Origin of the sequence: Streptomyces sp. 6N223 (assembly GCF_052246635.1) — a bacterium.
Lineage (GTDB): Bacteria > Actinomycetota > Actinomycetes > Streptomycetales > Streptomycetaceae > Streptomyces.
This window is the reverse complement of the sequence record NZ_JBQQCA010000002.1, coordinates 228283-285953: the sequence shown is the minus strand read 5'-3', so window position 1 is coordinate 285953 and position 57671 is coordinate 228283. Positions and strand designations below refer to the sequence as shown.

41 protein-coding genes and 1 pseudogene (2 of these 42 only partly in view) are annotated in these 57671 nt (G+C 73.6%); 26 read left to right on the top strand and 16 right to left on the bottom strand.

Translation table 11 applies throughout. From position 1 onward, the window contains the following. The 4 genes from ACTWQH_RS02975 to ACTWQH_RS02960 all read left to right on the top strand — a co-directional run. On the top strand, positions 1 to 207 hold the final stretch of the coding sequence (locus ACTWQH_RS02975; protein ID WP_443284676.1) for an ABC transporter transmembrane domain-containing protein. It extends 1365 nt beyond the left edge of the window; 207 of the gene's 1572 nt are visible here — the last part of the coding sequence; its start codon lies beyond the left edge, outside the window; the stop codon is at positions 205 to 207. Next, positions 204 to 2045, top strand: a complete 1842-nt coding sequence (locus ACTWQH_RS02970; RefSeq protein ID WP_443284675.1) for an ABC transporter ATP-binding protein — start codon at positions 204 to 206, stop codon at positions 2043 to 2045. The genes ACTWQH_RS02975 and ACTWQH_RS02970 overlap by 4 nt, the downstream gene beginning before the upstream one ends. A gap of 29 nt (positions 2046 to 2074) precedes the next feature. Beyond that, entirely contained in the window at positions 2075 to 3163 is a 1089-nt protein-coding gene (locus tag ACTWQH_RS02965) for an ABC transporter substrate-binding protein (RefSeq protein ID WP_443284674.1), read from the top strand. Between the two features lie 76 nt (positions 3164 to 3239). Beyond that, positions 3240 to 3938, top strand: a complete 699-nt coding sequence (locus ACTWQH_RS02960; protein ID WP_443284673.1) for a hypothetical protein — start codon at positions 3240 to 3242, stop codon at positions 3936 to 3938. Here ACTWQH_RS02960 and ACTWQH_RS02955 read toward each other — a convergent pair. Beyond that, on the bottom strand, positions 3892 to 4140 hold the full coding sequence (locus ACTWQH_RS02955) for a DUF7848 domain-containing protein (RefSeq protein ID WP_443284672.1): 249 nt from the start codon (positions 4138 to 4140) through the stop codon (positions 3892 to 3894). The genes ACTWQH_RS02960 and ACTWQH_RS02955 overlap by 47 nt on opposite strands. Next, positions 4137 to 4307, bottom strand: coding sequence for a hypothetical protein (locus tag ACTWQH_RS02950; protein ID WP_443284671.1), 171 nt, complete (start codon positions 4305 to 4307; stop codon positions 4137 to 4139). Before ACTWQH_RS02950 ends, ACTWQH_RS02955 begins: the two co-directional genes overlap by 4 nt. Before the next feature lie 291 nt (positions 4308 to 4598). On the opposite strand from ACTWQH_RS02950, the gene ACTWQH_RS02945 reads away from it, so the two are divergent. The 5 genes from ACTWQH_RS02945 to ACTWQH_RS02925 all read left to right on the top strand — a co-directional run bounded on the left by ACTWQH_RS02945 (position 4599) and on the right by ACTWQH_RS02925 (position 9401). Further along, positions 4599 to 5459, top strand: a complete 861-nt coding sequence (locus tag ACTWQH_RS02945; protein ID WP_443284670.1) for a helix-turn-helix domain-containing protein — start codon at positions 4599 to 4601, stop codon at positions 5457 to 5459. Beyond that, positions 5446 to 5709 carry a DUF397 domain-containing protein gene (locus ACTWQH_RS02940; protein WP_443284669.1) on the top strand — a complete coding sequence of 88 codons (264 nt, stop codon included), beginning with the start codon at positions 5446 to 5448 and terminating at the stop codon, positions 5707 to 5709. The genes ACTWQH_RS02945 and ACTWQH_RS02940 overlap by 14 nt, the downstream gene beginning before the upstream one ends. 249 nt (positions 5710 to 5958) lie before the next feature. Continuing rightward, positions 5959 to 7404, top strand: coding sequence for an MFS transporter (locus tag ACTWQH_RS02935; protein WP_443284668.1), 1446 nt, complete (start codon positions 5959 to 5961; stop codon positions 7402 to 7404). Further along, a complete protein-coding gene (locus ACTWQH_RS02930) occupies positions 7349 to 8572 on the top strand; it encodes an FAD-dependent monooxygenase (RefSeq protein WP_443284667.1) in 1224 nt (407 codons plus the stop codon). The genes ACTWQH_RS02935 and ACTWQH_RS02930 overlap by 56 nt, the downstream gene beginning before the upstream one ends. 85 nt (positions 8573 to 8657) lie before the next feature. Continuing rightward, positions 8658 to 9401 (top strand): GNAT family N-acetyltransferase, encoded by a 744-nt coding sequence (locus ACTWQH_RS02925; protein WP_443284666.1) that lies wholly within the window; start codon positions 8658 to 8660, stop codon positions 9399 to 9401. Here ACTWQH_RS02925 and ACTWQH_RS02920 read toward each other — a convergent pair. Together ACTWQH_RS02920 and ACTWQH_RS02915 are read right to left on the bottom strand one after the other, a co-directional pair. Further along, a pseudogene (locus tag ACTWQH_RS02920) lies at positions 9379 to 9489 on the bottom strand (transcriptional regulator); the annotation flags it as partial. The gene ACTWQH_RS02925 and the pseudogene ACTWQH_RS02920 sit on opposite strands and share 23 nt — an antisense overlap. A gap of 231 nt (positions 9490 to 9720) precedes the next feature. Further along, positions 9721 to 11142, bottom strand: coding sequence for an outer membrane protein assembly factor BamB family protein (locus ACTWQH_RS02915; protein WP_443284699.1), 1422 nt, complete (start codon positions 11140 to 11142; stop codon positions 9721 to 9723). A 138-nt stretch (positions 11143 to 11280) separates the two neighbouring features. Between ACTWQH_RS02915 and ACTWQH_RS02910 the strand changes: the two genes are divergently transcribed. The 4 genes from ACTWQH_RS02910 to ACTWQH_RS02895 are packed head-to-tail and all read left to right on the top strand — an operon-like array spanning position 11281 to position 15676. Beyond that, entirely contained in the window at positions 11281 to 11550 is a 270-nt protein-coding gene (locus ACTWQH_RS02910) for a hypothetical protein (RefSeq protein WP_443284698.1), read from the top strand. Further along, positions 11543 to 12184 carry a DUF6879 family protein gene (locus tag ACTWQH_RS02905; RefSeq protein WP_443284665.1) on the top strand — a complete coding sequence of 214 codons (642 nt, stop codon included), beginning with the start codon at positions 11543 to 11545 and terminating at the stop codon, positions 12182 to 12184. The genes ACTWQH_RS02910 and ACTWQH_RS02905 overlap by 8 nt, the downstream gene beginning before the upstream one ends. Next, positions 12181 to 14790 carry an ATP-binding protein gene (locus ACTWQH_RS02900; protein WP_443284664.1) on the top strand — a complete coding sequence of 870 codons (2610 nt, stop codon included), beginning with the start codon at positions 12181 to 12183 and terminating at the stop codon, positions 14788 to 14790. The genes ACTWQH_RS02905 and ACTWQH_RS02900 overlap by 4 nt, the downstream gene beginning before the upstream one ends. Beyond that, positions 14723 to 15676 (top strand): phosphotransferase family protein, encoded by a 954-nt coding sequence (locus ACTWQH_RS02895; RefSeq protein WP_443284663.1) that lies wholly within the window; start codon positions 14723 to 14725, stop codon positions 15674 to 15676. Before ACTWQH_RS02900 ends, ACTWQH_RS02895 begins: the two co-directional genes overlap by 68 nt. Positions 15677 to 15704: 28 nt before the next feature. Here ACTWQH_RS02895 and ACTWQH_RS02890 read toward each other — a convergent pair whose 3' ends face one another. From ACTWQH_RS02890 to ACTWQH_RS02870, 5 genes are all read right to left on the bottom strand, one after another. After that, complete coding sequence (locus ACTWQH_RS02890) at positions 15705 to 15923, bottom strand: MbtH family protein (protein ID WP_443284662.1); 219 nt, start codon at positions 15921 to 15923, stop codon at positions 15705 to 15707. Next, on the bottom strand, positions 15920 to 34654 hold the full coding sequence (locus tag ACTWQH_RS02885) for an amino acid adenylation domain-containing protein (RefSeq protein WP_443284661.1): 18735 nt from the start codon (positions 34652 to 34654) through the stop codon (positions 15920 to 15922). The genes ACTWQH_RS02890 and ACTWQH_RS02885 overlap by 4 nt, the downstream gene beginning before the upstream one ends. A gap of 109 nt (positions 34655 to 34763) precedes the next feature. Continuing rightward, a complete protein-coding gene (locus ACTWQH_RS02880) occupies positions 34764 to 35531 on the bottom strand; it encodes a tetratricopeptide repeat protein (protein WP_443284660.1) in 768 nt (255 codons plus the stop codon). 56 nt (positions 35532 to 35587) lie between these two features. Beyond that, positions 35588 to 36181 (bottom strand): YdeI/OmpD-associated family protein, encoded by a 594-nt coding sequence (locus ACTWQH_RS02875; protein ID WP_443284659.1) that lies wholly within the window; start codon positions 36179 to 36181, stop codon positions 35588 to 35590. 133 nt (positions 36182 to 36314) lie between these two features. Further along, complete coding sequence (locus tag ACTWQH_RS02870; RefSeq protein ID WP_443284658.1) at positions 36315 to 36671, bottom strand: MazG-like family protein; 357 nt, start codon at positions 36669 to 36671, stop codon at positions 36315 to 36317. 367 nt (positions 36672 to 37038) lie between these two features. Between ACTWQH_RS02870 and ACTWQH_RS02865 the strand changes: the two genes are divergently transcribed. Both ACTWQH_RS02865 and ACTWQH_RS02860 read left to right on the top strand, forming a co-directional pair. Continuing rightward, positions 37039 to 37629, top strand: coding sequence for a GNAT family N-acetyltransferase (locus ACTWQH_RS02865; RefSeq protein ID WP_443284657.1), 591 nt, complete (start codon positions 37039 to 37041; stop codon positions 37627 to 37629). 288 nt (positions 37630 to 37917) lie between these two features. After that, positions 37918 to 38856 (top strand): M20 family metallopeptidase, encoded by a 939-nt coding sequence (locus ACTWQH_RS02860; protein WP_443284656.1) that lies wholly within the window; start codon positions 37918 to 37920, stop codon positions 38854 to 38856. Here the strand turns inward: ACTWQH_RS02860 and ACTWQH_RS02855 are convergent. Beyond that, the gene (locus tag ACTWQH_RS02855; RefSeq protein WP_443284655.1) at positions 38796 to 39515 is read right to left on the bottom strand and encodes a class I SAM-dependent methyltransferase; all 720 of its coding nucleotides are present in this window, start codon (positions 39513 to 39515) and stop codon (positions 38796 to 38798) included. The genes ACTWQH_RS02860 and ACTWQH_RS02855 overlap by 61 nt on opposite strands. Here ACTWQH_RS02855 and ACTWQH_RS02850 point away from each other — a divergent pair. Then, entirely contained in the window at positions 39514 to 41796 is a 2283-nt protein-coding gene (locus tag ACTWQH_RS02850) for a tetratricopeptide repeat protein (protein WP_443284654.1), read from the top strand. The genes ACTWQH_RS02855 and ACTWQH_RS02850 overlap by 2 nt on opposite strands. 58 nt (positions 41797 to 41854) lie before the next feature. On the opposite strand, the gene ACTWQH_RS02845 is transcribed toward ACTWQH_RS02850, so the two are convergent. The 3 genes from ACTWQH_RS02845 to ACTWQH_RS02835 are packed head-to-tail and all read right to left on the bottom strand — an operon-like array spanning position 41855 to position 43075. Continuing rightward, a complete protein-coding gene (locus tag ACTWQH_RS02845; protein ID WP_443284653.1) occupies positions 41855 to 42049 on the bottom strand; it encodes a DUF397 domain-containing protein in 195 nt (64 codons plus the stop codon). A gap of 7 nt (positions 42050 to 42056) precedes the next feature. Then, positions 42057 to 42251 carry a DUF397 domain-containing protein gene (locus ACTWQH_RS02840; protein ID WP_443284652.1) on the bottom strand — a complete coding sequence of 65 codons (195 nt, stop codon included), beginning with the start codon at positions 42249 to 42251 and terminating at the stop codon, positions 42057 to 42059. Next, positions 42248 to 43075: a helix-turn-helix domain-containing protein gene (locus tag ACTWQH_RS02835; protein WP_443284651.1), complete on the bottom strand. Its 828-nt coding sequence runs from the start codon at positions 43073 to 43075 to the stop codon at positions 42248 to 42250. The genes ACTWQH_RS02840 and ACTWQH_RS02835 overlap by 4 nt, the downstream gene beginning before the upstream one ends. Positions 43076 to 43261: 186 nt before the next feature. On the opposite strand from ACTWQH_RS02835, the gene ACTWQH_RS02830 reads away from it, so the two are divergent. From ACTWQH_RS02830 to ACTWQH_RS02810, 5 genes are all read left to right on the top strand, one after another. Further along, entirely contained in the window at positions 43262 to 43654 is a 393-nt protein-coding gene (locus ACTWQH_RS02830) for a hypothetical protein (protein ID WP_443284650.1), read from the top strand. Positions 43655 to 44018: 364 nt separating this feature from the next. After that, entirely contained in the window at positions 44019 to 44792 is a 774-nt protein-coding gene (locus ACTWQH_RS02825; RefSeq protein WP_443284649.1) for a calcium-binding protein, read from the top strand. Positions 44793 to 44942: 150 nt separating this feature from the next. Then, positions 44943 to 45941 (top strand): FecCD family ABC transporter permease, encoded by a 999-nt coding sequence (locus ACTWQH_RS02820; RefSeq protein ID WP_443284697.1) that lies wholly within the window; start codon positions 44943 to 44945, stop codon positions 45939 to 45941. 20 nt (positions 45942 to 45961) lie between these two features. After that, positions 45962 to 47032 (top strand): FecCD family ABC transporter permease, encoded by a 1071-nt coding sequence (locus ACTWQH_RS02815; protein WP_443284648.1) that lies wholly within the window; start codon positions 45962 to 45964, stop codon positions 47030 to 47032. 1 nt (position 47033) lies between these two features. Beyond that, positions 47034 to 47894, top strand: coding sequence for an ABC transporter ATP-binding protein (locus ACTWQH_RS02810; protein WP_443284647.1), 861 nt, complete (start codon positions 47034 to 47036; stop codon positions 47892 to 47894). Here ACTWQH_RS02810 and ACTWQH_RS02805 read toward each other — a convergent pair. After that, positions 47891 to 49768 (bottom strand): glycoside hydrolase family 15 protein, encoded by a 1878-nt coding sequence (locus ACTWQH_RS02805; RefSeq protein ID WP_443284646.1) that lies wholly within the window; start codon positions 49766 to 49768, stop codon positions 47891 to 47893. The two genes, ACTWQH_RS02810 and ACTWQH_RS02805, sit on opposite strands and share 4 nt — an antisense overlap. Before the next feature lie 77 nt (positions 49769 to 49845). Next, complete coding sequence (locus ACTWQH_RS02800) at positions 49846 to 50793, bottom strand: methionyl-tRNA formyltransferase (protein WP_443284645.1); 948 nt, start codon at positions 50791 to 50793, stop codon at positions 49846 to 49848. A gap of 91 nt (positions 50794 to 50884) precedes the next feature. Between ACTWQH_RS02800 and ACTWQH_RS02795 the strand changes: the two genes are divergently transcribed. From ACTWQH_RS02795 to ACTWQH_RS02775, 5 genes are all read left to right on the top strand, one after another. Continuing rightward, the gene (locus ACTWQH_RS02795; protein WP_443284644.1) at positions 50885 to 52228 is read left to right on the top strand and encodes a lysine N(6)-hydroxylase/L-ornithine N(5)-oxygenase family protein; all 1344 of its coding nucleotides are present in this window, start codon (positions 50885 to 50887) and stop codon (positions 52226 to 52228) included. A 2-nt stretch (positions 52229 to 52230) separates the two neighbouring features. Further along, positions 52231 to 53814, top strand: coding sequence for an amidohydrolase (locus ACTWQH_RS02790; protein WP_443284643.1), 1584 nt, complete (start codon positions 52231 to 52233; stop codon positions 53812 to 53814). 226 nt (positions 53815 to 54040) lie between these two features. Then, positions 54041 to 54688, top strand: a complete 648-nt coding sequence (locus tag ACTWQH_RS02785; protein ID WP_443284642.1) for an RNA polymerase sigma factor — start codon at positions 54041 to 54043, stop codon at positions 54686 to 54688. Beyond that, positions 54672 to 55496: a hypothetical protein gene (locus ACTWQH_RS02780; RefSeq protein WP_443284641.1), complete on the top strand. Its 825-nt coding sequence runs from the start codon at positions 54672 to 54674 to the stop codon at positions 55494 to 55496. The genes ACTWQH_RS02785 and ACTWQH_RS02780 overlap by 17 nt, the downstream gene beginning before the upstream one ends. Before the next feature lie 146 nt (positions 55497 to 55642). Further along, positions 55643 to 56269 carry a SigE family RNA polymerase sigma factor gene (locus tag ACTWQH_RS02775; protein ID WP_443284640.1) on the top strand — a complete coding sequence of 209 codons (627 nt, stop codon included), beginning with the start codon at positions 55643 to 55645 and terminating at the stop codon, positions 56267 to 56269. Between the two features lie 52 nt (positions 56270 to 56321). Here ACTWQH_RS02775 and ACTWQH_RS02770 read toward each other — a convergent pair whose 3' ends face one another. Then, positions 56322 to 57671 carry the 3' end of a PAS domain-containing protein gene (locus ACTWQH_RS02770; protein ID WP_443284639.1) on the bottom strand. 2115 nt of this gene lie beyond the right edge of the window, so 1350 of the gene's 3465 nt are visible here — the last part of the coding sequence; its start codon lies beyond the right edge, outside the window; its stop codon occupies positions 56322 to 56324.

Genomic DNA, 57671 nt, shown 5'->3' with positions numbered 1-57671 from the left:
GTCGACGCCGTCACCGAGGCCCGCATCGCCGCCGGGCTGCGCGAGGCCCGCCGCGGCCGCACCACGATCCTCGTCACCACCAGCCCCACCCTCCTGTCCGCCGCCGACCGCGTGGCGCTCATCGACGGCGGCCGGATCGTCGACACCGCCCCCCACGCCGAACTCGCCGAACGCCACGCCGCCTACCGCGAGGCGGTGCTGACATGACCACGGGCATAGGAACAGATACAGGCATAGGAACAGGCACAGGTACAGGCACGGGCGCAGGCCCCGACCTCCTCCCCGTCGCCCGCGCGCGGCGCGTCCGCGCCGCCGTGCGCGAACTCCTCCGCGCCCACCGCGGCCTCGCGCTCGCGGCGTTCGCCACCATGACCGCCGCCACCACCGTCGGCCTGCTCATCCAGCCGCTCCTCGGCCACATCGTCGACCTCGTCGCCGACCGCCGCGGCGCCGACGCCCTCGCCCTCCCCGTCACGCTGCTCGCCGCCGTCGCCCTCGCGCAGGGCCTGGCCACGGCGTTCGGCCTCTCCCTCGTCTCCCGCCTCGGCGAGACCCTCCTCGCAGGCGTCCGCGAGCGGTTCGTCGAACGCGCCCTGCGCCTGCCGCTCAGCCGCGTGGAGAAGGCAGGCAGCGGCGACCTGACCTCCCGCGTCACCGACGACGTGGTGGTCGTGGCGCAGGCGGTCCGCAACGCCCTGCCCGAGCTGGTGCGTTCGCTGCTCGCGATCGCCCTCACCCTCGCCGCCCTCGCCGTCCTCGACTGGCGCTTCCTGCTCGCCGCCCTCCTCGCCGTCCCCCTCCAGGCCCACACCGCCCGCTGGTACCTGCGCCGCGCCGTCCCGCTCTACGCCGCCGAGCGCGTCGCGTCCGGCGCCCGTCAGCAGCAGCTCCTCGACACCATCGGCGGCGCCGCCACCGTCCGCGCCTTCCGGCTCCAGCGGCCCCACACGGCCCTGGTCTCCGACCGCTCCGGCGAGGCCATGTCGGTGACGCTGCGCGGCGTCCGGCTGGTGCTGCGCTTCTACTGCCGCCTGCACCTGGCCGAGTACATCGGCCTGGCCGCCGTGCTGGTGACCGGCTTCCTGCTGGTGCGCGAAGGCGCCGTCAGCATCGGCACCGCCACCGCCGCCGCGCTGTACTTCCACAGCCTGTTCACGCCGGTCAACGCCGCGCTGGTGCTGATGGACGACGCCCAGAAGGCGCGCGCCGGCCTCGCCCGCATGATCGGCGTCGCCGACCTGGACCTGGACCTGGACCCGTCGACCAGGCCACGGCGGGACCCGGAGACGGACCCGGAGACGGACCCGGGCACCGTCACCATCACGGGCCTCACCTACGCCTACGCCCCCGGCCGCCCCGTCCTCCACGGCATCGACCTCACCCTCCTGCCCAAGGAGCGCGTCGCCCTCGTCGGCGCCAGCGGCGCGGGCAAGACCACCCTCGCCAAGCTCGTCGCCGGCATCCACCGGCCCGACACCGGCACCGTCCGCACCGGCGGCGCGGTGGGCCTGGTCACCCAGGAGATCCACGTCTTCGCCGGCCCGCTCGCCGACGACCTGCTGCTGGCCAGACCCGGCGCGAGCGACGCGGAGCTGCGCGAGGCCCTGGACCGCGTCGGTGCGCTGGCGTGGGCCGAGGCGCTGCCCGACGGCCTGCACACCGTCGTCGGCGAGGGCGGCCACCGCCTCAGCGCCACCCAGGCCCAGCAACTCGCGCTCGCCCGGCTCGTGCTGGCCGACCCGCCGATCGCCGTGCTCGACGAGGCCACCGCCGAGGCGGGCAGCGCGGGCGCCGCGCTGCTGGAACGCGCCGCCGAGCGGGCGCTGGACGGCCGCACGGCGTTGATCGTGGCCCACCGCCTCACGCAGGCCCGCGGCGCCGACCGGATCGTCGTCCTGGACGGCGGCCGGGTCGCCGAGTGCGGCACCCACGACGAACTGGTCGCCGCCGACGGCGCCTACGCCGCGCTGTGGCGCGCCTGGTCCAGCACCCGCCCCTCCACCTCCTTCTCCTCCTCCCGACCGTCCCCCGCTCCTCTCACCTAGTGACGCACGACAAGGTAAGGAAACACCTGATGCCCCGCTCAACCCGCCCCCGGTTCAGACTGGCGGCCACCCTGGCCACCGCCTCCGCCCTCCTCCTCGGCGCGACGCTCACCGCCTGCGGCAGCCCCGAGGAGAACGAGCCGGACAACGCCGGCGGCAACCCCGGAAACTCCGCCGACCAGGGGGCGTTCCCGGTGACGATCGAGCACCGCTTCGGCGCCACCACCATCGAGGAGGAGCCGCAGAAGATCGTCACCGTCGGCCTGACCGACCAGGACGCGGTGCTGGCCCTCGGCAAGGTCCCCGTGGGCGTCACGCAGTGGCCCAGCGTGCAGGAGGCCGCCGTCGGCCCGTGGGCGCAGGACGAGATGGACGCGATCGCGGGCGCCGAGGAGCCCACCCTGCTCAAGGACAGCGGCACCGGCCCGCAGCTGGAGAGGATCACCGAGCTCGGCCCGGACCTGATCCTGGCCCTCTACGCCGGGCTGACGCAGGAGCAGTACGACAACCTCAGCCGCATCGCGCCCGTGGTCACCGCGCCCGAGGAGTTCGAGGACTGGGGCATCCCCTGGCAGGACCAGACCCTCATCACCGGCCAGGCCCTCGGCGTGGAGGACGAGGCGCAGCAGCTCGTCGACGACGTCCAGAGCTCCTTCGACACCGCCCGCCAGAACCATCCCGAGTTCGAGGGCGCCACCGGCATCGTCGCCACCCCGTACGAGGGCTACTTCGTCTTCGGCAGCCGGGACCAGCGCTCCCGGCTCCTGACCGAGCTGGGCTTCACCCTCCCCACCGATCTGGACGAGGCGATCGGCGACTCCTGGGGCGCGAACATCAGCAACGAACGCACCGACCTGCTCGACCAGTCCGCCGCCGTGTGGATCGTCCCCGACCCGGCGACCGCGCCCGACGAGCTGCACGGCGACGACCTCTACGCCGACCTGCCCGTGGTGACGGAGGGCCGCGAGGTCTTCATCGGCGAGACCACCGACTACGGCGCGGCGCTCTCCTTCAGCACCGTGCTGGCCATGCCGTACGTCGTCGAACGCCTCACCCCGCAGCTCGCGGCGGCGGTCGACGGCGACCCCGGGACGGCGGTGGAGCACCCGGCCGACTGACCGCACCGGGGCGGGCGGGCCTGCAACCGGCCCGGGGCCGGGACCCGTCCCGGCCCCGGGCCGCTAGACATGGCCCATGACGAATCTGCGATCGCACCGCTTAGCCGCGACAACGGTCGTCGCTGCTCTCGCGGCCCTCACCGCCCTCACCGCCCTCACGGCGTGCGGCGGCTCTTCGGAGCCCGAAGCCTCGGTGGATGAGCTGTTCCAGGAATACGTCGACTCGACCGACGTCAAGAACGACCCCTACGGGGACTACGGCACCACGAGGGAGGACCGGCTGGCCCAGTTCGCGGCGTATGGAGACCCGCAGCAGATGTTCAACAGGCTGCTGTCCACGGAGCCGTGCTCCGCCGACTACTACGAGGAATCGGCTTGCCCCGATGACCTGGACTACCGGCGTTACGTCCTCGTCAAGCACGAGGACGAGTCGCTGGAGGTGATGCCGCTGTACGTGCTGGACCGCTCCGTTGGGGCCGACGTCCTGTTCGACTCCACCGGAGAGTCGTACGAGGGCGGTCTCGACGACTTCCGCGAGAACAACGACCTGCTCGACGCCGGCGACCAGCTCCTCGCGCCGCGCGACATCACCGCCACGGATGGCAGCAAGGTCGTGGTCGTCTCCGGCCACACATCCTCGGCCCTCGACGCCTGGCGCCCCTGGCTCATCGGCGCCTCCGCCACAGCCGTCGCCGTCGGCATCGGGGGACTGGCCACCTTCCTCGCCGTCAGCCGCCGCAGCGGAGCCGCACGCGCCAGTGACTCCACGTCGTGACCAGGAACTGCCCGTGCTCCAGCCCGCCTTCGTGCGCGTGCAGCACCGCCCACACGGCCGCCGCCTTCGCGTGCTGGCCCGCCGACTCCGATTCCGCCCCGCACGCGAGGCACCGCACGACGCAGGCCGCGTCCCGCTCTGTGCTCAGCACCAGCTCCGCGCCCCGGAGGACGACGTGCCCGGTCGCTGCCGTCGTGTTCACGCCCTGCCCCCGCCCTTGCTGAGCAGGTTCGCCGCGCTCTGGGCGTTGGCCTCCCGCACCGCGTCGAGCAGCCGGTCCGAGAGCTTCTCCGCCTGATTCGGCTGACCCGGCTGATTCTGTCCCTGCGCCTGCCCCTGCTGATCCGGCGGGGAGGTAGTTTGGCTCATGTCGTCAGCCCTTCGTCACTCTTCCGTGCCGCGGTTGATGGCCACGCCCCCGGACCGGTCGCGTCGGTCGCGGGGGCCACCGAATGTGGTGAACTTGGCACGCCCAGCTACCACTTCCCCTAGGCTGACGAGCGGTCGATAGGTGTCGCAAGGCTTCAAGCGAGCCGTTCGACCGAAAGAAAATCGAACAGTTGACGAGCATTACGCAGCGAGCGTCCGGGGCGTTACGAAGCGAATCTCGTCGGGAGGGGTGGCCCTGTGACAACGGCGGAACGAGCCACAGGATCGACCGTGCCGAGGCGACAACTCGGGCGGTACCTGCGCGAGCTGCGCGAGAGCGCACGGATGTCGGTCAGGCTGGTGGCGGAGCAGCTGGAGTGGTCAACGCCGAGGATCTGGCGCATCGAAACCGGCCAGATCGCGATGCGCAGCCTGGACGTGCGGAACATGTGCGAGCTGTACGGCGCGCCGGAGGAGACGACCAAGGCGCTGATGGGGCTCGCGAAGGAGACGAAGGCGAAGGGCTGGTGGCACGCGTACGGGGACGTGATCCCCGAGGGCTTCAACCTGTACGTGGGCCTGGAGGAGGCGGCGGTCAGCCACGCCTCGTACGAGAGCGAGCTGGTACCGGGCCTGCTCCAGACCGAGGGCTACGCCCGGGACATCATCCACACGCACTATCCCCATCTCAGCGATGAGGGAGTAGAGGGCCGTGTGCAGCTGCGCATGGACCGGCAGGCTCTCCTCACCCGGGTCACCGCCCCGCTGGACCTGAGGGTGGCGCTGAGCGAGACGACCCTACGACGCCCTGTAGGCGGGCCGAAGGTGATGGCCCACCAACTCGCGCATCTGGTCTACATGTCGGAGCTTCCCAACGTCGCCCTGCGCGTGGTGCCCTTCGCGGCCGGGGCCCATATCGGCGTCCTCAGCGGGCCGTTCGTGATCCTCCGCTTCCCGCTCAAGACTGACGGGAGCGAGACCGAGCCCCCGGTCGTCTACGTTGATGGGTACACGGGCGGCCTGTACCTCGACAAGCCGCAGGAAATCGAACAATACGACGGCGCCTTCCGGGGTATCTGGGAGGCAGCACTCGATGAGCAGGCGTCGCGGCGCCTGATCGCAGAGGTGGCAGGAAGCTATGAGCAGGGTTGATCTACTACACAACGCACAGTGGTTCACGTCGAGCCACAGCAACGGCAACGGCAACTGCGTCGAGGTGGCGTTCGTCCGCTCCAGCTACAGCAACGGGAACGGCGCGTGCGTCGAGGTCGCCGACCTCGGCAGCGGCACCGTCGCCACCCGCGACAGCAAGTGCCAGGACGGCCCGGTCCTGACAACCCCGGCCGCAGGCTGGCAGGCGTTCATCGCGGGCGTGGCCAGCGGCCGGTTCGGCGAGCGCTAATCCACACAGATCGGGGACGAACAGGCTGGCCGGCTGGTCTGTTCGTCCCCGATCTCTCTCCTCTCAGTAGCTGACCGTCGGCGCTGTGGTGCGTAGGCACCAGGACGCCAGAGTGGCTGATCCAGGTGCACCAGGCGAAGACGGCAGCGGGAGACGATGCCCGGCGGGGCGCCGGAGGCAAGTATGGGGGACGCGTGAATCTCGCGCATTCCTCACACTTGCTCGAAACCAACGATGAAAAGGACTTCTATGTCCGAAGCTGTGGTTTCCCCGGTCCGCGTCGGGAGGCTTTCGATCGGTGCCCTCGGCATTTTGGCACTTGCTCTCGGCACCCTGCAGACAGTGGTGGAGCCTGCGCTCCCGCAGCTGCAACGTGAGCTGGGGGTCAGTCCTGGCGAAGGGGCATTGATCGGCAACACTTTCCTCGTCACCGGCGCGGTCGTCGCACCCGTCGCAGGCAAACTCGGCGACCGCTACGGCGGAAAGCGGGTGCTGATCTGGCTGATGGCCGTGGTCTCGGCCGGTGGTCTGTTGGCCAGCCTGGCGCCGAACCTGCCGGTGTTGTTACTCGGTCAGGTATTTCAGGGCGCCATGGTGGGTGCGCTGCCCCTCTCGTTCATCCTGGTGCGCACACATCTCTCGCCCCGAGAGTCACACCTCGCGATCGGGGTGGTCATGGGGCTGTTCACGGGCGGCGGCATGGTGGGAACGGTGATTCCCGGGCCGATCTCGGAAAACCTGTCGTGGCATTGGATGTTCGGGATACCGACGATCGCGATCGTTGCGACGACGTTGGTCGTGACTCGGCTGATGCCGCACGATCCGCCGATCCCATCGGACCACAGGATCGACTGGCCCGGCGTGGTTCTGCTGAGCGCCACGTTGCTCACGTTCATGCTCGGGCTCGTGAAGGTGACGGGCTCCGGCCTGCCGCCACTCGCTGTCGTTGCCGTCGCGGTGGTCGTGGCCGCCCTCGCGACCGGATGGGTCGCCGTCGAGCGCCGGGCAGCCTCGCCGATGGTCGATCTGCGCATGCTGGCAAGGCCTGCCATGTGGAATGCGTGCGTGCTCACCCTCATCATCACCATCAGTTCCGGGATGGTGAGCTTTCTTCTCCCGCAGCTGTTCGGGATACCGGGCGACGGGTACGGCTTCGGGGCCAGCACCACCGACATCGGACTGTTCCTGCTGCCCGGCGCCATCGCCGGGTCGGTGAGCGATTCGGTCGGCGGGATCGCGGCGCGGCATTTCCATCCGCGTGCCCTGGTCATCGGGGGCTCGGTCGTCACGGCGGTCACCCTGATCGCCCTGGCGTCGCAGCACACCGCGGAATGGCAGCTCGTCCTCGCGAAGGTGCTGACCGGGCTCGCCGCGGGCATCGCCAGCACGGCGTTGCTTGCCAGCAACGCCACCGCCGTCGAGACCAGGGACACCGGCATCGCCACCAGCATGCTCGTGGTCACACGCGTGGTCGGCGTCGCCCTGGGCGCCCAGATCGGCGCCGCGATCCTCGACGCCGGGACCGACCCGATGACGGGCCTGGCGACCGAGTCGGCCTTCGTCACAGCTTTCGCCGTCGCCGGCCTCGTCGCCGCATTGTCACTGCTCGTTGTCCGTATCACGAAGAAGGAGCCCAGGCATGACACCTATCGGTCCGTCGATGGACGTGAGTTCGAGCGCGAAGCCGAAGCGTAGCGTTCTGATCTCCGGGGCCAGTATCGCCGGACCCGCGCTGGCATACTGGCTGCACCGGTCCGGATTCGCGGTCACAGTGGTGGAGAAGGCAGGCGCACTGCGCGCCGGTGGTTACGCGATCGACATCCGCGGTACCGCGATAGAGGTGGTCCGGCGGATGGGGATACTGCCGCAACTGCGGGACGCGCACGTCGACTCGCGTCGCTACACGTTCCTCAACGCCGATGGCAGTGAAGTGGCCTCGCTCAGCCCGAGCGCCGTCGCCGGCGGTGTCGAGGGACAGGACCTCGAGGTGCGTCGTGGGGATCTGGCTGCGATTCTCTACGCGATAGTTCGCGACGACGTGGAATTCCTGTTCGGCGACTCCATCGACACGCTCGACCAGTCCGAACAAGGCGTTGACGTTGCTTTCCGCAGCGGGCAACGGCGCGCGTTCGACCTGGTAGTCGGCGCCGACGGTATGCATTCACATACCCGGGAGTCCCTGTTCGGCCCCGAAGAGCAGTTCCACCGCTACCTCGGCTACTGCTTCGCCATATTCACCATGCCGAACACCTTCGGGTTCTCTCGCGAGCTCATGCTGTGGAACACCCCGGGGAAAGCCGCGGCCCTCTACGCCGTCGGGGACAACGAGGAACTGCACGCCTTCCTGAACTTTCACCAACCAGAACCGCCGTTGAATGCCCTCCGGAACCCCGACGCCCAGCGGGACCTGGTCGCCACCACCTTCGCAGGCGCGGGATGGGAGGTCCCTGGCATGGTCCACGCCATGCGCGACGCGGATGACCTGTTCTTCGACACGGCCGGTCAGATCCGCATGCCCCACTGGTCCAGCGGCCGCGTCGCGCTCGTCGGCGACGCCGCGTACGCGCCCTCGTTCCTCACCGGACAAGGCTCAAGCCTCGCGCTGGTCGGTGCCTACATGCTCGCCAACGCCCTGGCCACGAACCGGGACCACACCGCGGCCTTCGCCGCCTACGAACGCGACGTTCGCGAGTTCGTAGCCATGAATCAGGCACTGGTCGACAACGGCGCGGCCACGCTCTTCCCCACCACGGCGCGGGCCCTGGAGCAGCGCAACGCCATGCTGCGTGACCTCGTCACCATGCCCTCCGCGACGGCACGACCGGCCTACTCAGCCCTTACGCTCCCGAATTCGCCCCGATGACGTGACCTGGGCCGACGGCCTTGACGGCGGGAAGGAGGTGGGAGGGCGTTACGCCTCGCGTGCCCGCGCTGTCATGCTGGGGTCCGTGCACGACGTGGCAGACCTCGCGGAGCTGGGCGGGGACGGGCTGCTGGTCTGGGCCGCGCAGGGGCGGGGGGACGGTGGCCCGGGGACGGGCGTACGGGCGTGGCGGCTCGGCTCCGCGCTCGCGGTGGCCAGCCCCAACCCGCAGCTCGACCGGCTGATCGTCAGCGGCGCGGGCCCGGATGCCCTCGCCCTCGCGCGGCGCGCCCTCGCGGAGGTCGGGCCCTCGTACCGGCTGCTGGCCGCGCCCGAGGTCGTCGTCGCGCTGGCGCGCGACGACGTGCCGGGCCTCGCGCCGCTGCACCGCCTGTACTGGATGGACACCCAGAGCCTGACGGGGGCCCCGGCGCCCGGCGTCGGGTGGCTGGACGCGGAGCAGGAGAAGGCGGCGCTGTCGCTGTTCGACCGCTTCTTCCCGCTCTCCCTCGCGCGGCCGGGCGGCGAGGGCGTACGCCGCTGGGCCGGGATCGTGGAGGACGGGGAGCCGCTGGCGGTGGGCGCGGACGCCTGGTCGGCGGCCAGCTGCGGGTTCGTCTCCGGCGTGTTCACGCACCCGGCCGCGCGCGGGCGCGGCCTGGCACGGGCCGTGTGCGCCTTCCTCCTCAACGCCCTGACCCGCCGCCACGGCCGCGCCGGACTGCTGGTCTTCGCCGAGAACGCCCCGGCCATCGCCACGTACGAACGCCTCGGCATGACCAAACGCCCCCTCGCGGCGGCGGAGATCAGAGCGCTTCTATCGCCTTGAGGATCAGCGCCCGCGCCTGCGCGCCGTAGACCGCCACCTCGCGTAGCCGCTCGAACGCCTTGAGGTAGAGGGCGATCTCGCTGCCGCTCTCGATGCGGTGCTGCTCGACCAGCTCCTCGAACCGCCCGGCGGTGGCGTCCCCCTCGCGCACCGCGACGGGCCGCGCCGCGCCGAGGAGGGCGCGGACCCGGTCGGCCACCTCGGCGGCCCGTTCGTCCGACGCGATGACGCCCAGGACCAGGCACTCGCGTCCGCGTCGTCCAGGGCGAAGCTCCAGGGGACGTCGCACGGGGGCGGCGGCCCGGGACGGGCCGGCTCGCTACGGGCGCTCGTACGCCTCGATCCGCAGCGTGCCGTCGCCGCCGCTGTCGGGCTCGGCGAGGACGTAGACCGTGGCGTCGTCGGCGGCCATGGTCCAGGTGAAGCCGGCGTCTTCGGGCAGGACGCCCTCCACGGTCCAGGTGCCGTCGGCGGCGTTCAGGCGGGCGATGTGGGTGGGGGCCCCGCCGGTGCCGTCGGCCACGGCGGAGTAGGCGGAGAGGACGTGGTCATCGCCGCCGACGAACCCCTCCGCCGGTCCGTCGGGGGACTTCTGCCACGCCTCCTCTCCCGTCGTCAGGTCGATGCCGACGAATTCCTGGGCCGAGTCGTCGAAGGTGGTGACGAGCGTCGACCCCTGGACGGCGAAGTTGCCCGGCTCGACCGCGAGGTAGCCGTCCTGGCGGTCGAGCGGCAGGTCGGCGGCCACCTGGCCGTCCTCGCCGAAGGAGACCAGCCGCTCCTGGGTGGTGACGGTCAGGGGCGCGCCGGCCACGATCTCCGCGATGTCGTCGTCGGCGCCGGTGGCGTCGGGCGCCGTCCACAGCTCCTCGCCGCTGGCCGCGTCGAACGCCGTGATCTCGGACTCGGCCTCGGTCATCTCGTCGCAGGAGGTGACCGCGACGAGGTGTTCGGCGCTGTGCCGCCAGTCGGTGTAGAAGTCCTCGCACACCTGCTGCGCGGGCACCTCGGGCACCGGCAGCTCCGCGCCGTCGGCGACGGCGAAGCGGTGCAGGCCGTCCTCGACCAGTTCGGCCGTGACCGTCTCCTCCCCGACGGTCACCGGGGTGTAGGAGGAGCCGGGCGCGGCGTATTCCGGGTCGGGGGTGGTCAGGTCGTGGCTCCACAGCAGCTCGCCGGAGGCGGTGTCGACGACGCCCAGCACGGAGCAGGTGTCGGGCGAGGCGGCGTTGACGGGGCGGTAGAGCACCGCGCCGATGCCCTGGGCGTTCACGTCCGGGGCCGCGCCGCAGGGGGCGTCGGCGCCCTCGGGCGGCGGCAGCTCCCAGCGGTCCTCGCCGGTGGCGGGGTCGTAGCCGCGGACGCCGCTGGAGGTGACCGAGACGACGGCCCGGTCGGTGGCCCAGAGGCGGGGCTGCGGCAGCGCCTCGTCGTCGGCGGTGACTGGCTGGGTGCGCCAGGTCGCCGCCAGCTCGTCGGCGGCGGCACCGTCCTCGCCGGACGCGTCCTCGCCGGAGTCGCCGCAGGCGGCGGTCAGGAGCATGCCCCCCGCGACCAGAAGGGCTGCCGCGAGGCGGCCGCTACGCGCGTTGTATGGGGTATGCGATGTTATGTGCACTATTCCTCGAACTTTCTGATCGGCCTTGATTGTTCTTGATCGTCGAGAGATGCCTCTCGCAACTCCCCCCGGAGGAAGCCAAGTTAACTGTGCACGCGCGCCGGGGTCACATGCCGATGGCATGTCGGGGCCACTTTTCCGTGCGTTTTCCGCGCGCACGAACATGTGAACGTTGTGAGGGAGTGATCACGCTCCTACACTCAGTGATGAGGTGCAAGCGCGATGAAGCGCGCATGCCTACATGTCGACGTGGAGATTTTCATGGACCGCGGGTGGGAGGTCGACCCCTCGGCGTCGTTCGCGCGCCGGCTGGGGAAGTCGGCAAAGGAACTGGAGGACTCGAAGAACGTGAACGGCTGCCCGGACATCTGGGAGATGGACAACGGCGATGTCGCCGTCATCGGGCGGGACCACACGGAGACGTACCGCTCACGGCTGCCGGCGGGTGTCACGGTCGCTGCCGACGAACGCCTGGTGATCATTCCCGGCAACATGCTCAGGGCGGCGAAGCCGGACATCCCCGATGCATGACCTCGGGCTCGACGAGCTGTGTCTGGACCGCTCGCGGGGAGAGCGGCTCAACCAGGAGGACTACGACCGCGACTTCTGGGAACGCGAGAGCGCGATCCGCGACCGCGGCTCCTGGAAGTTCGAGCGGCTCCAGCACTTCGAAGAGCAGAACGACCCCAGCCGGGACGCTCTCGGCCGAGGCGAGTGGGAGGAGTCGCTGAGGCTCCTCGAAGCGGAACGCGACGACCTGCTGGCCATGGTGCGGGCGGAGGAGGCGCGCGGCGCGCCCTTCCACCGGGTGCGCGTGGTCGAGGAGCCGCCCACGCCGTATCTCCAGTGGGAGCTTCACGCCCTGCGCGTGCAGGCGGAGTGCGGCATGGGCGTCCGCGTGGTCGACGCCGGGAAGGTACGCCCGCTGGAGGCGGACGGGCTGCTGCCCGAGGTGGTGGTGCTCGGCGGGCAGACCCTCTACGAGGTCGTCTACACCGACACCGGGGTTCTGGACGGCGCGGTTCGCTTCACGGAGCCGCGGCTCGTCGAGAGCTGGGAGCGCTTCATCAGGGACCTGTACGAGGGCGGCGAGGACGTGATCTCCTACGTCGACCGGTACGTGGCGCAGCTGCCGCCGCCCCGACTCGCGCGGCGTACGGAGTGAGCGGGCGAGACGAGGAGGAGGAACGCTCCGGCGGCGACCGGTCCGGTTTCCGGTCCGAGCTGTCCGGGGCGTCCCACGAGGTGGTGCAGGCCGGGAGCGTCAGCGGCGGCGTCCACTTCCACGACCACGGCGAGGGGCGGCATCGCAGCGGCGGCGGGCGCGGCGCCCCGCCCCGGCAACTCCCCGGCGACGTGCGGGTCTTCGTCAACCGGGCGGCCGAGTTGGAGCGGCTGAACGCCGTCCTGCCCGCCGCCGACGGCGAACCCCTCGTCATCACCGTCTGCGTGATCGCCGGCACCGCCGGCGTGGGCAAGACCTCGCTGGCGCTGCGTTGGGCCCACCAGGTGGAGGCGCTCTTCCCCGACGGCCAGCTCTACGTCAACCTGCGCGGCTACGACCCGCAGGAGCCCATCGGCGCCCACGAGGCGTTGCACCGCTTCCTGACCGCCCTCGGCGTCGCCTCCGACGCCGTGCCGGCCGACCCCGAGGCCGCCGCCGCGCTGTACCGGTCGCTGCTGGCCGACCGCCGGATGCTGGTGGTGCTGGACAACGCCGCCACGGTCGGGCAGGTCCGGCCGCTGCTGCCGGGCAACGACCGCTGCCTGACCATCGTGACCAGCCGCAATCGCCTCTCCGGGCTGGCCATAAGAGACGGGGCACACCGCGTGACGCTGGGCACGCTCAGCGAGCAGGAGGCCGTGGCCCTGCTGCGCGTCGTCACCTCCGAGTTCCGTCCCGAGGACGACGCGGAGAGGCTCGCCGACCTGGCGCGGCTGTGCGCGCGGCTGCCGCTGGCGCTGCGCATCGCGGCGGAGCGGGCCGCGAGCAACCCGCACATGGGGCTGGAGGAGCTGATCGGGGACCTGCGGGACGAGTCGGCGCTGTGGGACGCGCTGAGCGCGGGCGACGGGGGCTTCGGGCGTGGCGGTGGCGAGGCGCAGCAGGACGCCGACACAGACGCGGACGCGGACGCGGACACCGACGCCGACGCGGACGCCGACGCCGTGCGGACGGTCTTCGCGTGGTCGTACCGGGCCCTGCCGAAGCAGGCCGCCCGCCTCTTCCGGCTGCTGGGCCTGCACCCCGGCCCGGACTTCGGAACCGGCGCCGCCTCGGCGCTGGCGGGCGTCAGCACGCGCCGCGTCCGGCAGCTGCTGGACGTGCTGGCAGGGGCGCACCTGCTGGAGCAGACCGCGCCCGACCGGTATGAGTTCCACGACCTGCTGCGCGTGTACGCGGCCGACCGGGCCCGGCGCGAGGAGAGCGGCGAGGGCCGCGCGGCCGCCCTGCGGCGGCTGCTGGACTGGTACCTGCACACCGCCGACGCCGCGCAGGGCTGGTTCGAGCCGGAAGCGGACCGCGTGCCGCTGGAGCCGCCGCGCGACGGCGTCCGGCCCCTGGCGTTCGCCGACTACAACGCCGCCGTGGACTGGGCCGAGCGCGAGCACGCCAACTTCCTGCCCGCCGTGCGCGCCGCCGAGGCGGCCGGGTTCGACGGGCACGCGTGGCGGCTGGCGGCCGTTCTGTGGAACGGGCAGGCGCCGTCCGCGCCCGTCGCGGACTGGCTGGCCCTGGGCGACATCGCGCTGCGCGCGGTGCGCCGGTGCGGCGACCGGGCCGGGGAGGCCACGCTGCTGGAAGACCTGGGCATCGGCCTCCGGCGGCTGAACCGGCTGGCGGAGAGCCGCGACCTCCAGGAGGAGGCGCTGCGGATCCGGCGGGAGCTGGGCGACCGGCGCGGGGAGGCCGTGACCCTCAACGCGCTCGGCCTGCTGCGTCTGCGCGCGCGGGAGCTGGGCGAGGCGGCGGAGCTGCTCGGGCAGGCGCTGGCCGTCTTCCGGGAGGCCGCTGACGCCGGGTGGGAGGCCATCGTCCTCTCCAACCGCGCGCGCGTGCGGTGGGAGGCCGGGCTCCTGACCGAGGCGGCCGAGGACGCCGGCCGCGCCCTCGCGGCCCACCGGGCGCACGGCGACAGGGCGAGCGTCGGCGACGTGCTGTCGATCCTGAGCGCGCTCCACCGCGAACGCGGCGAGCCGGAGGAGGCGTTGCGAGTGGCGCGGGAGGCGGTGGAGATCGCGCTGGACCTGCGCGACCACACGCTGGAGGGGTACTGGCTCCTCGCGCTCGGCGACGCGCAGCGCGAGCTCGGGGAGTTCGGCGAGGCACAGGCGTCCTACCACCGCTCGGCCACGCTGCACCGGAGGCTGGGGGACCGCGGCCGCGAGGCGCTGGCCTGGCAGGGCGTGGGCGAGGTGTACGCCAGGCTGGGGCGCGACGACGAGGCCGCCGCGTTCCAGCGACGGGCCGCCGCCGTCCACCACGAGCTGGGCGACGCCTGGCAGGAGGCCACCGCCCTCGACGCCCTCGCCCGCGCGGTGAGCGGCGGCGGCGAGGACGCGGAGGACAGCGAGGAGGAGCGGAAGGAACGGGCCCGCGCGCACTGGGCGGAGGCCCTGCGGCTCGTCGCCGGATACGACGACGCCCGCGCGGCGGCGCTGCGGCGGAGCGCCGAGACGGGCTGTGCGAGTCTGGCCGGTCATGGAGACGGCGACGCGCGCGTGGGTGGAGAAGGTGCTGGGGGACGGGGCCCGGGTGGTGGGCGTTGAGCGGCTGCGGGGCGGGTGGACGGCGGAGATGCGGGCCCTGCGCGTCTCACGGGAGGGGCACACCGAAGGGGTGGCCGGGGCCGGGGCAGAGGACGTGGTGCTGCGGTCGTTCGTCAAGCCGTTCTTCGTGCGGCACGCGGCGGGGCTGCTGACGCGGGAGGCGGCGACGCTGCGGCTGCTCGCGGGGACGGATGTCCCGGCGCCCGCGCTCCACGGGGTCGATGCGGCCGGGGAGCTGTGCGCCCACCCCTCGCTGCTGATGTCGCGGCTGCCCGGCAGCGTGCGGGTGGGCCAGGAGGGGCACGAGGCGCGCATCCCCCTCCTGGCCCGGGAGCTGGCGCGGATCCACCGGGTGAGGGTGCCGGAGGCGGAACGCCCCCGCACGTATCAGGCGTGGACCGGCCCCGAGCGGGTGGTCCGGCCGCCCGCCACCGAGCGGCCCGGCCTGTGGGAGCGGGCGGAGGCGGCCATCCGGCGCGAGCCCCCGGCGTATGAAGGGTGCTTCCTGCACCGCGACTTCCACCCGGGGAACGTCCTGTTCACCGGCCGGGAGGGCGGCGACGGGCTCGCGGTCCGCGGCGTCGTGGACTGGGTGGAGACCTCCTGGGGGCCCGCCGACCTGGACGTGGCGCACTGCTCGACGGCGCTCGCGCTGCTGCACGGCGTGCCGGCCGCGCTGCGCTTCGCCGACGCGTACGCCGCCGCCGGGGGCGAGACGGCGGCGGACCCCGCCGCGCGCCGGTACTGGCGGCTGCTGGACGCCCTCGCCTTCGCGCCCGACGCCGAGAAGGTCGCCGTCTCCTGGCGCGCGCTGGGCAGGACGGACCTGACGCCCGGCGTTCTCGCGCGCCGGCTGGAGGCGTACGTGGCCGCGCTGATGGCGTGACGTGACGTGACGTGCCCGGGGGCGCGGGCTACTCCCCCCGGCCCTCGATGAGGCTCTTGGGGCGCATGTCCGTCCAGTTCGTCTCGACGTAGTCCAGGCAGGACTGCCGGTCCGCCGGGCCGTGGACGGCCCTCCAGCCCGCCGGGACGGGGGCGAAGTCGGGCCAGAGGCTGTGCTGGCCCTCGTCGTTGACGAGGACGGTGAAGGTGCCGTCGGGGTCGTCGAAGGGGTTGGTGCTCGTGCTCATCGGGAACCTTCCGATCCTTTCGCTGCATGAGTGATCAGGGCGCGGAGGGCCGCGAACCAGGCGGTGGCGAGGCCCGTGACAGTGTCGCGGTCGAGGACGGCGTCCGGCCAGGCCCAGCGGGCGGACAGGACCGGGCCCTCGGGGCGGTCCTCGGTGACGACGTTGAGGGTGAGGGCGTGGCCCTCCCGCATCTCCGGCTCCGGCCCGATGTCGGCGGCCTCCTCCTCCGGGGCGTACGACCAGTCCGTCTCCTCCGGGACGCCGAAGCGGCCGAGGTAGTTGAACTCGATCGCCGGGGCGTCGTACGCCGCGAGGAGCGGCGCCGTGCGCGGGTTGAGGTAGCGGAGCATGCCGTAGCCGAGGCCGCCGTCGGGGAGGACGGCGAGGTGGGCGCGGACGCGGTCCAGTGCCGCGCCGAGGTCCGCCGGGTCGGGGCCGGGGTCGAGGCGCACCGGGTAGACGCTGGTGAACCAGCCCACCGTGCGGGAGAGGTCGGCGTCGTCGGCCAGCTCCCCGGCGCGGCCGTGGCCCTCCAGGTCCACGACGGTCGGCCGCCCGAGGGCGACGGCGAGGGCGGTCAGCAGCACGTCGTTGACGGAGGCGCCCAGCGCGGCCGGGACGGAGGACAGGAGCGGGCCGGTGTCCTCGGGCGGGAGGCGGAGTTCGAGGTGGCGGACCGTGCCCGCCAGGTCGCGGGACGGGTCCAGGGGGCGGCGGAGCGGGAGGGGGGAGGAGGACGCGAGGATGTCGGTCCACAGGGGGAGTTCGGCCTCGCGGGCGGGGGTCTGGGCGAGGTCGGTGAGGCGGCGGGACCAGCGGCGGAAGGAGGCGGTGGGGGGCGGGAGCGCCGCCGGGTCGCGCCAGGCGGTGGCCAGGTCGGGCAGGAGGACGCGCCAGGAAACGCCGTCCACGACGAGGTGGTGGGCCATGAGGAGGAGGCGGCCGGGCGCGTCGCGGCCCGCGTCGAACCACACCGCGCGGACCATGCGCCCCGCGGCCGGGTCCAGCGCCGCGCGCGCGGCCACGGCGTGGGCCTCGATGGTGTCGCGCAGGGCGTCCGGGTCCTGTTCCTGCCCCGAGACGTCGACCCGGTCCAGCGGCACGGTGCCGGAGTCGGGGACCTCCAGCTCCCAGGCGGGGAGGAGGAGCCGGGCGCGGAGCATGGGGTGGGCGGCGGCGAGGGCGTCCAGCATCGCGGCGAGGCGCTCGCGCGTGAGGGCGGCCGGGGTGCGGACCAGCGCCATCTGGTGGTAGCCGCTGGTGGGGCCGCCGAGTTCGCGCAGCCAGTGCATGACCGGGGTGAGGGGGACGCGGCCGGTGGCCTCGTCTGCCGTCGGGGGGGAGTCCTCGGCGACCGTGTCGGCGACGGTGGCGAGCCCGGCCGGGGTGCGGTGGAGGAAGACCAGCCGCGGGGTGATGCGTACGCCGGCCGCGCGGGCGCGGCTGACGAGGGTCATGGCCAGGATGCTGTCGCCGCCGAGGGCGAAGAAGTCGTCGTCCGGGCCGAGGGAGGGCGGCAGGGACAAGGCCTCGGAGAAGACGGCGCACAGGGTGCGTTCGAGCGGCGTGGCCGGCTCGCGCCCGCCCGCCGCGCCGGCGAGGGCGGCGAAGTCGGGGGCGGGGAGGGCGGAGAGGTCCAGCTTGCCGTTGGGAAGCGTCGGCAGGCGGTCGAGCGGCACGACGGCGGCCGGGACCATGTAGTCGGGGAGCGCGGCGGCGGCGTGGGCGCGGAGGGCCCGCGGAGAGGCGGAGGTGACGGCGTACGCCACGAGGCGGCCGTCGTGGGCGACGGCCACCGCCTCCGTCACCTCCGGGTGGGCGGTGAGCGCGGCGGCCACCTCGGCGGGCTCGATGCGGAAGCCGCGGATCTTGATCTGGGCGTCGGCCCGGCCGAGGTAGTCCAGGCGCCCGTCCGCCGTCCAGCGCGCGAGGTCGCCGGTGCGGTAGAGGCGGGAGCCGGGCGGGCCGAAGGGGTCGGCGACGAAGCGCTCGGCGGTCAGAGCTGGGCGGCCCAGGTAGCCGCGGGCCAGGCCGGCGCCGGACAGGTACAGCTCGCCGGGCACGCCGGGCGGCACGGGACGCAGCCGCTCGTCCAGGACGTACGCCCGGGTGCCCGCCACCGGGCGGCCCACCAGCGGGCGTTCGCTGTCGGCGACGCGCGCGACGAGGGCGTCGACCGTCGACTCGGTCGGGCCGTAGAGGTTGAACGCCTCGACGGCGCGCTGTCGTCGCAGGCGCTGCCACAGGTCGGGCGGGACGGCCTCGCCGCCGACGCCGACGACGGGCAGCGGGCAGCCGTACTCGGCCATGCGGGCGTAGAAGGACGGGGTCACTTCGAGGAAGTCGAAGCCGTGGTCGCGGACGGCGGCGGCGAGGAGTTCGGGGTCGCGGCGGGTCTCCTCGGAGACGATGTGGACGCAGTGGCCGTCCAGCAGCCACAGCTGCGGCTGCCAGGAGGCGTCGAAGAAGAACGGCCAGGCGTGCCCCGCGCGCAGCCGCTCCCGCCCGGTCGCGGCCTTGGCGGCGGCGTAGAGCGTGGCGCGGTGGCTGTGGAAGAGGGCGGCGAGGCCGGCGTGCGTGACGACGACGCCCTTGGGGCGGCCGGTGGAGCCGGAGGTGTAGATGACGTACGCCGGGTGGGCGGGGTCCGCCTGCGGCGGCAGCGGGGCGGACGATTCGGCGGCGGTGTCGGGGATCTCGGAGAGGACGAGGACCGGCTGGGCCTCGTCGAGGATGCCGGACGTGCGGGAGGGCGGGGCGTCGGGGTCCAGGGGCAGGTAGGCGGCCCCGGAGGTGAGGACGGCGAGCATGGCGACGAGCGCGTCGGCGGTGCGGGGGAGGGAGAGCGCGACGATGCGTTCCGGGCCCGCGCCGTGGCGTACGAGGTGGCGGGCGAGGCGGTTGGCGCGGGCGGCCAGCTCGGCGAAGGTCAGCTCGGTCAGCTCGGTCAGCCCGGCGCCGTCCTCCGAGGCGACGGCCGGGGCGTCGGGCGTGCGGGCGGCCTGGGCCTCGAAGAGGGCCGGGATGGTCGTCGCGTCCCCCGTGTCCCCCGTGTCGGCCGTGGCGCTCCAGGTGTCGAGGATGCGGTGGCGTTCGGCGTCGCCGAGGAGGTCGAGCGAGCCGATGGGCCGGTCCGGGTCGGCGGCGACGGCACGCAGCACCCTGCGCAGCCGGTCCGCGATCCCCTGGGCCGTGGCGTGGTCGAACAGCTCGGCGTTGTACTCCAGAACGCCGTCCACGCCCTCGTCCCCGGTGTCGTCCGGACGCTCGACGAAGTCGAAGGACAGGTCGAACTTGGCCGTGGCCTGCCCGACCGGCTCCTCGCGGGCGGTCAGGCCCGGGAACGGCGAGGACCGCAGGGGGTGGGGGCCGCCGGGCGCCAGGTAGACCACCATCACCTGGAAGAGGGGGTGGCGGGCGAGGGAGCGGGGCGGGTTGAGGGCCTCGACCAGCCGCTCGAAGGGGATGTCCTGGTGGTCGAACGCCGCCAGGTCGGCGTCCCGGACGCGGGCGAGCAGCTCGCGGAAGGTGGGGTCGCCGGAGGTGTCGGTGCGCAGGACCAGGTTGTTGAGGAAGAAGCCGACCAGGTCTTCCAGCGCCTCGTCGGCGCGCCCCGAGATGGGGCTGCCGATGGGGATGTCCGTGCCCGCGCCGAGGCGGGTGAGGAGGGCGGCGACGGCCGACTGGACCAGCATGAACATGGACACGCCGCAGGAGCGGGCCACGGCGCGCAGGGCGCGGGCCAGCTCCGGGTCGAGGGCGAGGTCGGCCTGCCCGCCGGCGTGGGTCGTCTCGGCCGGGCGCGGCCGGTCGGTGGGGAGGGGCAGTTCGTCGGGCAGGCCGGCCAGGGTCTCGCGCCAGTAGGCGAGCTGGCTCTCGCCGACGTGGGCGAGCAACTCCTCGTGCCAGAGGGTGTAGTCGGCGTACGTGGCGCGCGGCGGCGGCAGTTCCTCGCCGCGCCAGGCGGCGGCCAGGTCGCGGGTCAGGGGCAGCTCGGACCACTCGTCGCCCGCGATGTGGTGGACGAGGAGGAGCAGCACGTGCTCGGTGGGGGAGAGCCGGAAGACGGTGAGGCGGAGCGGGGGTTCGCGGTCGAGGGCGAAGGCGTGGGCGGCGGCCTCGGCCAGGCGGGCGGGCAGCTCGGCCTCGCTGACGCCGGTGACCAGCTCGACCGGGATGGTGACCTCGTCGGCGGGGATGACGTGCTGCCGGGCCTGGCCGGGGCGTTCGGACGACTCCGGGAAGATCGTGCGCAGCGTCTCGTGGCGGGCGGCCAGGCGGTGCGCGGCGGCGCCTAGGGCCTCGATGTCCTCGGTGCCGAGGGGGCCGGTGAGGCGCCAGGTGGTGGGGATGTTGTAGGTGGGGCTGGGGCCTTCGAGCTGGTAGAGCACCCAGAGGCGGCGTTGCGCGGCGGACAGCGGCAGCTCGGGCGGGCGCGGGGCGTTGGGGCGCAGGGCGGGGCGCTGGGCGCTTTCGCTGCCGGCGTTGAGGAGCTCGGCGAGGCGGGCGACGGTGGGGGCCTCGAAGATCGTGCGGACCGAGACCTCGGCACCGAGTGCGGAACGGACGCGGCTGGCCAGCCGCATGGCGAGGAGCGAGTGGCCGCCGAGGGCGAAGAAGTCGTCGTCGATGCCGATGCGCTGGCCCTCCTCGGCGCCGAGGACGGCGGCGAACGCCTCGCACAGCAGCTCCTCGCGGGGGTTGCGGGGGCGGCGGCCCGAGCCCGCGCCGGCTGTGATCTCGGGGGCGGGGAGAGCGGCGCGGTCGAGCTTGCCGCTGGGGGTGAGGGGCAGGGCGGGGAGGGTGACGTACGCGGCCGGGACCATGTGGGCCGGGAGCGCGGCGGCGGCGTGGCGGCGCAGCTCGTCGGGGTCGGGGGCGGGGCCGGTGCCGGTGCCGGCGTCGGCGTCGGCGGGGACGGTGTACGCCACGAGGTGCTGGTCGTGCGCGATGACGACGGCGTGGGCGACAGCGTCGTGGCGGGCCAGAACCGCCTCGATCTCGCCGAGTTCGATGCGGAAGCCGCGCAGCTTGATCTGGTGATCCACCCGGCCCCGGTACTCGATCTCGCCGTCGCGCGTCCAGCGGGCGAGGTCGCCGGTGCGGTACATGCGGGTGCCGGGTGGGCCGTAGGGGTTGGCGGTGAAGCGCTCGGCGGTGAGAGCGGGGCGGTCGTGGTAGGCGCGGGCGAGCTGCGGCCCGGCCAGGTAGAGCTCGCCGGTGACGCCCGGGGGGACGGGGCGCAGGGCCGGGTCGAGGATGTAGGTGTGGGTGTTCCAGACGGGGCGGCCGATGGGGACGGTGGTGGTGTCGGTGGCCGGGTCGTAGGGGTGGTGGGTGACGTCGACGGCGGCTTCGGTGGGGCCGTAGAGGTTGTGCAGCGGGACGTCGGTGAGGGCGTGCCACCGGGCGGCGGCACCGGGGGGCAGGGCCTCGCCGCTGCTGAAGGCGTGGCGGAGGGACGCGGCCCAGGTTGGGTCCTCGGTGATCTCCTCGGTGGCGAGGAACGCCTCCAGCATGGAGGGGACGAAGTGGCAGGTTGAGATGTGCTGTTGGCGTATCAGTTGCGCGAGGTAGGCGGGGTCGCGGTGGCCGTCGGGGCGGGCGAGGACGAGGGTGGCGCCGGTGATGAGGGGCCAGAAGAACTCCCAGACGCTGACGTCGAAGGAGGCGGGGGTCTTTTGGAGGACGCGGTCGGTGGGGGTCAGCTCGTAGGCCGCCTGCATCCAGGCGAGGCGGTTGACGATGGCGCGGTGTGAGACGACGACGCCCTTGGGGCGGCCGGTGGAGCCGGAGGTGTAGATGACGTACGCGGCGTCGTCGGGCCGGGGGCCCTCGGGGGCTCCGCCCCCGGACCCCTGGCCGCCCACACCCCGGCCCCCCGCCCGGGGGTCAGCGCCGTCGTCAGCGAGCGGGACAGACAGCGCCAGCCCTCCCTCCCCCGGCGTCACCAGCACCCGCGCGCCGGAGTCGCTCAGCATGAACGCCCGCCGCTCCTGCGGATAGTCCGCGTCGAGCGGCACGTACGCCGCCCCCGCCGTCAGGACACCCAGCAGCGCCACCATCAGATCCAGCGAGCGCGGCACCTCGATCGCGACGGCGTCGCCCGGGCCCACGCCGTGGGCGGCGAGCCGCTCGGCCAGCGCGTTGGCGCGCGCCGCCAGCGCGGCGTAATCGAGACGTTCGCCCTCGAACACCACGGCCGCCGCCTCCGGCGTCCGCGCCGCCTGGGCCCGGAACAGGGTGGGGAGGGTGGCGCGGGGGACCTCCCGCGTCGTGGCGTTCCAGTCCGTGAGGACCCTGCGGCGCTCGTCGCCGACGAGCACGTCGTACGCCGTGAGGCGCCGGTCCGGGTCGGTGGCGATGGCGTCCAGCAGGGCGTTGAGGCGGGTCACGAGGCGTTCGGCCGTGTCCGGGTCGAACAGGTCCTCCGCATATTCCAGGCGCAGCACAGGGCGCGGCGCCTGGTCGACGAGGGTGAAGTGCAGATCGAACTTGGCCCGGCCGGTGTCCATCTCGAACCACTCGGTGGGCAGGCCCAGCACGTCGGGGTCGCCGTCCGGGCGGTGGTGGTAGCCGACCATCACCTGGAAGAGGGGGTGGCGGTCGGCCGCGCGGGGCGGGTTGAGGGCCTCGACCAGGCGCTCGAAGGGGATGTCCTGGTGGTCGAACGCCGCCAGGTCGGCGTCACGCACGCGCGCCAGCAGCTCGCGGAAGGTGGGGCCGCCGGTCAGGTCGGTGCGGAGCACGAGCGTGTTGACGAAGAAGCCGACGAGGCCGTCGAGTCGGCTGTCGGTGCGGCCCGCGATGGGGGCGCCGAGGGGGACGTCCTCGCCGGCGCCGAGGCGGTGCAGCAGCGTGGCGGTCGCGGCCTGGAACAGCATGAACATGCTCGCGCCGCTCGTGCCGGTCAGCTCGTGCAGGGCGCGGGAGGTCGCGTCGCCCAGCTCGCGGCGTACGGTGCCGCCGCGCCCGGTGGCCTGGTCCGGGCCGGGGCGCGGGCGGTCGGCGGGGAGGGGGAGTTCGTCGGGGAGGCCGGCCAGGGTCTCGCGCCAGTAGGCGAGTTGGGACTCGCCGACCCGGGCCATCAGCTCCTCGTGCCAGAGGGTGTAGTCGGCGTACTGGACGGCCAGAGGGGACAGGCCCTGCCCGGCGTAGGCGGCGGACAGGTCGGCCAGGAGCGGGCGGTCGGACCACTCGTCGGTCGCGATGTGGTGCAGGACCAGGGCGAGCACGTGGTCGTCGGGGGTGAGGCGCAGCACCTCGGCGCGCAGGGGGAGTTCGGCGGCCAGGTCGAAGGGGCGGCGCTGGGCGGAGGTGACGAAGGACGGGATGCCGCGCTCGTCGCCGTCGATGACGGTCAGGGAGGGCGCGGACTCGGCGGTGTGGGCGGGGAGGATGCGCTGGTAGGGCTCGCCGCTGCCCTCGTCCTCCCGTACGGCGATGAGGGTGCGCAGGGACTCGTGGCGGGCGGTGACATCGGCCAGCGCCTGGCGGAGGGCGGCCAGGTCGAGGGCGCCGCGCAGGCGGACCACGAGGGGGAAGTTGTAGGCCACGCCGTCGCCCGCGATGCCCTCGGTCAGCCACAGGCGGCGCTGCGCGGCGGAGAGCGGGATGCGGGTGGGCCGGTCGGTGGCGGGGACGGGGACGACCTCCGGGCGTACGGGGCGTTCGGGGCGTCCGCCCGCGATGCGCCCGGCCAGCTGCTCGGGCGTGGGGGCCTCGAACAGGTCGCGGATGGACAGCTCGGCGCCCAGCTCGGTGCGGGCCCGGCTGACCAGGCGGGTGGCCAGCAGCGAGTGGCCGCCGAGGTCGAAAAAGCTGTCCTCGGCGCTCGTCGGGGTCTCGGCGGGCAGGCCCAGCACCTCGGCGAAGAGGCGGCACAGCGCCGTCTCCTCCGGCGTGCGCGGCGCCCGGCCGCCGCCCGCCGCCACCGGAACGTCGGCGGCGGGCAGGGCGCGGGTGTCGAGCTTGCCGTTGTCGGTCATCGGCAGCCGGTCGAGCACGACGAGGGCGGAGGGGACCATGTAGGAGGGGAGTTCGGCGGCGAGGTCGTCGCGCAGGGACCGGACCAGCGTGTCGTGGCGGCGGGCGGCGGCCGGGTCGTTGGTGTTGGCGTTGGCGTGCGGGGGCTCTCCGCCGCCCGGCCGGTACAGGCCGGAGGTGAGCCGCCCGGGGCGGGCGTCGCGCGTGAAGACGGCCTCGTAGTGGCCGGGGAGCGGGGAGAGGGTGGTCAGCACGCGGTAGCCGAGGGACGCGCCCAGCTCGTGCAGGTCCTCGGGCTCGACGCCCTCCCGTATCCCGGAGCCGTGTTCGTCGGCGAGGCGCGCGTCGGGGACGGCGGTGAGGCGGAGGCGGCGGGGGCGCTGCCCGCGCAGGAGGCGTTCGGCCTCGGCGAGGCCGGGGAGGCCGGCGCAGGGCAGCTCGGGGGCGTCGTCGAGGGGCAGCGCCGCCGCAGCGTTCTTGTACAGCAGCGCGTCGTAGCGGTAGCGCGTCAGCTCGTTGTGGTGACGGCCCCGCTTCGTGCGCAGCTCCACGCCGACGCCGAGCGCGCCGGACGTCGCCGTGAAGTAGTCGGGTTCGATGAGGAGTTCCTTCTCCAGCCGCAGGGCGCGCTCGATCGCGGCCGGGTCGCCCCGGTGGATGGCGGTGGCGAAGGCGCGGGCGGAGCGGAGGTTGCGGACGTCGCCGACGAAGAGGACGCCGTCGTCGGTCAGCAGGCGCAGGGCGCCCTCGATGACGCCGGTGAGGTAGTCGGCGCTCGGGAAGTACTGGATGACGGAGTTGATGACGATCGTGTCGAAGTGGCCGCCCGGCAGGTCGTCCAGCTCGTGGGCGGCGCGGTGGCGCAGCACGACGTTCGGCGGCAGCGCGGGATCCTGGCGGAGCTTGCGGATGACGGGCTCGGCGAAGTCGGTGGCCCAGTACGCCTCGACGCCGGGGTCGCGCGCGAGCCCGGACAGCAGCAGCCCGGAGCCGACGCCGATCTCCAGCAGCCGCCGGGGCGCGAGCTCGCGGATGCGGCCGAGCGTGGCCTCACGCCACTCGCGCATGGCGGGGAGCGGGATGGGCCGGCCGTCGTAGCTGGAGTCCCAGCCGGAGAAGTCGGAGACGTCCTCGGCGTCCGCCGCCAGGGCAGTGCCGATGCGCTCGTACTCCTCGTCGTAGACCTCCCGCCACGCCCCGACCTGCGCCTCCTCGGCATTCTCGCGCTCGCTGCCGGTGAGCGCGGCGGGCACGACGTAGCCGACGAGCCGGTCGTCGCCGGGGCGGGCGAGGACGGCGGCCTGGGCGACCCCGGGGCGGCGCAGCAGGGCGGCGGCGATCTCGCCGGGCTCGACGCGGTAGCCACGGATCTTCACCTGGTCGTCGGTGCGGCCCAGGTAGTCGTGCTGGCCGTCGGGGCGGCGCCGCATCAGGTCGCCGGTGCGGTACATGCGGTCGCCGGGAACGGCGGAGAAGGGGTCGGCGACGAACCGCTCGGCGGTCAGGCCGGGACGGCCCAGGTAGCCGCGCGCGAGGCCGGTGCCCGCGATGTACAGCTCGCCGGGAACGCCGTCGGGCACGGGACGCAGCCACGCGTCGAGGAGGTACGCACGGGTGCCCCGGATGGGGCGGCCGACGGTGGGGGTGGGGCTGTCGTGGGTGCCGCCGCCGAGGGTGTTGATCGTGTACTCGGTGGGGCCGTAGAGGTTGTAGCCGTAGGTGCCGTCGGTGTCGCGCAGCCGCCGCCACAGCGGCTCGGGCACGGCCTCGCCGCCGAGGAGGACGAGGGGCGGGCGGTGTCCCTCCGGCCCGTCGTCGAGCAGCCCGGTCTCGACGAGGAGCTGGGCGTAGGTGGGGGTGACGTTGACGACGTCGATCCGGTGCCCCCGGCAGTACGCGACCAGGCGTTCGGCGTCGCGGCGCAGCTCCTCGTCGCAGACGTGCACCTCGTGGCCCTCGACCAGCCACAGCAGCTCCTCCCACGACATGTCGAAGGCGAAGGAGACGGTGTGGGCGATGCGCAGGCGCCGCCCGCCGGCGGTGGCGATGGCGGGGGCGAAGATCTCGCGCTGGTGGTTGAGCTGCATGTTGGTCAGGCCCCGGTGGGGGGTGACCACGCCCTTGGGGCGGCCGGTGGAGCCGGAGGTGTAGATGACGTACGCCGGGTGCTCGGGCCCTGCCGCCCGCGGCATCGGCGCGTCGGAGAGCGTGGCGAGCTCCGGGTCGTCGGGGTGGAGGCGGACGGCATCCGGGGCGGCCCCGGCCCGGTCCAGGCGTTCGGCCACGGCGCGGCTGGCGAGCAGCAGCAGCGGGCGGGCGTCCGCCAGCATCAGCGCCAGGCGCTCGTCGGGGTGGTCGAGTTCGAGGGGCAGGTAGGCGGCGCCGGAGCGCAGCACGGCGAAGAGCGCGACCACGGTGTCGATCGAACGCGGCAGGCCGAGCGCCACCACCCGCTCCGGCCCCGCGCCGTGGCGCGCGAGGAGCCGCGCCAGGCGGTTGACGCGGGCGTCGAGCTCGGCGTACGTGACGCGCTGCCCGTCGCAGACCAGGGCCGTCGCGTCCGGGGTGCGGGCGGCCTGCTCGGCGAGGAGGGCGTCGATGGTCCGGTCGGGTGCGGGCACGCGGGCGGCGGCCCACTCCCCGGCCAGGGCGGCGCGCTCGGCGGGCAGGAGCGGGTCGAGGGCGCCGACGGGGGCGTTCAGGTCCTCGTCGGCGGTGAGGCGTTCGAGCAACGCCGCGAAGCGCCTCAGCAACGCCCGCGCCGCGCCCGGCTCGATGGCGTCGGGCCGGTGGGAGAGGGTGACGCGGACGCGCCGGCCCGGGGTGATGACGAGGGTGGCGGGGTAGTGGGTGGCGTCGACGTTGGCGACGGCGGTGGCGCCGTGGCGTTCGGTGAGGCCACGCAGCCGGTCCTCGGTGTCGGCGTCGCGCAGCACGAAGAGTGTGTCGAAGAGCTGCCGGTGGCCGGTCTCGGCCTGGAGCACGCCGAGGCTCGGGTACTCGTACGCCATGAGACGCAGGCGTTCGTCCTGGACGCGGCGCAGGAGGGAGGCGACGGTCTCGGCGGGGTCGTCGCAGGTGACGCGGGTCGGCACGGTGTTGAGGAACATGCCGATGATGCGCTCCACCTCCGGCACCTCGCTGGGCCGCCCGGCGACGGTCGTGCCGAAGACGACGTCGGTGCGCCCGGTGGCGGCGCCGAGGGCCAGGCCCCAGGCGGCGGTGAGGAGGGTGCCCTGGGTCAGGCCGTGGTGGCGGGCGGTGCGGCGGAGGCGTTCGCTGAGGTCGGCGGGCAGCAGCGTCTCGGCGTTCTCGGGGATGACGGGCTCGGAGGCCGCCGCCGCCTTCTCCGGTGCCAGCAGGAGGGGTTCGAGGCCGTCGAGCGCGGCCCGCCAGGCGTCGGTGGCGCGGCCGTGGTCGAGGGATTCGAGGTGGGTGAGGTAGTCGCGGTAGGAGCCGGGGGGCGGCAGCTCGCGGTCGTCGCCGCCGGAGGCGTAGAGGGCGAACAGCTCGTCGAGGAAGAGCCAGGCGGACCAGCCGTCCCAGAGGATGAGGTGGCGGCCGGTGACGAGGCGGTCGCCGCGCTCGGCGCCGAGTCGGAACAGCAGCACGCGGAAGAGGGGAGGGCGGGCGAAGTCGAACGGCTCGCGGCGGGAGGCGTCGAGGAGGGCCGCCATGCGCGCGTCCTGGGCGGCGGGGTCGGCGGCGAGGTGGGAGAGGTCGACCTCGGTGAGGGGGACCGGGATGTCGGACTCGCGGAGGATGAACTGCACGGGCTGGCGCAGGCCGTCGCTGGTAAACCCGGCGCGCAGGGCGGCGTTTCGCGCCATCAGCGTGCGCAGGGCGGCGCGCAGGCGGCCGGCGTCGACGGGGGTGGCGAGGTCGAAGGACTCGAAGACGGTGTAGACGTCGAGGGCGCCCGCGTCGTAGGCGGCGTGGAAGAACAGGCCCTCCTGGAGCGGGGAGAGGGGCCAGACGTCGTCCACGGGGCCGGGGATCCGCTCCCGTTCCTCGGCGGTCGGGGCGAACGCTGTGAACTCGCGGCTGTGCGCGTGCCCGTGCCCGTGGGCTTCGGCGGCGGGGGCCATGGCGGCGAGCGCGGCGGGGGTCCGGTGGTCGAAGACGTCGCGCGGGCTGAGGTCCAGGCCGGCGCGGCGGGCGCGGGAGGAGACGCCGATGGAGCTGATGCTGTCGCCGCCGAGGAGGAAGAAGTCGTCGTCCGGCGAGACGGCGTCCAGGCGCAGCACCTCGGCGAAGATGCGGGTCAGGCGTTCCTCGGCGGGAGTGCGCGGGGCGCGGGCGGGCGCGCGCCGAACGTCCGGGGCGGGGAGGGCGGCGCGGTCGAGCTTGCCGCTGGGGGTGAGGGGCAGGGCGGGGAGGGCGACGTAGGCGGTGGGGAGCATGGCCGGGGGCAGCTCGGCGGCGAGGGCGTCCGGGTCCGCGGTTCCGACGGTGTACGCCACGAGCTCGGTGCCGTCGTGGACGGTCACCGCCGCCTGGGACACGCCGGGCTGCCGGGTCAGCGCGGCCTCGATCTCGCCGAGTTCGATGCGGTTGCCGCGCAGCTTGACCTGCCGGTCGGTGCGGCCGAGGTACTCGATCTCGCCGTCGGCGCGGCGCCGCACGAGGTCGCCGGTGCGGTACATGCGGGTGCCGGGTGGGCCGTAGGGGTTGGCGGTGAAGCGCTCGGCGGTGAGGGCGGGGCGGTCGTGGTAGGCGCGGGCGAGCTGCGGCCCGGCCAGGTAGAGCTCGCCGGTGACGCCCGGGGGGACGGGGCGCAGGGCCGGGTCGAGGATGTAGGTGTGGGTGTTCCAGACGGGGCGGCCGATGGGGACGGTGGTGGTGTCGGTGGCCGGGTCGTAGGGGTGGTGGGTGACGTCGACGGCGGCTTCGGTGGGGCCGTAGAGGTTGTGCAGCGGGACGTCGGTGAGGGCGTGCCACCGGGCGGCGGCACCGGGGGGCAGGGCCTCGCCGCTGCTGAAGGCGTGGCGGAGGGACGCGGCCCAGGTTGGGTCCTCGGTGATCTCCTCGGTGGCGAGGAACGCCTCCAGCATGGAGGGGACGAAGTGGCAGGTTGAGATGTGCTGTTGGCGTATCAGTTGCGCGAGGTAGGCGGGGTCGCGGTGGCCGTCGGGGCGGGCGAGGACGAGGGTGGCGCCGGTGATGAGGGGCCAGAAGAACTCCCAGACGCTGACGTCGAAGGAGGCGGGGGTCTTTTGGAGGACGCGGTCGGTGGGCGTCAGCTCGTACTGGGCCTGCATCCAGGCGAGGCGGTTGACGATGGCGCGGTGTGAGACGACGACGCCCTTGGGGCGGCCGGTGGAGCCGGAGGTGTAGATGACGTACGCGGCGTCGTCGGGCCGGGGGCCCTCGGGGGCTCCGCCCCCGGACCCCTGGCCGCCCACACCCCGGCCCTCCACCCGGGGGTCAGCGCCGTCGTCAGCGAGCGGGACAGACAGCGCCAGCCCCTCCTCCCCCGGCGTCACCAGCACCCGCGCGCCGGAGTCCGCCAGCATGAACGACCGCCGCTCCTGCGGATAGTCCGCGTCGAGCGGCACATACGCCGCCCCCGCCGTCAGGACACCCAGCAGCGCCACCATCAGATCCAGCGAGCGCGGCACCTCGATCGCGACGGCGTCGCCCGGGCCCACGCCGTGGGCGGCGAGCCGCTCGGCCAGCGCGTTGGCGCGCGCCGCCAGCGCGGCGTAATCGAGACGTTCGCCCTCGAACACCACGGCCGCCGCCTCCGGCGTCCGCGCCGCCTGGGCGTGGAACGCCGCCGCCAGGGTCGTCGGCGGCACCTCCCGCGCCTCGCCCGCGAGGTGGGGCTCGGCGAGAGCGGGCGGCGGCAGCGGATCCACCGTGCCCGCCGCCGCGCGCGGGTCGGCGGCGTACGCGCGCAGCATCCGCGCCAGCGCCTCCGCGAGGGCGCGGACGTGCGGCTCGGCGAGGCGGTCCGCGTGGTACTTCAGCCGCAGGTCAAGACGCCGCCCGCCCGGCTTGACGATCAGCGCGAGCGGATAGTGCACGGCGTCGTGGAAGTCGTGGCCGGTGATGCGCAGCCCGCCCGCCTCGTGGTGTGCGGCGGGGTAGTTCTCGACCACGACCAGCGTGTCGAAGAGCTCGCCGCCGCCCGCGTGACCGGCCACGCGCTGGATCTCGGCCAGGCCGAGGTGCTGGTGGCCCAGCAGCCCGGTCTGCTCGGCCTGGAGGCGGGTGGCGACCTCGGCGAGGGTGTCGCCGGGGGACCAGCCCAGGCGCGTGGGCAGGGTGTTGATGAAGAGGCCGACCATGTCGGCGATGCCCGCGACCTCGGCGTCGCGGCCGGAGACGGTGGTGCCGAAGAGCACGTCCTGGCGCCCGGTCAGGCGGCTGAGCAGCAGTCCCCACGAGGCCTGCACGAGGGTGCCGAGCGTCACGCCCAGCTCGCGGGCTCGTGCGGTGAGGCGGGCGGTCTCGTCGGCGGCCAGTTCGTGGCGGACGTGGGCGGGGCGAGGACGCTCGCCGGTCGGGGGGCTGAGGTCGAGACGGGTGGCCTCCTCCACGCCGGACAGCGCCGCGCGCCACGCCTCGCGCGCCGACTCGGCGTCCTGGGCGGCGAGTCGGCGCAGGTGGCGCAGGTGGTCGCGGTGGGGGGTGACCGCTGGAAGCGTGTCGCCCGCGTACGCCGCCAGCAGCTCGCGGTGGAGGACGGGCAGCGACCAGCCGTCGGCCACGATGTGGTGGAAGGTCAGCAGCAGGCGGGCGCGGCCGGGCGCCAGGCGTATCAGGGCGCAGCGCAGCAGCGGCGCCTCGGCCAGGTCGAAGGGGCGCGTCAGCTCTTCCCCGGCATCGGCGGGACCGACCTCGCGCCAGGGGAGTTCGACGCGCTCGGCGATGAGCTGGACGGGGGCGCCGGTGTCGGGGTGCGGGCGGAAGCAGGCGCGCAGCGGGGCGTGGCGGTCCAGCAGCGACTGGGCGGCGCGGCGCAGGCGTTCGGCGTCGATGCCGCCCTCGGTGGCCTCCAGCTCGATGGCCTGCTGCACGACGTAGGCGTCGCGGTCGCGGCCGTCGGTGAGGGCGTGGAAGTAGAAGCCGGACTGGAGGGGGGTGAGGGGAAGGGCCTCCGACATGCCCTCGGGGAGGGGGAGGTCCACCAGCGGCTCGTCGGGCAGGCGTTGCGACCCGTCCAGCTCGCGCGCGGCGCGGGCGAGTTCGGCGACGGTGCGGTGGCGGAAGACGTCGCGGGTGGCGAGGGCGAGGCCGTGTTCGCGGGCGCGGACGAGGAGTTGGACGGCGCCGATGCTGTCGCCGCCGAGGGCGAAGAAGTCGTCGTCGATGGTGACGGCGGGGACGCCCAGGACCTCGGCGGCGAGGGCGCACAGCAGCTCCTCGCGCGGGTCGCGCGGCGCGCGGCCCGCGCTGAGCGCGGCGTAGTCGGGCACCGGCAGCGCGGCGGCGTCGAGCTTGCCGCTGGGGGTGACCGGCAGGCGCGTCACGGGCACGAACGCCGCGGGGATCATGTACGGCGGCAGCCAGGCGGCGGCGTGGGCGCGCACCTGCCGCATGAGGGCCGCCACGTCGCGGAACGGCGCGGGGCGGTTGGCGTGCGGGAAGTCCCCGGCCGGGGCGTACAGCGCCGGGGGGAGCGCGTCGCGGGCGAAGACGAGGTCGAGCGCGCCGTCCTCGGCGGCGGCGTGCCAGGTGGCGGCGGCGCGGTAGCCCAGGCGTTCGCCGAGGCGCAGCAGCTCCTCGGGGTCGGGGGCGTCCTCGGTGCGCGAGCCGCTGGTGCTGCTGTCGTCCAGGGAGCGGAGGGCGGCGAGGTCGGGGGCGAGGCGGGCGTTGGGTACGCCGGTGAGCCGGAGGAGGGCCGGGCGCCGGTCGGTCAGGTGCGCCGCGAGGGCGTCGGCGTTCGTCCAGGGCAAGGGCGGCGTCTCGGGCTCCTGCCGTCCCCCCGGCGTGCCGGGCGTGCCGGGCGTGAGGATGACGTCGTAGCGGTAGCGGGTCAGCTCGTTGTGGTGGGCGCCGCGCTTGACGCGGATGTCGGCGGTGAAGCCGTCGAGGGCGGCGAAGAAGTCGGGGTCGAGGAGGAGTTCGCCCTCGAACGCGACGGACTGGTCGACGGCCTCGCGCAGCGCCTGCTTGTCGTCCTTGTCGTCCCCCTCGCCACGGCGGCGGGCCACGGCGGCGCGCAGGCAGCGCAGCAGCCGCAGGTTGCGGATGTCGCCGAGGAAGATCCGGCCGCCGGGGGCCAGGAGGCGGGTGGCGGTGCGCAGCACGCCGGTCAGGTAGTCGGCGGACGGGAAGTACTGGGCGACGGAGTTGATGACGACCGTGTCGAAGTGGCCCTCGGGCAGGCCGGTGGCGTCGTGCGCGGGCTGGGCGCGCAGCACCACGCGCGGGTCGTCGCCGGCGCGCCGGCGCAGCGCCGCGATGGCCTCCTCGGACAGGTCGGTGCCCCAGTAGCTCTCGCAGCCCTCCAGCAGGCCGGTCAGGATGAGGCCCGAGCCGACGCCGATCTCCAGCACCCGCCGGGGCGCCGGGTCCAGCTCGCGGATGCGGGCCAGCGTGGCCTCGCGCCACGCGCGCATCTCGGCGGCGGGGATGGGCAGCCCGTCGTACATGCTGTTCCAGCCCGCGAACGCCTCGTCGTGCGCGGCCGCGTAGAGCAGCTCGTGGGCCTCCTTCCACTGGTCGAGGCCGGTCCCCTTCCCCTCCCCGAGGGCCTCCCCGAGGGCGGGCACCACGTACGCCGCGAGCCGCCGGTCGCCGGGCCGGTCCTCGCGCACCACGACCGCCGCCTGGTCCACGGCCGGGTGGGCGCGCAGCGTGGACTCGATCTCGCCGGGCTCGATGCGGAAGCCGCGTATCTTGACCTGCTTGTCGGCGCGCCCGAGGAACTCCAGCCGCCCGTCCGCCCGCCACCGCACGAGGTCGCCGGTGCGGTAGAGGCGCTCGCCGGGAACGGAGGAGAAGGGGTCGGCGACGAAGCGCTCGGCGGTCAGGCCGGGGCGGCCGAGGTAGCAGCGGGCCAGGCCCTCGCCGCCCAGGTACAGCTCGCCCGCGACGCCGGCCGGGACGGGCTTGAGGCGGGCGTCGAGGACGTACGCCCGGGTGCCGGGGTCGGGAACGCCGATGGGGACGTTGGAGCCGGGCGGCAGGTCGGGGGCGCACAGGCCGAGGGTGGAGTTGGTGGTGGCCTCGGTCGGGCCGTAGGCGTTGAACATCCGGCGGCCGGCGGCGTAGCGGGCGGTCAGCTCGGGGGAGACGCGCTCGGTGCCGGCCAGCAGGGTGGCGGTGGGCGGCAGGGTCTGGGCCACGTCCTCCGGCATGGCGGCCAGCAGCGCGGGCGGAAGGATCATGAAGGTGACGTCGTGGCGGCGGGCGTAGTCGGCCAGCGCCGCGCCCGCGACGCGGCGTTCGGAGGGCACGACGACGAGGGTCCCGCCGGAGAGCAGGCCGAGGCACAGGTCCCAGAACGCCACGTCGAAGCTGGGCGAGGCGAACTGGAGGACGCGGCTGCCGGGGCCGACGCCGCAGCGCTCGCGCTGCGTGGCGACGAGCTTGGCGACGCCGCCGTGGGTGAGGACGACGCCCTTGGGGCGGCCGGTGGAGCCGGAGGTGTAGATGACGTACGCGGCGTGGGCGGTCCTGAGCCCCGCCCGATCCGGGTCGTGGGACGGGCGGCCGTCTGTCAGCTCCGGGTCGTCGAGCAGCAGCGTCGGCACGTCCGCCGCGATGCCGCTGTCGGCGGTGGTGACCAGGCAGGCGGGGGCGGCGTCGTCCAGCATGTACGCCAGGCGCTCCGGCGGATAGTCGGTGTCGAGCGGGAGGTAGGCGGCGCCGGACTTGAGGATGGCGACCTCGGCGACGATCAGCTCGGCGGAGCGGGGGACGGCCAGCGCCACGACGGTGTCGGGCCCGGCGCCGCGCGCGGCGAGGGCGTGGGCGAGGCGGTTGGCGCGCTCGTCCAGCTCGGCGTAGGTGAGGCGGGTCTCCTGCGTGCCGTCCTCGTAGATCAGGGCGGTGGCGCCGGGCTGCTCGGCGACGCGGCGGGCGAAGTGCTCGGGCCAGGTCAGGCGCGGCACGTCGTGGTCGGTGGCGTTCCACTCGACGAGGAGGCGGTGGCGTTCGGCGCCGGTGAGCAGGGCCAGCTCGCCGACGGGGGTGTCGGGGCGGGCGGTGGCGTCGGCGAGGAGGGTGGTGAGGTGGCCGAGGATGCGCTCGGCGGTGGCGGGGGTGAACAGGTCGGTGCGGTAGGCGAGTCGGGCCTCGCCGTCCGCCACCGCCAGGTGCAGGTCGAGCGGGCCGTCCCCGGCGTCGCCGTACCCGGCGTTGAAGAACAGCCCGCCGCCCCGCGTGGGTTCGGGCCGCAGCGCCGCCGCGAGCGCGGCGGGGGTGAGGGGGTGGGCGGCGGCCTCGGCCCGCGACTGGGCGACGCGCCGCACGAGGGCGTTGAACGCCGTGCCGCCGTCGAACGCCACGCGCAGCGGCAGGCCGCCGGCGTGGCCGACCGTCACCTCGTCGGCGTTTCCGTGTCCGTAGCGGTGCAGCAGGGCGACGAACGCCGCGAGGCAGGTGTTGTCTCCGGCTTCCGGCAGCGGCTGGCTGACGGTGGCGCGGCCCCCGGCGTCGCCTCGCGGATAGGGAAAGTCGATCGGCAGCGCCGCCTCGCGCGGCGGCGGGGTGAGCCGATCCTTCCAGTAGGTGAGCGGCGCGTCGGACACGTCGGACTCCTCCTCGGACGTCGCAGGGCCGCCCGCCATAGTAAGGTGAGCCTCACCTAAGTAGGTAGTCGGGCTGCGAGTCGGCTGCGAGTCGGTGGGTAGACCCCGACGTGACTCCGAGCCGGGCGCAGGCCCGTCCCCGTCCGCGTCATCGCACCGTCATGCGCGCCCGCCAGACCCCGGCCTCCTCTGTCCGGCCCGTCCGCGCCAGCAGGTCGGCCAGCCGTTCCATGGCGCCCGCGTGTCCCTTCCTGGCCGCAGCGGTGAGCCACGTCTCGGCCTCCTGCGGCTCGTCCGACTCCTCCTTCAGGCGCCCGAGGTTGGCCATCGCGTGGATGTTGCCGACACGCGCGGCCCGCTCGAACCACCGCTCGGCGTCGTCGGCGTTGCCCTGGAGGATGTGCTGGATGGCCAGGTTGTTCATCGCGATGTCGACGCCGGCCTCGGCGGCCCGCTCGTACCAGCGCATCGCCTCCTGGCCGTGGTCGGCGCGGCTGAGGAGGGCGGCCAGGTCGTTCATCGCCAGCGCGTGACCCGCCTCCGCCGCCCGGCGGTACCACCGCTCGGCCTCGGCCTCCCCCTCCGGACGCGGCTGGGACGCGCCCAGCTCGTACATCGCCCACGGGTCCCCGGCCTGGGCGGCGCGTTCCAGCCACAGCCGCTCGTCGTCGGCCCGGCGTTCCTCCCGAGCCAGCCACACCATGCACTTGACCGAGGTGAGGTCGCCGTCCTCCGCCGCCGGGCGGAAGCGGCGTTCGGCGGCCTCGACCATGCCGAAACGGGACAGCTTCGCGCTCCACACGGCGGCCTCGAGGTCGTCGTCCGCGGCCGCCGCCTGCGGCAGCACCATCATCGCGGCAGGTCCGATCCCCCTGGAGAGGATGTCATCGGCACCGTCAACATCATCAACGCTCATGCCGTCAACATATCGATCATGAAAGGGACTTGGCTCACCTGGCTGAAACGCGCCGCTCAGGGATAGATCTTCTTCTCTTCCGCCAGCATCCCCACGTACTTCTCGATGCGCCGCGCGCGGGTCTCGGGCTTCTTGGCGTCCTGGACGCGGTACAGGACGGCGTAGCGGTTGCGGCTGTCGAGCGTCGCGAAGAACGCCGCCGCGGCCGGGTTGGCGGCGAGCGCCTCGGCCAGGTCGTCCGGCACCGAGGCGTTCTTCGGGCCGTCGTACGCGGCGTCCCAGCGGCCGTCCGCCTTGGCGCGTTCGACCTGGGCCATCCCGGGCGGCCGCATCCGGCCCCGCTCGATCAGCGCCTCGGCCTTGCCGCGGTTGATCTTGGACCACCTGCTCCGGGGGCGGCGCGGGGTGAACCGCTGGAGCCAGAACCGGTCGTCGCCTGCGGCCTTCTGCCCGTCGATCCAGCCGTAGCAGAGCGCGACGTCGAGCGCTTCGGCGTAGGTCAGCGCCAGGACCCCCTGCGCCTTCTTCCTCAGCTTCAGCCAGATGCCGGGCGAGGAGGCGTGGTGGCCTTCGAGCCACGCCTCGAAGTCCTCGGCGGAGTCGAAAGAGAAGGGGGTAGCGTCTTCGGCCACGCCAGCAGTCAACCACACCCTGCCCCGTGCGCCTTTTCTCGCCTGCCGTCCTCGGGCCGTCCTCGGGCCGCCGTCGGCACTGATCGGCGCTGATCGGTGCTGATCGGCACTGACCGGCACTGAGCCGTCAGCGCCCACTCCAGCTCGCAGCTCAGGGCGTGCGCTCCTCCTCGCGGGACGCGGCCACCGTACGGCGAGGCCAGTCGCGTTCGGCGATCCTCTCCAGGTGCGCGGCGAACGTCGTGCGCGCCTCGGGGGTGAGGCGGGCCAGGGTGACCATGGCCGTGATGATCACGTCGCACACCTCCGACTCGACGTCCTCCCAGGTGTGCGTACGCCCCTTGCGGGGGTTGCGCCCGGTGGCACCGAACACGGCCTCGGCGACCTCACCGGCCTCCTCGGTGATCTTGAGGATCTGGAAGAGGCGGCGCTGCTCGACGGGAAGGTCGCTGTGGTGGTCCTCCAGGCGGGCGGCGAGGCGTTCGATGGGGTCCCAGATGTCGTGCACGTGTCGTGTCCTCCTGGCGGCAGGGCGAAGGTGCCCGGGCGCCGAGGCGGGGCGCCCCGGGCAACCGTAGTTGGACCTTGCCGGTCGCAGCAGAGCCGCTCGGCGGTCCGGCCACCTGCCGTCGGCGTCACACACCCAGCACGCACCGGAGTGCTTATTCCGGTGACACCGGCACGGTGAGGCTGTCAGGCTCGGGCGCATGCCGGTGGATCCGCTGCTCTCCAGAGCCCGTGGTGTGTGGGAGAACTGGGCAGGCGTGCCTGTGTCGTTCGCCCCTGCCGCGGGCCTGAGCGTGGTCGTCTCACCGGACTCCGGAATCTGCCCGCCCGGTTGGGTCGGCGCGGTGGCCCTGGGCGGTTCGGCGGTCGTGACCGCGCCGAGCGAGCGTGCCGCCGTCGTCGTTCGGGACGCCCTGGCTCCGCTGCCGCACCCCGCGGAGGCGGTGGTGGACGCGGACGCGGTTCGCCAGGTGCTGCCGGTGGCCGAGGTGCTCGGCCCGGCCGCGCTGGCGTACGTGTCACCCGAGGGCTTCCAGCCCGCTCAGCCCGCTCAGCCCGCCGGTGCGTCGGCCGTTGAACGCCTGCCCGGCGGCCACGGCAGCCACACGGACCTGCGGGAGCTGGAGAAGCGGGCGGGCGAGGAGGACGCGGGCGAGGCCGGGCTGCGCGCGATCACCTCGCCGGCGTTCGTGGTCCGGGAGGGCGGCCAGGTGGCTGCCGCCGCCGGTTACGAGCTGTGGCCGGGCCGGGTCGCCCAAGTCAGCGTGCTGACCGGGCCGGAGTGGCGGGGCCGAGGGCTGGCCCGGCTGACGGGCTCGGCGGCGGTCGCGCATGCGCTGGCGGCCGGGCTGCTGCCGCAGTGGCGAGCCCGGGTGCCCGCGTCCCGGCGCGTGGCGGCCGCCCTGGGTTTCCGGGAACTGGGTGCACAACTCAGCATCAGGCTCGCAGGCGACGTGTAGTCGTGTAGAGGTGTAGTCGTGTAGGGCGAGGAGGAGCGTGAGGGACGACCTCGTGGCACGCGCCGCCCGGCGGTCGGCGTCCGTCGTCGAGCTGGCGCGCGAGTTGATCCGGCGGCCGAGCCGGGCCGGAATCGATTCCTACGACGGCGTGTTGACGGTGCTGGAAACGTGGCTGGCTCGGCGCGCGCTGCCGCACCGCCGCCTGCACGACGACGCGGGCGGCGCGGTCGGCCTGCTGGTGGAGATCGCAGGCGGCCGAACCGGCCCTGGTGGGCGCTGGACGCCTGCGTGGACACCGCGCCCTTCGGCGACGAGGGGGCGTGGTCGTTCCCGCCCACGGCCGGTGACGTGGTCGGCGGCTGGCTGCGGGGCCGTGGCGCGGCCGACTCCAAGCTCGCCGCCTCGGTCTTCTGTCACATCGCCGCCGACCTGCACCGGCACGCCGCCGAGCTGCGGGGCGGGCTGGCCGTCCTGCTCGACGCCGACGAACACACCGGCGGCTTCGGCGGCGCCCGCGCCTACCTCGCCGACGGGGGCGCCGCCCGCCCGGCCGGGGTGATGATCGGCTACCCGGGCCTGGACGAGGTCGTCGTCGGCGGTCGCGGCCTGTGGCGGGCGACCATCGCCGTCCGCGCCCCCGGCGGGCACTCCGGCTCCCGGCGCACGGTCACCGGCGCGATCTCGCGAGCCGCGCACCTCGTACGCCTCCTGGACGCGGCTGCTCCGCCCGCCGCGGCCCCCGGGTTCCCCCTGCCGCCCAAGCTGACGGTCACCGCCATCCACGGCGGTCAGGGCTTCTCCGTCACCCCCGACCGCTGCGAGCTGAACGTGGACGTGCGCACCACCCCCGACTTCGACGCGCACGCCGCCGAGACGCTGGTACGCCGGGCCGCCGCCGAACTCAACGCCGAGGTCACGCCGGTCGCCTCCTGGCCCCCGTACCGGCTCCAACCACACGAGCAGCCCGCCGCCGCCCTGCTGGCCGCCGCGCGCGCGACCGGCCTGACGGTGCGGCCCAAGGTCGCCGGCCCCTCCAACATCGGCAATATGCTGGCGGGCTTCGGCGACGGCATTCCGGCCACCGCCGGCTTCGGCGTCCCTTACGAGGGCCTGCACGGTACCGACGAACGCGCCCACCTCGCGGAGCTGCCGCGGGTGCACGCCGTCTACCACCGCGCGGTCCTCGATCTCATGGGCGCGGACGCGATCTCGCCGATCACGATGTAGCGTTCATCGGCGACCGGGCCGCCCCACAACTCCGGAATGCCGCTGAGCGATTCGACACGCAGATCAGCGACCAGTGGGCGGACACACGCCGCGAGATCCGCCGCGCTGATCCCCCCAAGCCAGGGCAAGGCGTCGGCACCGGCACCGGCCACATACGGCCGCGCACTCTCCCCGGCCTCCCCGCCCTCTCCTGCCTCCCGTCGCCACTGTCCCTCGACGAGCACCAAGCGGCCGCCCTCACGCAACAGCCCGACCCACCGACGCAACGTCGCCTCGGGATCGGGCAGGGTCCACACCAGGTGTCGGCACAGCACGACGTCGAACAGCCTGCCGCCTGTCGGTGGCCTTGCCGCGTCTCCCACAAGAAGACGGGCTTCCGCCCGCGCGGCGGCGAGCTTGGCGCGGGCCTTCTCGATCATCTCCGAAGACAGATCGACTCCCGTGACGCGGTGCCCGGCCTGGGCCAGCAGCAGGGACAGCGATCCCGTTCCGCAGCCGACATCGAGCACCTCAGCGGGCGGGGCTGGCATGCACGAGCGGAGCAGGTCAGCCCATGCCCCCCGGGTGCTGTCGGCCCGCAGGCCGTGATCCGGCTCCTCGTCGAAGGATGAGGCCGCGGCGTTCCAGAAGTCGGCGATGGCGGCGGATTGACCGCTCATGGCGGCGATCCTCCCAGCCGCCACTGACACATTGGGGGACTCCCCTTGCGGGCGCTACGGTGCCTATGGCGTCACCGATACCGCGTTCGGGGAGGGGAGCCGGGTGAACGAGGGGGAGCCGGGGGAGTCGGCCGGGGAGGGTGGCCTGGCCGCCGGGCGGGATGCGCGTATCGCCGCTGATGACGGCTCGATCGCGGTCGGCGTCGTGCACGGGGATTTCGCGGTCGGAACGCCTCGGCGGCTGGCCGCGTGGCCGCACCAGGTCGGCGCCATCCCGCCGCAGGCCGGAGCGTTCCAGCAGCGCGCGGAGGCGCGGCGGCTGCGGGAGGCGGTCGAGGGCGGGGGCACGGCGGTGCTGTGCCAGGTGCTGTCCGGCATGGGCGGGGTCGGCAAGACGCAGCTGGCGGCGGACTACGCCCGCACCGCCTGGGAGTCGGGGACGGACCTGGACGTGCTGGTGTGGATCAGCGCCAGCAGCCGCGACGCGATCGTGGACGGCTACGCCCAGGCCGGGGAGGAGCTGTGCGGCACCGACCGCAGCGACGCCGAGCGGGCGGCGCGCGCCTTTCTGGCGTGGCTTCAGCCGAAGGGCCGCAACGCCAGGCCGCCCTGTCGGTGGCTGATCGTCCTGGACGACCTCACCGATCCCGCTCATGTACGCGGCCTGTGGCCGCCCGCGTCACCGACCGGTCGGACGCTGGTGACCACCCGACGCCGGGACGCGGCGCTGGTGGGTCGGGGCCGGGTGGTGGACGTGGGCCTGTTCACCGAGGCCGAGGCGGTGTCGCACCTCGCCGACGCCCTGGCACAGTACGGGCGCAGGGAGCCGCGCGAGCAACTCGCCGCCCTCGCCCACGACCTGGGCTACCTGCCGTTGGCGCTGTCCCAGGCCGCCGCGTACGTCACCGATACGGGCCTGTCCTGCGCCGAGTACCGGATCCTGCTGGCGGATCGGCGGAGGAACCTCGCCGACCTCGTCCCCGAAGACGGCTCACTGCCCGACGACCAGGCCGCGACCGTCGCCGCCACCTGGGCGCTGTCCATCGCCCACGCCGACACTCTCCGCCCGGCGGGTCTGGCCCGCCCCATGCTTCAGCTTGCCTCGATGCTCGACTCCAACGGCATCCCGGAGTCTGTTCTGACCAGCGAGCCCGCCCTCGCGCACCTCAGCCAGAACCGCACCGACCCGGTCACCGCCGAAGACGCCACCGCCGCCCTGCGGGCCCTGCACCGCATGAGCCTCATCGACCACACGCACCACGCCGTCCGCATCCACCAACTCATCCAGCGAGCCACACGCGACACCCTCACGGACGAGCAGCGCCACGCTCTTGCCCGCGCCGCCGGTGACGCCTTGCTCGCCGCCTGGCCGGAGATCGAACGCGACACCGCTTTCGCCCATGCGCTACGCGCTAACGCCTCCGTCATGGCCCGCAATGCCGAGGAAGCCCTTCTCCAGCCTGCGGCCCACTCGGTGCTGTTCCGGGCGGGTAGAAGCCTCGGCGAGGCCGGGCAGCCCGCGGCAGCCCGCAACCACTACCGCCACCTGGCTGACACCATCGATGCCCACCTTGGCGCGGACCACCCCGATACCCTCAGTGTTCGGCACGCCCTTGCCTATTGGGGCGGAGAGGCGGGGGATGCTGCTGTCGCTGCCACGGCGTTCGAGGAGTTGCTCGCCGATCGGCTGCGGGTGTTGGGCCCCGACCACCCCGACACCCTCAACAGCCGGGCCATGCTCGCCCGCTTTCGTGGTGAGGCGGGGGATGCGGCTGGTGCCGTTGTGGCGTTGCAGGAGTTGCTGGCTGATCGGGTGAGGGTGTTAGGTCCGGACCATCCCGGCACCCTCATGGCGCGGGCCATGCTCGCCTACTTTCGTGGTGAGGCGGGGGATGCGGCTGGTGCCGTTGTGGCGTTGCAGGAGTTGCTGGCTGATCGGGTGAGGGTGTTAGGTCCGGACCATCCTGACACCCTCATCACGCGCGGCAACCTCGCCCGCTTTCGTGGTGAGGCGGGGGATGCGGCTGGTGCCGCTGTGGCGTTGGGGGAGTTGCTCGCCGAATTTCTGCGGGTGTTGGGTCCGGACCATCCTGACACCCTCACGACACGGGGCATGCTTGCTCACTTTCGTGGTGGGGCGGGGGATGCGGCTGGTGCCGTTGTGGCGTTGGGGGAGTTGCTCGCCGATCGGCTGCGGGTGTTGGGCCCCGACCACCCCGACACCCTCAACAGCCAGGCCGGTCTCGCCTACTGGCGTGCCAGGTTAGAAAACACGAAGTAGGCAAAGCCCCGGACACCGAGGGTGGTGCCCGGGGCGGCGGCAGTTGAGGGAGAAAGGGTCAGCCCTTGACGTGCTCGATGAACGCGGTCCAGGTGTCGGCGGGGACGGTGAGGGCCGGGCCGGGGTTCTTGCTGTCGCGGACGGGGATGGCGCCCGGGACGCCGTCCGCTACCTCAAGGCAGTCGCCCCCGTTGCTGCCGCTGTAGCTGGACTTACGCCAAGCGCTGGGTGGGGTGGAGGATGCGGCGGTCATGGTCTCCTCAGACTTTCACGTGGGCCACGAACGCCCGCCAGGTGTCGGCGGGGACGGTGAGGGCCGGGCCGGGGTTCTTGCTGTCGCGGACGGGGATGGCGCCCGGGACGCCGTCCGCCACCTCAAGGCACTCGCCCCCGTTGCTGCCGCTGTAGCTGGACTTGCGCCAAGCGCTGTCGGGGACGGGGGTTGGGCTGGTCATGAGTACCGATCCTTCAACACGGAGTTGATCAGCGCCGCCGACTTGTCGGGTGAGTGGGCGGTCGCTTTGAGTAGATCATAGGCCCGCGTTGCCTCGCTGACGTCGCCAGGTTCGGCCAGAAGATAGCCGCGTGGAAAGCCGTCCACGTGCACGACGTCCGCTCCCTCATCGAACGAGAGGATGCCGTACGGGCAGAACGACCCGTGGTAGTTCCTGACACTGGCCGGGATGATCTGGACGACGTGCTGTGGAATCTCGGCGATGCGCAGGAGGCGTTCAAGTTGGGCGCGCATCACGTCCCCCGCCGCGACCTCCCGCCGCAAGACCTCCTCATCCAGGATGATCCACAGATCCGGTGCGTTCTTACGCGAAAGGATCGCCTGGCGCTCCATGCGGAGGGTCACCAGACCCTCCAGGTCACGGGGCCGCCCGGCCCGCAGGACGGTCCGGGCGTACTCCTCGGTCTGGAGCAGCCCAGGAACCAGTCCGGAGTGAAAGAGCCGAATCGACGTCGCCTCCATCTCCAGTTCGACGTAGCGCTGGAACCACGCCGGGAAGGCGTACTTGATGGCCCATTTCCAGTGCCGGACGAAACGCCCGTTCGCCTTGAACTCCCTGTCACACGCCTCCGCCAACTCAAGCGACGGAATGCGCTGAGCCTTCTCGATCTTGTGCACAAGGCTCTTGTCGCAGGGAATGCGCTTGGCCAGGTCCGCCAGGGACCACCCGTGCCGTTTCCGTTCCTCCGCGATCTCAACGCCGAAGTGCACCAGGGCGTTGGCGCTGGGGTCGTTGGGGTCCTCTCCGTCATGTTCCACAGCCATCGTCTTGCCCTCCCGAGCCGTTGACCAGGCAACCGTCCACGTAGACGGCTGCCTTGTCACCGATCTTGCTCTTCCTGAGCCCGCCTGGACAGACAAGCCTGTAGCAGGTCAGTTACGCCACGCAACAGGAAGTCAGTGGATCTTGTGGCTCACACACCCGCACAACCCGCCCCGCACAACCGGATCTTGCCGCTCGCGCCCGCCGATCACGAAGTCCTCGCCGTCCGGGACGCCATCCGGGACCTGCTCGCGCTCCTCGATCTGGAGGAGGTGCAGGTGAATGTCGAGCACATCGGCACCCGTTCGACGATCGCCATCGCGCCGCTGCCGCTGGACACCGCGCACCGGTTCACCCGTCTCCTGGACACGCACCCCGACACCCGAAGCGAAGGGCTGCGCGTCGGCACCGTCGTGTGGGACCCGCGCCACCGCCTCGTCGGGGAGGTCATCGCGGGCAGCCGCAAGCGCGTGAAGCTGTGCGGGCTGGCGGACGGCTCGACCTGGATCGCCCAGCCGTCCGACCTCGTCCCGCCGCGCTTGGTGGACATCGACGCCGCGCGGAGGAAGGCCCAGCGGTGAGCGGAGAGAAGCGGCTCAAGCAAGACCCCAACCGGCGCGACGAACTGCTGGCCAAGGTCAAGAAGAAGAACCAGGAATCGCAGACCAACGCCAACCTGCGAAAGTGACCCCGCATGATCCCCACGACTGCGACGAACCGCACCGAAATCGCCGCCAGAACGAACCATTTTGTCGCAGTCGGCGCCGCCGTGAGGGGTTGACCGGCGAATGGTGCGGATCCCGCCCGGGGCGGAGCTCCCGGGGCCGTCCGGCGAGTGGCCACCCACGTCACGCGAGCGGCGGGCGATCCAGGCGGGATTGACCGCCGCTCCGGCCGCCATGAGCATGGACGCCCATGACACCCATGAGACCCATGAGATCCGCGATGCGGACATCCTTATCGGCGCTGGGAGTTGCCTCCCTCGCGGGCAGTGCGGCGGCCTTCGGCCTGTGGGCACCGCCGGCGTCGGCCGCCCAGCAGGGGGCGACGGCCGAGGTCCCGAACGGCTCCGTGATCGAGTACCGGGCCGCCGTCGGCCAGGTCAACGAGGTCACCGTCACCGACGGGACTGAGCGCCTCCAAGTCGTCATCGACGACGTCGTGCCCATCGAGGCCGGGGCGGGCTGCACCCATCCCGACGAGGCCGACGCCACGCGCGTGATGTGCACGATCACGGCTGACCCGGAGGAGCCCCACCTCCGCGTGGAACTCTTCCTGGACGACGGGGACGACACGCTGGACGCGGGGGCGTCGGTGTGGCAGGTCGTCCACGGCGGCGCCGGCGACGATGTGCTGACCGACAGCGGCGGTTCGCTGCTGTACAACGAGTTCAACGGCGACGACGGCGACGACACCATCACCGGCGCGGAGTGGCAGATCGGCGGCGGCGGGAGCGACACGCTCACCGGCACCGACCGCGACGACAACCTCAACGGCCAGTGGGGCAACGACACGATCCACGCCGGGGACGGGGCCGACTGGCTCAAGGGCGCCGCCGGGGACGACGAGCTCCACGCCGGGGCCGGGAACGACAGCGTCCATGGCAACGCCGGGAACGACACCATGTTCGGCGACGCGGGCGACGACGTGCTCGAAGGCGGCCAGGGGACCGACCAGATCGACGGCGGCACCGGCGACGACGTGATCCACCAGGACTGACCGTGACCGAACCCCCTTCGCCCCGAGGTCCCGGGCATCCCTGAGGTAAGGTCTGCCTTACTTGAACGCGTGCGCGGGCCCGCATGGGGTAGATGGGGAGACGGAACGTTGAACACCCGTGGCGAGGGCCTGGGCATACGCCCGCGCCCGATGTTGCTGGTGCTGGCCCTCCTCGCGCTCGTGGCGGCGTTGAGCCTGGTATCGCTCGCGCTCGGCGCCCGGGACATCCCGCCCGCCGACGTGCTGCGCACACTGCTGGGGGACGCGCCCGACCGGCAGGTCGAGAACATCGTCTTCGAGGCCCGCGTCCCCCGCACCCTGCTCGCGCTCGCCACGGGCGCGGCGCTCGGGCTGGCGGGCGGGCTGATGCAGGCGGTGACGCGCAACCCGCTCGCCGATCCGGGGATCCTCGGCGTCAGCGCGGGGGCCTCCTTCGCGATCGTCTTCGCCAGCGCGGTGCTGGGTCTCGGCTCGGTGTATGGGTATATCTGGTTCGCCTTCGCGGGGGCGCTCATCGCCAGCGTCGGCGTGTATCTGCTGGGCAGCGTGGGGCGTTCGGGGCTCAACCCCGTCAAGCTCGCGCTCGCCGGGGTGGCCATCACCGCCGCGCTGTCGTCCCTCACCAGCGCCATCGTGCTCACGGAGCCGGAGGCGCTGAACCGCTTCCGCTTCTGGTCGGCCGGGTCGCTGGCCGACACCGACGGGGACCAGCTCCTGTCCGTCGTGCCCTTCCTGGTGCTGGGCGCGCTGCTCGCGCTCGCCTGCGCGCCGGCGTTGAACAGCCTGGCGCTGGGGGAGGACGTGGCCACCGCGCTCGGCCGCCGCACCGGGCTGATACGCCTGCAAGGCGTCGCGGCCGTCACGCTGCTGACGGGCGCGGCGGTGGCCCTGATCGGGCCCGTGGTATTCATCGGGCTCGTCGTGCCGCACATCGCGCGGGTGATGGCGCAGTACGCCGGGACAGGCCCCGACCACCGCTGGCTGCTGCCGCTCTCCGCGCTGCTCGCGCCGTGCCTGCTGCTGGCCGCCGACATCGCGGGGCGGCTGATCGCCCGGCCGGTGGAGGTGCAGGCCGGGGTGCTGGTGGCGTTTCTCGGCGGGCCGTTCTTCATCGCGCTGGTGCGGCGGCAGCGGCTCGCGGAGGTGTGACAGACGCCATGGCAACAGAAATGGAAAGAGAGACAGCCCTGACCACCCTGACCGGGCGGCGGACGTTCCGGCTCGCGACGCCGCCCGTCTCCGGCTTCCTGCGGCCGCGCCAGCTCGTGGTCTGCGGCGTCCTGGCCGCCGCCGTGTTCGGGCTGTTCCTCCTCGGCCTGTCCATCGGCGACGTGTCGATCCCCGTCGCCGACGTGCTGCGCGCCCTGGCGGGCACGGGGGACGTGGGGACGTGGCTGGTGGTGCACGAGTTCCGGCTGCCGCGCGCGCTGGCCGGGCTGCTCGTCGGCGTCGCCTTCGGCATGTCCGGGGCGATCTTCCAGACCATCACGCGCAACCCGCTGGCCAGCCCCGACATGATCGGCATCACGCAGGGCGCGGCGGCGGCCGTCGTCGGCGGCATCGTGCTGGGGTGGGGCAGCGGGCTCGGCACGCAGACCCTGGGGCTGCTCGGGGGCCTGGCCGCCGCCCTCCTCATCTACGCCCTGGCGTGGAAGCGCGGCACCACCGGCTACCGCATCGTGCTCGTCGGCATCGGCGTGGCCTGGATCTGCACCAGCATCACCGACTACCTCACCGCCCGGGGCCGGGTGCTGGAGGCGCAGGCGGCGCTGGGGTGGCTGGTGGGGAACCTCAACAGCCGCACCTGGGAGCAGCTTCGGCCCCTGATGTGGGCGATGGCGGTGCTGGTGCCGGCCGCGCTGCTGCTCAGCCGCCTCGCGCGCACGCTCCAGCTCGGCGACGACCTGGCGCGGGCGCTCGGCACGCCGGTGCAGCGGGTGCGGCTGGCGCTGCTGCTCGTGGGCGTCGGGCTGGTGGCGTTCGGCACGGCGGTGGGCGGGCCGATCGCGTTCGTCGCGCTCGCCGCGCCGCAGATCGCGCAACGCCTGGTGGGCGCGGCGTGGCCACCGCTGATCGCGTCCGGGCTGACCGGGGCGTTCATCGTCCTCTTCGCCGACCTGGTGGCGCGGGAGCTGATCTCCGACACGGAGCTGCCGGTCGGCGTCGTCACCGGGGTGCTGGGCGCCCCCTTCCTGCTGTGGCTGCTCATCCGCGTCAACCGCGCGGGGTCGGGAGGCTGAGATGGCTGAGATGGATGAGATGCCGGACATGTCCAAGCGGAGCGAGCGGGAGTCGGACCCGGAGCTGCGGGCCGGCGGGCTGCGCCTGGCGTACGGGGACCGGGTGGTGGCCGAGGACCTGGACCTGGCGGTGCCGCCGGGGCGGATCACGGCCATCGTCGGCGCCAACGCCTGCGGCAAGTCGACGCTGCTGCGCGCGCTGGCCCGGCTGCTGGCCCCCAAGCGCGGCGTGATCCACCTCGACGGGCGGGCCCTTCACGCCATCCCGACGCGGGAGCTGGCGCGGCGGCTCGGAATCCTGCCGCAGGCGCCGGTCGCGCCGGAGGGGCTGACCGTCATCGACCTGGTCAGCCGGGGGCGTTCGCCGCACCAGACGTGGTGGCGCCAGTGGTCGCGGGCGGACGAGGAGGCGGTGCACGCGGCGCTCGCCGCGACCGGCATGACCGAGCTGGCGGCGCGGACCGTGGACGAGCTGTCGGGCGGGCAGCGGCAGCGGGCGTGGATCGCGATGGCGGTGGCGCAGGGGACGCCGGTGCTGCTGCTGGACGAGCCGACGACCTATCTCGACCTCGCGCACCAGATCGACGTGCTCGACCTGATCACCGACCTCAACCGGAAGGAACGCCGCACGGTGGTGATGGTCCTGCACGACCTCAACCAGGCCTGCCGGTACGCCGACCACATCGTCGCGATGAAGGCGGGCCAGGTCGTGGCGGAGGGGACCCCGGACGAGGTCATCACGGAGGAGACGGTGGACGAGGTCTTCGGGCTGCGCTGCCGCATCGGGCCGGATCCGGTCAGCGGCACGCCGATGGTGGTGCCGATCAGCCGCCACCACGACGAGGCTGCGACGGCCGTCTAACCGAGCGTGCGGTCGAGGTTGAAGGCGGCGCTGATCAGGGCCAGGTGGGTGAAGGCCTGCGGGAAGTTGCCGCGCTGCTCCCCGGTGTGGCCGATCTCCTCGGCGTAGAGGCCGAGGTGGTTGGCGTAGGTGAGCATCTTCTCGAACGCGAGCCGGGCCTCGTCCAGGCGGCCGGCGCGGGTCAGTGCCTCGACGTACCAGAAGGAGCAGATCGAGAAGGTGCCCTCCTCGCCGCGCAGCCCGTCCGGGCTGATCTGCGGGTCGTAGCGGTGGACCAGCGAGTCGGACACGAGGTCGTCGCCGAGCGCGTCCAGCGTGGAGAGCCACCTCGGGTCGGTGGGGGAGACGAACTTCGCCAGCGGCATCATCAGCAGGGACGCGTCGAGGATGTGGCCGTCCTCGTACTGGACGAAGGCGTGCCGCTCGGCGGACCAGCCGTGGCGCATGATCCGGCGGTAGATCGCGTCGCGGGCCTGCCCCCACCGCACCAGGTCGGCGGGCAGCCCGCGGTGCCGGCCCAGCCGCATGGCGCGTTCGATCGCGACCCAGCACATCAGGCGGGAGTAGAGGAAGTTCTTGCGCCCGCCGCGGGGTTCCCAGATCCCCTCGTCGGGCTGGTCCCAGTGGTCACACACCCAGTCGACGAGCTTGCTGATGTTGTCCCAGTGGGCGCTGGAGATGGGCTGCCCCCACTTGTCGTAGAGGTAGAGGGAGTCGACGAGCGCCCCGTAGATGTCCAGCTGCAGCTGGTTGACGGCGCCGTTGCCGACGCGGACGGGGGCCGAGCCCTGGTAGCCCTCAAGGTGTGGCAGCTCGTGTTCGGGAAGCTCGTGGCGCCCGTCGATGCCGTACATGATCTGCAGCGGGCCGGTGGGCCGGGTCGCCTCGGTCTCTTCGAGGCGGACGTGCTCGGACAGGAAGCGCATGAAGGCCTCGGCCTCATCGGTGAACCCCAGCCTGAGCAGCGCGTACACGCAGAACGCGGCGTCACGGATCCACACGTAGCGGTAGTCCCAGTTGCGCTCGCCGCCGATCTCCTCGGGCAGGCTGGTGGTCGGCGCGGCGATGATGGCGCCGGTAGGGGCGTAGGTCAGCAGCTTCAGGGTGAGGGCGGAGCGGTGCACCATCTCCCGCCAGCGGCCCCGGTAGCGCGACCGGGACAGCCACCGCCGCCAGTAGCCGACGGTGGCGTTGAACTGCTGCTCCGCCTCGGACACGGGGCAGTGGCGGGGCGCCACGTCGCCGCCGACCCGGTCGAGTGCGAAGACGGCGGACTGGCCCTCACGCAGCTTGAACAGCGACCAGGCGTCCGGGCCGTCGACCTCGATCGGGACGCTCGACGTCAGGGCGAGCGTCAGCGAGGGCGACTCGAAGATCACCTGGCCGCCCTGGCCCTGCTCCTGCGCCGCGTGCACCGTGTGCGGCTGCGTCCCGTACGCGAAGCGGGGGGCCACGCGGGCACGGAACGGCAGCGATCCTCGGACGCACACCACGCGGCGGATCAGCCGGTGCCGGTCGGCCTCGCGCGAGTCGTCGGCGATCGGCATGAAGTCCTGGACCTCGCCGACCCCGTCGTCGGCGGAGAAGCGGGTGATCAGCACGTTCGTGTCGGGGAAGTAGAACTGCTTGGTGCGGGTCGGGACGTCCGCGGCGAGTTCGAAGGACCCGCCCCGCTCGGCGTCGAGGATCGCGGCGAAGACGCTGGGCGCGTCGAAGCGCGGGCAGCAGTACCAGTCGATGGTGCCGTTCGTGCCCACCAGCGCCGCGCTGCGCAGGTCGCCGATCAGACCGTGCTCGGCGACCGGCAGGTAGCGGGTCGTGCCGATCGTGCCGATCGTGCTGATCGTGCCGACGCCGAATTCCCCTTTGGCCACTTTTGAAGGGTAAAGGGCGGGAAAGCGTCCCCGCGGAGGCACGCCGCCTACGGCCGGGCCGCCTACGGCCAAGCCGCCTACGGCCGCGCCGTCAGGTAGTCCCCCATCGCGCGGAAGTAGTCCGTGGCCCGGTGCTCCGTGCCGTCGTCCGTGCGCAGGCGCCGCACCAGCAGGCCGCGGCCCCGGCCCGTCCGCGCCTCCGCGCCCGCCACCACGACCACCCCGTCCCCCTCGCGGATGAAGACGCGGCCCGGCGTGCCGCCGTACCGCCCCTCCGACACCGACGCCGCCACGATCCTTATCCGCTCCCCGCGGTGGTGGGTGAAGGCGTTCGGGTACGGGTCGGACTGCGCGCGCACGAGGCGTTCGATGTCCTCGGCCGGCCAGGACCAGTCGATGCGGCTGTCCTCCTCCGACCGCTTGTGGAAGAAGGTGGCCCGCGTGCGGTCCTGCGGCAGCCACACCGCGCGGCCCGACGCGATCAGGTCCAGGGACTCCCGCACTACGGGGCCGATCAGCTCCACCGTGCGGTGGAACAGGTCGGTGGCGGTGTCCCTCGGCCCGACCGGGACGGCCCGCTGGAGGAGGATGTCGCCGGCGTCCAGCGTCTCGTCCATGCGGTGCGCGGTGACGCCGACCTGGCGTTCGCCGTTCAGCAGCGCCCAGATCAGCGGCGAGAAGCCGGCGTACGCGGGCAGCAGCGAGTCGTGGATGTTGAGGGTGCCGTGGGGCGGGAGGCGGAAGATCTCCGGGGGCAGCCAGGTGCGCCAGTTGTTGGCGACGACGATCTCGGGGGAGGCGTCGCGCAGCGCGCTCAGCAGCTCGGGGTCGTTGGGGCGGCGGCGCAGCAGCACCGGAACGCCGTGCTTTTCGGCCAGTTCGGCCACCGAGTCGTCCCAGATCCGCTCGTACGCGTGGTCGCTTCTCGGGTGCGTGACGACGAGCGCCACCTCGTGACCGGCGTCGAACAGCGCCTGCAGTGTGCGGTAACCCCAGGTCTGGTGGCCGAACATGGCAACCCTCATGCCCTTGCGATCCTCTCCGTCGTTCCCGCTTGAAAGGTTAGCCTTACCTTACCTACGATGTGCCGGGCTGCCGACAGGAGGCGATGACGCAGTGACGACGACACTGCCCAGTGGTCCGGACACCATCTACGACGTTCTGGGCCTGGGCTTCGGCCCGTCAAACCTCGCGCTGGCCGTGGCGATCGAGGAGCACAACGCCGCCGCTCCACCCGGGCAGCGGATATCCAGCGGCTTCCTGGAGATGCAGCCGCGCTTCGGCTGGCACCGGGGAATGCTGATCGAGGACGCCACCATGCAGGTGTCCTTCCTGAAGGACCTGGTGACGCTGCGGAACCCGACCAGCGGCTTTTCCTTCGTCAACTACCTGCACGAGAAGGGGCGGCTGGTCGACTTCCTCAACCAGAAGACGTTCTTCCCGCTGCGCATCGAGTTCCACGACTACTTCGAGTGGGCCGCCGCCCGCCTGGAGCACCTCGTGGCGTACGGGGCCGAGGTGCTGGCCGTCGAGCCGGTGACGGGGGAGGACGGCGAGATCCGCTACCTGGACGTCATCAGCCGCGACCCGGCCGCCCCGGCCGACCCGCGGCGTACGATCACCCGCCGCGCGCGCAACCTGTGCGTGGCGACGGGCCTGGAGCCGCACCTGCCGCCCGGCACCGAGCTGTCCGCGCGCGTGCTGCACACCAGCCAGCTCCTGACCCACGCCCCCGCGCCGGACACGCCGCTGCGCCGGGCCGTGGTCGTCGGCGCGGGGCAGTCGGCCGCCGAGGCCGTGGACTACCTGCACCGCACCTTCGCCGAGGCCGAGGTGTGCTCGGTCTTCGCCAAGTACGGCTACACGCCAGCCGACGACAGCCCGCTCGCCAACCGCATCTTCGACCCGGAGGCGGTGGACGTGTTCTACGCCGCCCCGCCCGGCGTCAAGCACTCCCTCGCCGACTACCACCGCTCCACCAACTACTCGGTCGTCGACATGGACCTGATCGAGTCGCTGTCCGCGACCGTCTACCGCGAGCGCGTGCAGGGCCGGCAGCGGCTGCGGATGATGAACGTCTCGCGCGTCCGCGAGGTCGCGGAGGCCGCCGACGACGGACGGGACGGGCGGCTGCGCGTCACCGTCGAGCACCTGCCAAGCGGCGAGCGGGAGGAACTGGACACCGACCTGCTGGTGTACGCCACCGGGTACCGGCCGCGCGACGCCGCCACGCTCCTGGGCGACGTGGGCAAGCTGTGCCTGCGCGACGACGAGGACGCGGTGCGCGTCGGCCGCGACCACCGGGTCGCGACGGCCGGGCAGCTCACCGCCGGGATATACCTCCAGGGCGCCACCGAGCACACCCACGGCCTCACCTCGACCCTGCTGTCCAACACCGCCGTCCGCGCCGGCGAGATCGTCGCCTCCCTCCTCGGCCGCGCCGACGTTCCTGTCGGCTGAGCATGCTCGATCTCCGCCTGAGGAACGCCACCTTCCTCACCATGGACGACGCCCACCCCCTCGCCCACGAACTGGGCGTGTGGGGCGGGCGGATCGTCGGCGTCGACGAGGCCGTGGCCCGTCTGCCCGCGCGCCGCGTCGTCGACCTCGGCGGGGCGACCGTGCTGCCCGGGTTCATCGACGCGCACGTCCACCTGGCCTGGACCGGGCTGAAGCGGCGCGCCGTGGACGTCTCCGGGTGCCGCGGCGTCGGCGAGGTGCTGGCGTTGATCGGGCGGGCCGCGAGGCGCCACCCGGAGAATGCCTGGCTGGATGTCGCCGGGTACGACCAGCGGCCGCTCGGCCGGCACATCACCGCCGCCGAGCTCGACCGGGCCGCGCCGGGGCGCCGGGTGCTGCTCGCCCACGACTCCGGGCACGCCTGCGTCGTCAGCACCCCGGTCCTGGACCTGCTGCCCGCCGGAGTGCCCCACCAGGACGGGCTGCTGACGGAGAGCGCCGCCGCGGCCGCCCGCGCGCTGCGCCGCCCCTACTCCCTCGACGAGCTCACCGACGCCGTCGCCGACGCGGCCGGGGAGTGCCTGCGCCAGGGCGTCACCGCCTGCGCCGAGGCGGGCATCGGCGGCGGCCTCATCTCCCACAGCGCCGTCGAACTCGCCGCCTACCAGCGGCTGCGCGAGGCCGGGCGCCTGCCGCTGCGCGTACGCCTCATGGTCGCCGCCACCGCCCTGCACGAGGTCGCCGCCCACCCCGGCGACGGCATCCCGCGCGGCCTCGACCTCGGGCTGCGCGGCGGCTTCGGCGACGACCGCCTGGCGCTGGGCGCGCTGAAGATCTTCACCGACGGCGGCATGATGGCCCGCACGGCGGCGTTGAGCAGCCCGTACGCCGGGCTCGACCACGCCGGGCAGCTCTACGACGACCCGGGCGAGCTCACCCGCCAGATCGCCGAGGGCCACCGCGCCGGCTGGCAGCTCGCCATCCACGCCATCGGCGACCGCGCCGTGGACCTCGCCCTCGACGCCCTCGCCGAGGCGCAGCGTGCCCACCCGCGCGCCGGCGTGCGGCACCGCGTGGAGCACGCCGGGCTGGTCCGCCCCGACCAGCTCCCGCGCCTGGCCGCCGCAGGGGTGACGGCCGTCGTCCAGCCCGGCTTCCTGTGGTCCTTCGGCGACGACTACGCCGCCCTCATGGGCGCCGAGCGCGCCGCCTGGCTCTACCGGGGACGCGCCTTCCTCGACCACGGCGTACGCCTGGCCGCCAGCTCCGACCGGCCCGTCGTGGACGGCGCCCCGCTGCGCGCCGTCCAGTTCATGGTCGAACGCCGCTCCTCCTCGGGCGCGTTGATCGGTCCTGAGGAGGGCGTCACCGTCGAGCAGGCGCTGCGCGCGTACACGGTGGACGCGGCCCACGCCTGCCACTGGGAGCACGCGCTGGGGAGCCTCGCCCCCGGGCGCCTGGCCGACCTGGTGGTGCTGGGCGACGACCCGCGCCGCGTCGACCCGTCGCGCATCGCGGACATCGAGGTGGTGGGCGTTTTCGTCGAGGGACGCCAGGTGGAGGGGCAAAAGGACCCCACACGGTGATCGTTTTCCGTAACTGAGAAGCTCCGCTCCGTAAGTGTTTTTACGATCCCGGCGATGCACGATTGGTGGCCGCTGGTCGCTATTAGGGGCAGAAGGCGCACGCGGTGCCTTCCGGGGCGCCCTCGCCGGCGCCTCGACGACGACAGGAGAGGACCCGAAGGTCCGTGAACGCATCTCTGGCCAGGGGCAACGCCACACGGGGCGCCGCGCGCGGGGAGGACCGTCGGTGACCGAGGCAGAGACGTCATCATCCGCCGGGTCCGCCGCGTCCGCCGGGTCCGCCGGGTCCGCCGTCCCGCTCGCGGGCGTCACGCCCCTGTCGCCGCTGCCCGCCGACTTCCGCGCCTTCCACCAGCTCTACCGGCCGGCGTACGTGCGCTGGGCCGAGCTCTACCTCGGCACGCGGGCGGACGCCGAGGAGGCGGTGGACCGCACCTTCGAGCAGTTAGCCGCCGACTGGGGGGAGGTGCTGCGCCTCGACAGCCCAGCCGGGTACGCCTGGACGATCCTCAAGCACCGCACCATCGACGCGGCCCGGGCGCGCGGGCGCAGGCCGGTCGTCGTGGACACCGCCGTCTTCGAGACCCAGGCGCTGCACACCGCCGTCGACCCCATCGGGGAGCTGGAGGAGAGCCTGTGCATCTACCAGGCCATCCGCGAGCTGCCCGAGCGGCAGCACGACGTGATCGTGCTGCTGTACTGCATGGGCTACACCACCGCCGAGACCGCCGACATCCTGGGCATCAGCGTGCCCGGGGTGCGTTCCACCGCCCGGTACGCCCGCCACCGGCTGAAGGAGGCGCTGGGGCTGGACGGGGGCGGGAAGCGGAGCGGGAAGCGGAAGGGGGGCGACGGCGATGGGGTCACCGGCTGAACGGGCCGTGGAGGACGCGCTGGCCCACGCCGTGCTGTCGCCGCGCCCGTACACCGAGCGCGAGGTCGAGGCCGCCGAGGCGCGCATCGCCGCCCGCCTCGCCAACCGGATGCTCTACAGCGCGCTGTGCCTGGACGACGAGATCCGCGATGGCTTCGGCGGGGGGATGCGCTCGGCGGCGAGGCTGGGAGGACTGGGAAAGCCGGGAGGACCGGGAGGGGCGGCGGCGACCGCGCGGACCGGCGAGGCTGCCCGGCACCTGGGGATGCTGTGCCGGACGGTGGTGGAGCGGGAGGGCGCGCTCCAGCACATGGCGGCGTTTCTGGGGCGGCGTATCCCGCAGCCGGCCGGGGCACGGGTGCTCGGCTGCGTGCTCCAGCTCGCCGGGCGCGAGGACGGTGCCCGCTTCTGGTGGCAGTTCGCGGCCGGGGCGGGTGACGCGGCGGCGGCGTACTGCCTGTACCTGCACCACCTGACGCTGGGAGAGGCGTGGGAGGCCGAGCTGTGGCGGCGGCAGGCCGACCGGGGTGACGGCCCGAAGGCTGATGCCGGTGAGTCCGGCGTGGGCGCCGATGCCGGCGTGGGGGAGGAGGACGGCAGCAGCCCCGGCCTGGTGCTGCGCGTGCTGACGCGGCTGCGCGGCAGCGGCGGCGAGGTCCTCACGGCGCGGGCCTCCGCCGTGGTGCATTACGTGCCCGACGCCGTGCGGTTCGTCGACGAGATCGAGCTCCCGCTGCCCGACGCGGACTTCGCCGAGCGCATCGAGGAGCTCACGCGAGCGGGCGGAATGGCCGGCGGCATCAGGTGAATCCCTGACCGCCCCTGATGATCGCGTCGTACCCGCCTCCACCTCTGGGAGGTGTAGGCAGCACCCCCTGTACACCCTGGGGCGGAGGCCTCATCGCGACCTCTGGCCGATCCGTACCAGGGTGGATGTCTCCTAGTTTGTTAGGCATGACCACGCCCACGACAGCGCCCGGATCACAGGCCGGTCCGGCCGAGGCCGGCAAGGGCAGCACGGGCGGCAGTGCCAGCCAGGCAGCCGCCCAGCCGCCGACCTTCACCGCGTACGTGCGCGAGCGCGGACCGCTGCTGCTGCGCACCGCCCGCTCGCTGACCGCGAACCCCTGTGACGCCGAGGATCTGCTGCAGACGGCGCTGACCAAGACCTACCTGGCGTGGGAGCGAATAGAGGACCACCGCGCCCTGGACGGCTACGTCCGGCGCGCGCTGCTCAACACGCGCACCTCGCAGTGGCGCAAGCGCCGGGTCGACGAGTACGCCGTGGACGAGCTGCCCGAGCCCGAGCCCCGGCCGGAGCCCGACGCCGCCGAGCAGCAGGCGGTGCGTGACGCGATGTGGCGCGCGGTGCGGAAGCTGCCCGTGCGGCAGCGGGCGATGGTGGTCCTCAGGTATTACGAGGACCTGAGCGAGGCGTCCACGGCCGAGGTGCTCGGGGTCTCGGTCGGCACCGTCAAGAGCGCCGTCTCGCGGGCGTTGGCGAAGCTGCGCGAGGACGCGGAGCTGGCGGACGTCGCCCGGCCCGGGCTCACGCAGAGCGGGCAGGCGATGGCCGCCTGAGGCCGCGGCCCCGCCTTTCCGGGCGCCGGGCTCCGGGCTGCGGGCTGCGGGCCTAGTGCGCGCCGATCTTGGTGAGCAGGTCCACGATCCGCGCCTGCACCTCGGGGTTGGTGGAGCGCTCCGCGAGGAAGAGCACCGTTTCGCCCGAGGCGAGCAGCGGGAGCTGCGCAGGGTCCATCTCGGCCGCCGTGTACACCACGAACGGCGTCCGGGCCAGCAGCCCGTTCACCCGCAGCCAGTCGATGATGCCCGCGCGGCGGCGCCGGACCTGGTTGAGGTCCATCACCACGAGGTTCGGCCGGATCTGCTGCGCGACCTCCATCGCGACGGCGTCGCTGGGCGCGTGCACCGCCTGCATGCCGCGCCGCTCCAGCGACATCGTCAGCGCGCCGGCGATCGCCTGATGCTCCTCCACCAGCAGGACGCGCGGCGGGTGCTGCTCGCTGTCGCGCGGCGCCAGGGCCTTCAGCAGGACGGCGGGGTCGGCGCCGTACGCCGCCTCCCGGCTCGCCTGTCCGAGCCCCGCCGTGACCAGCACCGGCACCTCGGCCGCCACCGCCGCCTGGCGCAGCGACTGCAGCGCGGTGCGCGTGATCGGCCCGGTCAGCGGATCGACGAACAGCGCCGCGGGGTACGCCGCGATCTGCGCGTCGACCTCCTCGCGCGAGTGGACGATGACGGGCCGGTAGCCGCGGTCGGTGAGCGCCTGCTGGGTGGAGACGTCCGGCTCGGGCCAGACCAGGAGCCGCCGGGGGTTGTCCAGCGGCTCCGGCGGCAGTTCGTCGTCGGCGGGTCCGGCCAGGCGCAGGCCCCGGCCGCCGGCGCTCTGCTCGCCCTGGGCGTCGCCGCCGCCGTGGGTGACCTCCACCGCGCCGTTGGGGCCGTCCAGCGGCTCCGGGCCCTCGACGGCGCCCGCGGCGGGCGCGCCGATGGCGTACTCCCGGCCGCCAGCGCCTGCCGGGGCGGCCGGGCCCAGGCGCGGGTCCTCGGCGGGCGGCGCCGCCAGCTTCCGGCGGCGCGCGGGAGCAGGGGCGGGAGCGGGAGCAGGCGCGGGGGCCGGGGCCGGGGCCGCCTGCGCGGCGGGCGCCGCCTGGCCAGCGGTCTGCTGCGGGAGGCGGCGTACGCCCTGGCCGAGGGTGCGGACGCTCACGCCCGGCAGCGACCGGGGGTCCTGGTTGTTCCGCTCGCTGCCGGGCATGGGCAGCGCGCGCGGCTGGCGCGGCGACGGGGGGTGGGGGGCCGTGCCGTCGAGGATCGGGCTGGCGGCGACCACGGAGTGCTCGACCCGGGGCTCGCCCTCGGCCCCCTCCTGCTCCGGCGGCTCCTGCTCGGGCAGCTCCGCCTCGGGCTGCTCCTGCTCGGGCTGCTGCGGCTGGGCGGGGGGCGCCTGTTCGGCTTCGAG

Excerpts from the sequence above, each read along its gene's own strand:
- ACTWQH_RS02970 (WP_443284675.1), top strand. The coding sequence starts at position 204 with ATGACCACGGGCATAGGAACAGATACAGGCATAGGAACAGGCACAGGT.
- ACTWQH_RS02965 (WP_443284674.1), top strand. The coding sequence starts at position 2,075 with ATGCCCCGCTCAACCCGCCCCCGGTTCAGACTGGCGGCCACCCTGGCC.
- ACTWQH_RS02960 (WP_443284673.1), top strand. The coding sequence starts at position 3,240 with ATGACGAATCTGCGATCGCACCGCTTAGCCGCGACAACGGTCGTCGCT.
- ACTWQH_RS02950 (WP_443284671.1), bottom strand. The coding sequence starts at position 4,307 with ATGAGCCAAACTACCTCCCCGCCGGATCAGCAGGGGCAGGCGCAGGGA.
- ACTWQH_RS02940 (WP_443284669.1), top strand. The coding sequence starts at position 5,446 with ATGAGCAGGGTTGATCTACTACACAACGCACAGTGGTTCACGTCGAGC.
- ACTWQH_RS02935 (WP_443284668.1), top strand. The coding sequence starts at position 5,959 with ATGTCCGAAGCTGTGGTTTCCCCGGTCCGCGTCGGGAGGCTTTCGATC.
- ACTWQH_RS02930 (WP_443284667.1), top strand. The coding sequence starts at position 7,349 with ATGACACCTATCGGTCCGTCGATGGACGTGAGTTCGAGCGCGAAGCCG.
- ACTWQH_RS02915 (WP_443284699.1), bottom strand. The coding sequence starts at position 11,142 with ATGCCATCGGCATGTGACCCCGGCGCGCGTGCACAGTTAACTTGGCTT.
- ACTWQH_RS02910 (WP_443284698.1), top strand. The coding sequence starts at position 11,281 with ATGGACCGCGGGTGGGAGGTCGACCCCTCGGCGTCGTTCGCGCGCCGG.
- ACTWQH_RS02905 (WP_443284665.1), top strand. The coding sequence starts at position 11,543 with ATGCATGACCTCGGGCTCGACGAGCTGTGTCTGGACCGCTCGCGGGGA.
- ACTWQH_RS02895 (WP_443284663.1), top strand. The coding sequence starts at position 14,723 with ATGGAGACGGCGACGCGCGCGTGGGTGGAGAAGGTGCTGGGGGACGGG.
- ACTWQH_RS02890 (WP_443284662.1), bottom strand. The coding sequence starts at position 15,923 with ATGAGCACGAGCACCAACCCCTTCGACGACCCCGACGGCACCTTCACC.
- ACTWQH_RS02885 (WP_443284661.1), bottom strand. The coding sequence starts at position 34,654 with ATGGCGGGCGGCCCTGCGACGTCCGAGGAGGAGTCCGACGTGTCCGAC.
- ACTWQH_RS02880 (WP_443284660.1), bottom strand. The coding sequence starts at position 35,531 with ATGAGCGTTGATGATGTTGACGGTGCCGATGACATCCTCTCCAGGGGG.
- ACTWQH_RS02850 (WP_443284654.1), top strand. The coding sequence starts at position 39,514 with ATGGCGGCGATCCTCCCAGCCGCCACTGACACATTGGGGGACTCCCCT.
- ACTWQH_RS02855 (WP_443284655.1), bottom strand. The coding sequence starts at position 39,515 with ATGAGCGGTCAATCCGCCGCCATCGCCGACTTCTGGAACGCCGCGGCC.
- ACTWQH_RS02845 (WP_443284653.1), bottom strand. The coding sequence starts at position 42,049 with ATGACCGCCGCATCCTCCACCCCACCCAGCGCTTGGCGTAAGTCCAGC.
- ACTWQH_RS02840 (WP_443284652.1), bottom strand. The coding sequence starts at position 42,251 with ATGACCAGCCCAACCCCCGTCCCCGACAGCGCTTGGCGCAAGTCCAGC.
- ACTWQH_RS02835 (WP_443284651.1), bottom strand. The coding sequence starts at position 43,075 with ATGGCTGTGGAACATGACGGAGAGGACCCCAACGACCCCAGCGCCAAC.
- ACTWQH_RS02825 (WP_443284649.1), top strand. The coding sequence starts at position 44,019 with ATGCGGACATCCTTATCGGCGCTGGGAGTTGCCTCCCTCGCGGGCAGT.
- ACTWQH_RS02820 (WP_443284697.1), top strand. The coding sequence starts at position 44,943 with ATGTTGCTGGTGCTGGCCCTCCTCGCGCTCGTGGCGGCGTTGAGCCTG.
- ACTWQH_RS02815 (WP_443284648.1), top strand. The coding sequence starts at position 45,962 with ATGGAAAGAGAGACAGCCCTGACCACCCTGACCGGGCGGCGGACGTTC.
- ACTWQH_RS02810 (WP_443284647.1), top strand. The coding sequence starts at position 47,034 with ATGGCTGAGATGGATGAGATGCCGGACATGTCCAAGCGGAGCGAGCGG.
- ACTWQH_RS02800 (WP_443284645.1), bottom strand. The coding sequence starts at position 50,793 with ATGAGGGTTGCCATGTTCGGCCACCAGACCTGGGGTTACCGCACACTG.
- ACTWQH_RS02790 (WP_443284643.1), top strand. The coding sequence starts at position 52,231 with ATGCTCGATCTCCGCCTGAGGAACGCCACCTTCCTCACCATGGACGAC.
- ACTWQH_RS02780 (WP_443284641.1), top strand. The coding sequence starts at position 54,672 with ATGGGGTCACCGGCTGAACGGGCCGTGGAGGACGCGCTGGCCCACGCC.
- ACTWQH_RS02775 (WP_443284640.1), top strand. The coding sequence starts at position 55,643 with ATGACCACGCCCACGACAGCGCCCGGATCACAGGCCGGTCCGGCCGAG.